This window comes from Bacillus sp. NMTD17 (genome assembly GCF_002998735.1).
Classification (GTDB): domain Bacteria; phylum Bacillota; class Bacilli; order Bacillales; family Bacillaceae; genus Bacillus.
The window spans coordinates 401,096-458,766 of the sequence record NZ_PVRH01000003.1; the positions used below are offsets into that span (position 1 = coordinate 401,096).

46 protein-coding genes and 1 pseudogene (2 of these 47 running past the window's edge) are annotated in these 57,671 nt (G+C 42.8%); 33 read left to right on the forward strand and 14 right to left on the reverse strand.

What is annotated here, in order from left to right:
- The 4 genes from C6347_RS11800 to prpB form a co-directional block, all read left to right on the forward strand.
- Window positions 1-405 carry the 3' portion of a DUF420 domain-containing protein gene (locus tag C6347_RS11800; protein ID WP_003215636.1) on the forward strand. The gene continues 135 nt to the left of window position 1, outside the view, so 405 of the gene's 540 nt are visible here — the last part of the coding sequence; its start codon lies off the left edge, out of view; it ends in the stop codon at window positions 403-405.
- A 168-nt stretch (window positions 406-573) separates the two neighbouring features.
- Window positions 574-1,716 (forward strand): citrate synthase, encoded by a 1,143-nt coding sequence (gene mmgD, locus C6347_RS11805; RefSeq protein ID WP_106071661.1) that lies wholly within the window; start codon window positions 574-576, stop codon window positions 1,714-1,716.
- Between the two features lie 2 nt (window positions 1,717-1,718).
- Window positions 1,719-3,155 (forward strand): bifunctional 2-methylcitrate dehydratase/aconitate hydratase, encoded by a 1,437-nt coding sequence (locus C6347_RS11810; protein ID WP_060596540.1) that lies wholly within the window; start codon window positions 1,719-1,721, stop codon window positions 3,153-3,155.
- A gap of 12 nt (window positions 3,156-3,167) precedes the next feature.
- Window positions 3,168-4,085 carry a methylisocitrate lyase gene (prpB, locus tag C6347_RS11815; protein WP_060596539.1) on the forward strand — a complete coding sequence of 306 codons (918 nt, stop codon included), beginning with the start codon at window positions 3,168-3,170 and terminating at the stop codon, window positions 4,083-4,085.
- 33 nt (window positions 4,086-4,118) lie between these two features.
- Here prpB and C6347_RS11820 read toward each other — a convergent pair whose 3' ends face one another.
- Together C6347_RS11820 and C6347_RS11825 are read right to left on the reverse strand one after the other, a co-directional pair.
- Window positions 4,119-4,781 carry a lysozyme family protein gene (locus tag C6347_RS11820; RefSeq protein WP_034660911.1) on the reverse strand — a complete coding sequence of 221 codons (663 nt, stop codon included), beginning with the start codon at window positions 4,779-4,781 and terminating at the stop codon, window positions 4,119-4,121.
- Between the two features lie 97 nt (window positions 4,782-4,878).
- Window positions 4,879-6,204: an APC family permease gene (locus tag C6347_RS11825; RefSeq protein ID WP_034660910.1), complete on the reverse strand. Its 1,326-nt coding sequence runs from the start codon at window positions 6,202-6,204 to the stop codon at window positions 4,879-4,881.
- A 186-nt stretch (window positions 6,205-6,390) separates the two neighbouring features.
- Here C6347_RS11825 and czrA point away from each other — a divergent pair, with 186 nt between their 5' ends.
- Window positions 6,391-6,720 carry a Zn(II)-responsive metalloregulatory transcriptional repressor CzrA gene (czrA, locus tag C6347_RS11830; RefSeq protein WP_007500691.1) on the forward strand — a complete coding sequence of 110 codons (330 nt, stop codon included), beginning with the start codon at window positions 6,391-6,393 and terminating at the stop codon, window positions 6,718-6,720.
- Between the two features lie 32 nt (window positions 6,721-6,752).
- On the opposite strand, the gene C6347_RS11835 is transcribed toward czrA, so the two are convergent.
- Window positions 6,753-7,277, reverse strand: a complete 525-nt coding sequence (locus tag C6347_RS11835; protein ID WP_106037307.1) for a CcdC protein domain-containing protein — start codon at window positions 7,275-7,277, stop codon at window positions 6,753-6,755.
- Window positions 7,278-7,395: 118 nt separating this feature from the next.
- On the opposite strand from C6347_RS11835, the gene C6347_RS11840 reads away from it, so the two are divergent.
- The 7 genes from C6347_RS11840 to C6347_RS11870 all read left to right on the forward strand — a co-directional run bounded on the left by C6347_RS11840 (window position 7,396) and on the right by C6347_RS11870 (window position 13,411).
- Window positions 7,396-8,328 (forward strand): helix-turn-helix transcriptional regulator, encoded by a 933-nt coding sequence (locus C6347_RS11840; protein WP_106037306.1) that lies wholly within the window; start codon window positions 7,396-7,398, stop codon window positions 8,326-8,328.
- Between the two features lie 54 nt (window positions 8,329-8,382).
- Window positions 8,383-8,856 (forward strand): GyrI-like domain-containing protein, encoded by a 474-nt coding sequence (locus C6347_RS11845; RefSeq protein ID WP_034660907.1) that lies wholly within the window; start codon window positions 8,383-8,385, stop codon window positions 8,854-8,856.
- 37 nt (window positions 8,857-8,893) lie between these two features.
- On the forward strand, window positions 8,894-9,613 hold the full coding sequence (locus C6347_RS11850) for an MBL fold metallo-hydrolase (RefSeq protein WP_034660906.1): 720 nt from the start codon (window positions 8,894-8,896) through the stop codon (window positions 9,611-9,613).
- A 3-nt stretch (window positions 9,614-9,616) separates the two neighbouring features.
- Window positions 9,617-10,189, forward strand: a complete 573-nt coding sequence (locus C6347_RS11855) for a TetR/AcrR family transcriptional regulator (RefSeq protein ID WP_034660905.1) — start codon at window positions 9,617-9,619, stop codon at window positions 10,187-10,189.
- A gap of 148 nt (window positions 10,190-10,337) precedes the next feature.
- Window positions 10,338-11,219 carry a hypothetical protein gene (locus C6347_RS11860; protein ID WP_106037682.1) on the forward strand — a complete coding sequence of 294 codons (882 nt, stop codon included), beginning with the start codon at window positions 10,338-10,340 and terminating at the stop codon, window positions 11,217-11,219.
- Entirely contained in the window at window positions 11,182-11,787 is a 606-nt protein-coding gene (locus C6347_RS11865) for a DUF4166 domain-containing protein (RefSeq protein ID WP_106038613.1), read from the forward strand. The genes C6347_RS11860 and C6347_RS11865 overlap by 38 nt, the downstream gene beginning before the upstream one ends.
- Window positions 11,780-13,411 (forward strand): YndJ family protein, encoded by a 1,632-nt coding sequence (locus C6347_RS11870; protein ID WP_106047920.1) that lies wholly within the window; start codon window positions 11,780-11,782, stop codon window positions 13,409-13,411. Before C6347_RS11865 ends, C6347_RS11870 begins: the two co-directional genes overlap by 8 nt.
- On the opposite strand, the gene C6347_RS11875 is transcribed toward C6347_RS11870, so the two are convergent.
- Entirely contained in the window at window positions 13,401-13,880 is a 480-nt protein-coding gene (locus tag C6347_RS11875; RefSeq protein ID WP_034660901.1) for a site-2 protease family protein, read from the reverse strand. The genes C6347_RS11870 and C6347_RS11875 overlap by 11 nt on opposite strands.
- 231 nt (window positions 13,881-14,111) lie before the next feature.
- Here C6347_RS11875 and csaA point away from each other — a divergent pair, with 231 nt between their 5' ends.
- The 3 genes from csaA (at window position 14,112) to C6347_RS11890 (ending at window position 17,979) form a co-directional block, all read left to right on the forward strand.
- A complete protein-coding gene (csaA, locus tag C6347_RS11880) occupies window positions 14,112-14,444 on the forward strand; it encodes a chaperone CsaA (protein ID WP_060596531.1) in 333 nt (110 codons plus the stop codon).
- A gap of 513 nt (window positions 14,445-14,957) precedes the next feature.
- Window positions 14,958-16,349, forward strand: a complete 1,392-nt coding sequence (locus C6347_RS11885) for an MFS transporter (protein ID WP_066030781.1) — start codon at window positions 14,958-14,960, stop codon at window positions 16,347-16,349.
- Window positions 16,350-16,371: 22 nt separating this feature from the next.
- A complete protein-coding gene (locus C6347_RS11890; protein ID WP_106071662.1) occupies window positions 16,372-17,979 on the forward strand; it encodes a glycoside hydrolase family 43 protein in 1,608 nt (535 codons plus the stop codon).
- A 44-nt stretch (window positions 17,980-18,023) separates the two neighbouring features.
- Here the strand turns inward: C6347_RS11890 and xylR are convergent, their stop codons facing one another.
- Complete coding sequence (gene xylR, locus C6347_RS11895) at window positions 18,024-19,184, reverse strand: transcriptional repressor XylR (protein WP_106047919.1); 1,161 nt, start codon at window positions 19,182-19,184, stop codon at window positions 18,024-18,026.
- 213 nt (window positions 19,185-19,397) lie between these two features.
- Between xylR and xylA the strand changes: the two genes are divergently transcribed.
- The 3 genes from xylA to C6347_RS11910 all read left to right on the forward strand — a co-directional run bounded on the left by xylA (window position 19,398) and on the right by C6347_RS11910 (window position 23,043).
- On the forward strand, window positions 19,398-20,735 hold the full coding sequence (gene xylA / locus C6347_RS11900) for a xylose isomerase (protein WP_060596530.1): 1,338 nt from the start codon (window positions 19,398-19,400) through the stop codon (window positions 20,733-20,735).
- Window positions 20,736-20,770: 35 nt separating this feature from the next.
- Window positions 20,771-22,270, forward strand: coding sequence for a xylulokinase (gene xylB, locus C6347_RS11905; RefSeq protein ID WP_106071663.1), 1,500 nt, complete (start codon window positions 20,771-20,773; stop codon window positions 22,268-22,270).
- 89 nt (window positions 22,271-22,359) lie between these two features.
- Window positions 22,360-23,043 carry a glycoside hydrolase family 11 protein gene (locus C6347_RS11910; RefSeq protein WP_034660895.1) on the forward strand — a complete coding sequence of 228 codons (684 nt, stop codon included), beginning with the start codon at window positions 22,360-22,362 and terminating at the stop codon, window positions 23,041-23,043.
- 244 nt (window positions 23,044-23,287) lie between these two features.
- Here C6347_RS11910 and C6347_RS11915 read toward each other — a convergent pair whose 3' ends face one another.
- Complete coding sequence (locus tag C6347_RS11915; RefSeq protein ID WP_106047918.1) at window positions 23,288-25,330, reverse strand: molybdopterin oxidoreductase family protein; 2,043 nt, start codon at window positions 25,328-25,330, stop codon at window positions 23,288-23,290.
- Between the two features lie 128 nt (window positions 25,331-25,458).
- Window positions 25,459-26,655, reverse strand: coding sequence for a cytochrome P450 (locus tag C6347_RS11920; RefSeq protein WP_060596527.1), 1,197 nt, complete (start codon window positions 26,653-26,655; stop codon window positions 25,459-25,461).
- 470 nt (window positions 26,656-27,125) lie between these two features.
- On the opposite strand from C6347_RS11920, the gene proC reads away from it, so the two are divergent.
- Genes proC through C6347_RS11935 form a run of 3 tightly spaced genes read left to right on the forward strand, consistent with a single transcriptional unit; the run spans window position 27,126 to window position 30,356 of the window.
- Window positions 27,126-27,923, forward strand: a complete 798-nt coding sequence (gene proC / locus C6347_RS11925; RefSeq protein WP_066030788.1) for a pyrroline-5-carboxylate reductase — start codon at window positions 27,126-27,128, stop codon at window positions 27,921-27,923.
- Window positions 27,924-27,950: 27 nt separating this feature from the next.
- Complete coding sequence (proB, locus tag C6347_RS11930; RefSeq protein ID WP_106071664.1) at window positions 27,951-29,069, forward strand: glutamate 5-kinase; 1,119 nt, start codon at window positions 27,951-27,953, stop codon at window positions 29,067-29,069.
- 18 nt (window positions 29,070-29,087) lie between these two features.
- Entirely contained in the window at window positions 29,088-30,356 is a 1,269-nt protein-coding gene (locus tag C6347_RS11935; protein ID WP_066030789.1) for a glutamate-5-semialdehyde dehydrogenase, read from the forward strand.
- 63 nt (window positions 30,357-30,419) lie between these two features.
- Here C6347_RS11935 and C6347_RS11940 read toward each other — a convergent pair whose 3' ends face one another.
- Window positions 30,420-30,989 carry a GNAT family N-acetyltransferase gene (locus C6347_RS11940; RefSeq protein WP_060596523.1) on the reverse strand — a complete coding sequence of 190 codons (570 nt, stop codon included), beginning with the start codon at window positions 30,987-30,989 and terminating at the stop codon, window positions 30,420-30,422.
- 90 nt (window positions 30,990-31,079) lie between these two features.
- On the opposite strand from C6347_RS11940, the gene C6347_RS11945 reads away from it, so the two are divergent.
- Window positions 31,080-31,901, forward strand: coding sequence for a MerR family transcriptional regulator (locus C6347_RS11945; RefSeq protein ID WP_060596522.1), 822 nt, complete (start codon window positions 31,080-31,082; stop codon window positions 31,899-31,901).
- A gap of 49 nt (window positions 31,902-31,950) precedes the next feature.
- Here the strand turns inward: C6347_RS11945 and C6347_RS11950 are convergent, their stop codons facing one another.
- The 3 genes from C6347_RS11950 to gltC form a co-directional block, all read right to left on the reverse strand.
- Window positions 31,951-33,780, reverse strand: coding sequence for an ABC transporter ATP-binding protein (locus C6347_RS11950; RefSeq protein WP_060596521.1), 1,830 nt, complete (start codon window positions 33,778-33,780; stop codon window positions 31,951-31,953).
- Window positions 33,777-35,510, reverse strand: coding sequence for an ABC transporter ATP-binding protein (locus C6347_RS11955; RefSeq protein WP_060596520.1), 1,734 nt, complete (start codon window positions 35,508-35,510; stop codon window positions 33,777-33,779). Before C6347_RS11955 ends, C6347_RS11950 begins: the two co-directional genes overlap by 4 nt.
- Before the next feature lie 94 nt (window positions 35,511-35,604).
- Entirely contained in the window at window positions 35,605-36,507 is a 903-nt protein-coding gene (gltC, locus tag C6347_RS11960; protein ID WP_034660886.1) for a glutamate biosynthesis transcriptional regulator GltC, read from the reverse strand.
- Between the two features lie 153 nt (window positions 36,508-36,660).
- On the opposite strand from gltC, the gene gltB reads away from it, so the two are divergent.
- The gene (gene gltB, locus C6347_RS11965; protein ID WP_106071665.1) at window positions 36,661-41,232 is read left to right on the forward strand and encodes a glutamate synthase large subunit; all 4,572 of its coding nucleotides are present in this window, start codon (window positions 36,661-36,663) and stop codon (window positions 41,230-41,232) included.
- 16 nt (window positions 41,233-41,248) lie between these two features.
- The gene (gltD, locus tag C6347_RS11970) at window positions 41,249-42,733 is read left to right on the forward strand and encodes a glutamate synthase small subunit (protein ID WP_060596518.1); all 1,485 of its coding nucleotides are present in this window, start codon (window positions 41,249-41,251) and stop codon (window positions 42,731-42,733) included.
- A 62-nt stretch (window positions 42,734-42,795) separates the two neighbouring features.
- On the opposite strand, the gene C6347_RS11975 is transcribed toward gltD, so the two are convergent.
- Window positions 42,796-43,998: a nitrate/nitrite transporter gene (locus C6347_RS11975; protein ID WP_106037298.1), complete on the reverse strand. Its 1,203-nt coding sequence runs from the start codon at window positions 43,996-43,998 to the stop codon at window positions 42,796-42,798.
- A 169-nt stretch (window positions 43,999-44,167) separates the two neighbouring features.
- Between C6347_RS11975 and C6347_RS11980 the strand changes: the two genes are divergently transcribed.
- The 9 genes from C6347_RS11980 to C6347_RS12020 all read left to right on the forward strand — a co-directional run bounded on the left by C6347_RS11980 (window position 44,168) and on the right by C6347_RS12020 (window position 56,867).
- Window positions 44,168-46,426, forward strand: coding sequence for an FAD-dependent oxidoreductase (locus C6347_RS11980; RefSeq protein ID WP_106071666.1), 2,259 nt, complete (start codon window positions 44,168-44,170; stop codon window positions 46,424-46,426).
- Complete coding sequence (gene nasC / locus C6347_RS11985; protein WP_060596516.1) at window positions 46,423-48,561, forward strand: assimilatory nitrate reductase catalytic subunit NasC; 2,139 nt, start codon at window positions 46,423-46,425, stop codon at window positions 48,559-48,561. Before C6347_RS11980 ends, nasC begins: the two co-directional genes overlap by 4 nt.
- Window positions 48,562-48,650: 89 nt before the next feature.
- Window positions 48,651-51,062: a nitrite reductase large subunit NirB gene (gene nirB / locus C6347_RS11990; RefSeq protein WP_106071667.1), complete on the forward strand. Its 2,412-nt coding sequence runs from the start codon at window positions 48,651-48,653 to the stop codon at window positions 51,060-51,062.
- Window positions 51,063-51,085: 23 nt separating this feature from the next.
- A complete protein-coding gene (gene nirD / locus C6347_RS11995; protein WP_034660879.1) occupies window positions 51,086-51,409 on the forward strand; it encodes a nitrite reductase small subunit NirD in 324 nt (107 codons plus the stop codon).
- Between the two features lie 27 nt (window positions 51,410-51,436).
- On the forward strand, window positions 51,437-52,180 hold the full coding sequence (locus C6347_RS12000) for a DUF421 domain-containing protein (protein WP_170938391.1): 744 nt from the start codon (window positions 51,437-51,439) through the stop codon (window positions 52,178-52,180).
- 82 nt (window positions 52,181-52,262) lie between these two features.
- A complete protein-coding gene (locus tag C6347_RS12005; RefSeq protein WP_060596514.1) occupies window positions 52,263-53,243 on the forward strand; it encodes a pectinesterase family protein in 981 nt (326 codons plus the stop codon).
- Between the two features lie 127 nt (window positions 53,244-53,370).
- A complete protein-coding gene (gene dacB, locus C6347_RS12010; protein WP_066030797.1) occupies window positions 53,371-54,855 on the forward strand; it encodes a D-alanyl-D-alanine carboxypeptidase/D-alanyl-D-alanine endopeptidase in 1,485 nt (494 codons plus the stop codon).
- Between the two features lie 19 nt (window positions 54,856-54,874).
- Complete coding sequence (locus C6347_RS12015; RefSeq protein WP_060596512.1) at window positions 54,875-56,242, forward strand: MATE family efflux transporter; 1,368 nt, start codon at window positions 54,875-54,877, stop codon at window positions 56,240-56,242.
- Window positions 56,243-56,306: 64 nt separating this feature from the next.
- Window positions 56,307-56,867: a CatB-related O-acetyltransferase gene (locus tag C6347_RS12020; protein WP_106047900.1), complete on the forward strand. Its 561-nt coding sequence runs from the start codon at window positions 56,307-56,309 to the stop codon at window positions 56,865-56,867.
- Window positions 56,868-56,887: 20 nt separating this feature from the next.
- Here the strand turns inward: C6347_RS12020 and C6347_RS12025 are convergent, their stop codons facing one another.
- Window positions 56,888-57,328 carry a BclA C-terminal domain-containing protein gene (locus C6347_RS12025; protein WP_181185463.1) on the reverse strand — a complete coding sequence of 147 codons (441 nt, stop codon included), beginning with the start codon at window positions 57,326-57,328 and terminating at the stop codon, window positions 56,888-56,890.
- A 76-nt stretch (window positions 57,329-57,404) separates the two neighbouring features.
- Window positions 57,405-57,671: pseudogene (locus tag C6347_RS12030) on the reverse strand (Tn3 family transposase); its annotated part runs 180 nt beyond the window's last position; the annotation flags it as partial.

The window sequence follows — 57,671 nt, forward strand, 5'->3', positions numbered from 1 at the left end:
TTGCCGTTACTCAATGCCGTGATGAACAGCTTTACGTTTATCTTTTTACTTTCAGCACTCATCATGATTAAACAAAAGAACATTAAAGCGCATAGACGATTTATCTTTGCTGCATTTTCAACGACACTTGTCTTTTTAATTTCGTATGTGACGTATCATTCAATGGCAGCTGATACCCATTTCGGAGGAGAAGGGATCATCCGTCCAATTTACTTCTTTATTTTAATCACACATATCGTCTTATCAGCTGTAATTGTACCGCTTGCCCTGATTACTCTGTTTAGAGGTGCACAGATGCAAGTCGAGCGTCACCGTAAAATTGCCCGCTGGACAATGCCGCTATGGCTTTATGTCAGTCTCACTGGCGTCATTGTGTATATGATGATTTCTCCATATTACAGCTAACGTATGCCCAACTGGACATACGTTCTTTTATTTACAAGAGGCAGTGCTTTGGATAAAATGGGAATTGGGTATCCGGCTTGCACGGTATCTTCCCATCTATAGACTCACATCATTTCTGGCCGTTTGCTCGTTTGGAGAACAACAATTGAACGAAACGGGGGTTGTATGATGACTGAACAACTGCAGTATAAACCGGGGCTTGAAGACATTGTGGCAAGCGAAACGTCTATCTCATACTTAGATGTGCAGCAAGAAGAAATTGTAATTCGCGGGTATGACCTCATCGAGTTGGCACAAAAAAAGACCTATTTAGAAACAGCCTATCTGCTTATTTATGGAAGATTACCAGATACCATGGAATATCACCAATTTCAGCAAGACATTTCCTCACAAACCAACTTACATCCAACCATTCAAACCATTTTAACAAAGCTGCCAAAAACCACTCATCCTATGGATGCCATGAGAACGTGCATATCTGCTCTTAGTGGGTACGATGATGCATTACATGATCGATCAGAAACGTGCCAGCAAAGGCGTGCTGTTCGATTACTCGGCCAGCTGCCGGCCATTGTTGCTGGAAGCTATCATATTCTCACAAAAGACGCCGCTATTTCTCCAGATCAGACCAAATCCTACACTGAAACCTTTTTAGCCATGCTAACAGGACGTACTCCAACACAAGACGAAATCACCGCTTTTGACCAAACTCTCACATTATATAGTGAACATGAACTGCCTAATTCAACGTTTGCCGCTAGAGTCATCGCATCCACACATTCTGACATGTATGGTGCTTTTACTGGAGCGATTTCTTCATTAAAAGGTGACTTGCACGGAGGAGCGAATGAAGCTGTCATGCACATGCTTCTCGAAGGAAAAACAACGGAAGGCTTCCTTGCGCTGATTGAGCGAAAATTAGCCGCAAAAGAAAAAATGATGGGCTTTGGCCATAGGGTATACATGAGAAAAATGGACCCAAGAGCCGCTCTTTTAAAACGATCATTGAAAACGCTTACGGAATCAAAGGGAGATACAACGCTTTATGACATGTGTGTAGCAGGCGAGGCATACATGAAAGAGAAGAAAAACCTCTATCCAAATCTTGATTATTACGCCGCCCCTATTTATTACGTGCTCGGAATTCCGATTTCACTTTATACACCGATTTTCTTTGCTGCGAGAGCTAGCGGATTAGCTGCCCATGTCATTGAACAGCATTTGCATAATCGCATTTTTAGACCGAGAGTCCGGTATTTAGGGCCAAGAGGATTAAAAGTCTCAGATGATGATAGAAAAACGGGGGAATGAACATGAATAAAACAGCAGTCGCCAATCAAACGGATCAGCTATTGGAAGAAATCGCAGCCTATGCAGTAGACGGGGAGATTACGAGCAAAGAAGCCATTGAAACAGCGCGGTATGTACTGATAGACACACTCGGCTGCGGAATGCTGGCGCTCAATTTTCCGGAATGTACGAAGCATCTTGGCCCCATCGTACCTGGTACCGTTGTGCCTAACGGAGCAAGAGTTCCAGGCACTTCGTTTGTGCTAGATCCTGTTCAAGCGGCTTTTGATATAGGCTGTATGATTCGCTGGTTAGATTATAATGACACGTGGCTTGCAGAGGAGTGGGGACATCCGTCAGATAACTTAGGCGGAATATTAGCTGTAAGTGATTACATCAGCAGAACGCGGCTTGCAAACGGTGAAGAGCCGCTTTCGATGAATGACGTACTGCATGCGATCGTCAAGGCACATGAAATTCAAGGTGTGCTCGCTTTAGAAAATTGTCTGAATCGAAATGGCTTGGACCATGTGCTATTTGTCAAAGTGGCAACAAGTGCTGTTGTGTGTGCATTGCTTGGCGGAACAAAGGAAGACGTGCAGCATGTTTTATCGCAAGCGTTTGTTGATAATTCTCCGCTTAGGACGTATCGCCACGCCCCAAACACAGGATCAAGGAAATCGTGGGCAGCGGGTGATGCAACAAGCCGCGGGGTAAGACTGGCAATGATGACACTAAAAGGGGAAATGGGCTATCAAACGCCGCTCAGTGCTGAGAAGTGGGGCTTTGAAGATGTTCTTATGCAAGGAAAATCTCTCACACTCGCTCAGCCGCTAGGATCATACGTCATAGAAAATGTGCTTTTCAAAATTGCTTATCCTGCTGAGTTTCATGCCCAGACGGCTGCAGAGGCCGCTATGATGCTGCATGACGCTGTAAAAGATCGACTAGATGACATTGACAGGGTAGAGATTACAACACATGAATCAGCGATTCGGATTATTGATAAGAAGGGGCCGCTGTATAACCCAGCAGACCGCGATCATTGCTTGCAATATATTACCGCGATTGGATTGATCTATGGTGAGCTAACAGCTGACCATTATGAAGAAGAAACGGCGCAAAATCCGGTCATTGATCGTCTCCGGGATCAAATGGTCGTCAAAGAAGATAAACGATATACAGCGGATTATTTAGATCCGAAAAAGAGATCAATAGCAAACTGTGTGCAGATCTTCTTTAAAGACGGGACGATGACAGACCGAATCGAAATTGAATATCCACTTGGTCATCGCAGAAGAAGGCAGGAAGGTATTCCGCTGCTTGAAAAGAAATGGGTCTATCATTTGAAGACAAGATTTCCACAAAAACAAGTGGATCAAATTGTGTCACTCTGTCAAAATCCAAATCAATTAAAAACAACAACCGTACCAGCATTTATGGACCTATTCGTCATATAAGGGGGAACTAGTGTGTGGATCGTGAATGATGAATCAAGTCAAGCAGATTTAGCCGCAGCCTTTAAAGAACAAATGCACAAATCAGCTTTATTTCAAATCCCAGGCGTTCACGATGGAATGTCTGCGCTTTATGCAAAAAAAATGGGCTTCCAAGGGCTCTATTTATCTGGCGCCGCTTTTTGTGCCAGCAAAGGACTGCCTGATCTCGGCATGATCCATTCAACGGAAATGGCTGAAAAAGCGAAGGAAATCATTCGAGCTTCTCAGCTGCCGCTTTTGGTCGATATGGATACTGGCTATGGTGGCGTATTGAATGCTGCAAGGGCGGCAAAAGAAATGGTAGAGAGCAAGGTGGCAGCTGTTCAAATTGAAGATCAGCAAATGCCGAAAAAATGCGGACATTTAAACGGAAAGTCGCTCGTTCCAGTAGAAGAGATGATCGCGAAAATCAAAGCCATCAAACAAGCGGCACCAACGCTTTTAGTGATTGCAAGAACCGATGCAAAGTCTGTAAACGGGATGGAGGATGTCATCCGCAGAGGCAATCTTTATCTCGAAGCAGGAGCTGATGCTATTTTTCCTGAGGCGCTCATTACAGCTGAAGACTTCACGCATGCGTCAAGCAGCATAAAAGGACCGCTTCTTGCAAATATGACGGAGTTTGGTAAGACTCCTTATTATCATGCAGATGAATTTTCGATGTTTGGATTTCAGATGGTCATCTACCCTGTGTCATCACTTAGAGTCGCTGCAAAAGCGTATGAGCGTTTATTTACAGAAATCATGGAGAAGGGGACGCAGCAAGGAATTTTGAAGGACATGCAAACGAGAAAAGAGCTGTATGAAACGATTCAATATGATGACTATGAGGAAATGGATCAGCATTTAGCGAAAACGATCCTGCCGGAAATCGGGAAAGAACAGCGATAAAATGAAAAGCACTTCCTAAACGGAAGTGCTTTTTTACGATGATGGTGTGGATGATGAAGCCAATTTCATCTTTTCTTCAACTGTTTTCGTTTTTTCTTTTACTTTTTCAGCATAAGTGAAATCACCGTAGCAATACGGATAGCGGAAGTTATCTTTGTTGCCTCCGCACGTATAGACTTCGGGGTTTTGTTTCACTTGCTTTTTGGAGTATTGCTTTGCCAATTTCTCGGAATGTTTTCCCCCGTTTTTTGCAACAAAATCAATATAGCCGATTCCCATATTATAGCTTTGAATAATGGTTTCCAAATCAACGCCTTTTTTCTTCCCATGCTTGTACATAGTAGAAAAATGATGGACTCCTTGTCTAATGCTTTTCTGAGGGTCATTGATTTCATTTCGTTTCAAACCAAGAGATTCAGAGGACTGCATTGGATCTCCGCCTCTGCCTTTTGATTCTTGATACATCATACCGAGGATTAACGCGGTATATTGATCTAAATCTTGATCTCTTAGCTCTGTTTCTACAAGCGGCTTGTAATCATCCAATCTCGACAAAACAATTGATTCCGTATCAATCGGCAGCTTTTTTAATTCCTTTTGATTAAAGGACATGACAATGGCTGCTAATACGAAAACAAACAGAAAAATCGTGAAGCAGCCTGAAATGGCAAAACATCCTGTTTTTTTCTTTTTCAAGGTCAGTTCACCCCTGTTTTGCCCCGCTTTTAAAAGGGAAGTACAGCCTTTTTATTATGCCATATCCTGCACAGGATACCAAGTGAAAACCTTATAATCAATCATACCCAAATGTAAATTCGGGTCTTGTTTTCAATCTGTAGCAGAAATAAACAAAACCGATAATCAGCCAAAGCATACCAATGATTAATGCATTTGTACTGATGCTCGTTAACAGCCAAATACAAAAGGCCGTCCCGCACAGAGGGATCAATGCGTATCTCAATGTATTGAGTACACCTCTTTGTTTTTGTCTGACGAAATAGTACGCAAAAACAGACAAGTTCACAAAAGTGAATCCAATCAACGCGCCGAAGCTGATAAAGGAATAAATGACTTCAAGTTCGCCAACGACTGCGGTTAAGGAGAAAGCACCAATTAATAAAATATTAAAAACAGGGGTTTTTAATCTCGGATGAATATATCCGAAGAAACGCTTCGGTAACGACTCATCTCTACCCATTGCATATAACAGCCTTGCTGCACTTGCATGTGACGATAAAGAAGAAGAGATGACAGCGACCATTGTGCCAGCTAAAAAGAACGAATGGAGAAATGCGCCCCCCACAAATTCCGCAATTTCAAGTGAGGCAGCATCGGGATGCTTGAACTGTTGAAAATTTGGAAATACCTGCTGCAAAAAATAAGACGTCAAGGTAAACAGTACGCCTCCAATGGCGACGGTTAAGAAGATGGCAAGTGGGATCGTCTTTTTTGGCTTAATGGTTTCCTCAGACATGGTCGAAATTGCATCAAATCCTAGAAACGAAAAACATAAAATGGTCGCTCCTGAAAAAATAAGCGCTGGTTCTAAGCTCGCTGAATAAAAAGGCCGGGCGGACAATAATTCTCCACTTCCAGCGTTTTGTGTGAGCCCATAAATAACAAACCCAACAAAAGTGACGGCGACAATGACCTGGAAGGTCACAAATAGTGCCGTGATGTTGGCTGTAAGCCGAATACCGATTACATTGACAGTCGTTATGGCGATAGCAAGTATGATGATCCAAATGTAATGAGGTACATCAGGAAAGGCTGCGGTTAAATAAGCACTTCCGATCGCAAAATTCACCATAGGCAAAAATAAATAATCCAGTAAAAGTGTCCAGCCCACAAGGAAGCCGACATGAGGATGAATACTTTTTTGCGCATATGTATAAGCAGATCCTGCTTTTGGAAAAGCCTTCACCATATTCCCATAGCTAAGCGCTGTCAATAGTAATGCAAGTAACGTAAATATATAAGCTGCAGCGACGTGTCCTTTCGTCAGCTGAGCAACAATGCCGTATGAATCAAATACGACAAGTGGATCCATATAAGCAAGCCCGATCACAACAAGTGGAAAGACAGTCAGGCTGCGTTTTAGTCTTGGCTCTTCAGTCAATTTGCCTATCAGCTCCTCTAAAAAAATGAATAAATAATGCTCATTTTAAAAAGAATGCTACCAAGTGTCAATGCTATTTGAGTAAATCCTTTTTCTAAAGTGTGCCCGCTTTGCATGCCGGACGTTTTGGTATATGATGATACAGAGAATAAGTCGTGATTTGACGGACAAGAAAGGTGAAGCAAAATGAAGGAAGAACTGAATACAAATCAAGAACAGGAACGGATGGAGCTGGATGAAGAAAGTCTATTTCTTGTCTCCCAAACCTTTAAAGCTTTATCTGATCCGACTCGTATTCGAATTCTGCACCTGCTGTCTCAAGGTGAACACTCGGTAAATGATATAGCAGAAACACTGAATCTCATGCAATCAACCGTTTCTCATCAGCTGCGCTTTTTAAAAAACCTTCGTCTCGTGAAATCTAGACGAGCAGGGACCTCGATTTTTTACAGCCCTGAAGATCAGCATGTGATGGAAGTGCTTGAACAGATGATTCACCATGCACAGCACGATTGATAAAAAACCTTCCTACGCCTATAGGAAGGTTTTTATGCATGATGCACATGTGTCGATCGTTTACTTGCTTTCATCATGTGATAAGAAAAAACAACATAGTAAGCAGCTAAAAGAAAAAAGCTGAGCATGGTCATCGCATCATCGCTCACGATATGCTGATATAGTTCAACGACACTGATCTTGGTCATCGAATGGTTTGTCAGCTCAACCAGCTTAAAACTAAGCCTGGATAAAAACAAACATAAAATGAAGCTTTCAATCCATTTACTCGTTTTCATATACAGCCGGCCATTTTCTTCTTTCATTCGAATCGTCTGATAGGCATGAACAGCCAGGCTGCTTCCAAAAAGCATGCCAATAGCGGCATAGATGAAGATACTGTGATTTTGCCATCCTTCTGATAGGAGAATAAGGGCAGAGAGACCAAAGATATACATTCTCATCAAAAGACTGATGGGGCGTACAAGCTGATAGCGTCTCATTCGATTCATTCGAATCATGATGCAGATCAACATAATGCTCCCAATCATGAACAACTGCCACACGTTATGTGTCATGATGCAACCTCCTCCTGCACGTGCAGGGATGTAAACGAATGCTGGCTGTTACTTATCTTTACCATTCTTTCTTTTTTTATCAAAACAAAACCTACATTTATGAAAAAGAGGAAAAGTCATGAAAATCGACCGCATTTTATCTATTGTGATGCTGCTCATTAGCAAGAAGCAAGTACAGGCGAAAGATCTTGCTGAACTCCACGAAGTGAGCGTGAGGACCATTTATCGTGATATTGATACCATCAATCAAGCGGGAATCCCTATTGTGACAACCCAAGGAGCAGGTGGAGGCATTTCACTTGTTGAGGACTATCGTTTAGAGAAAAAATTATTTACCGATGATGACATCGAGGTCATTTTAACAGCCCTCGAAAGCATGACGAGTGCGTACTCCTTTAAAGAAAGTGAGCATGTACTGAAAAAAATCAAATCGCTCATTCCCACGCATACGGATGAAAGCGAAAAACAGCATCATGTCTTCATTGATTTAAGCTCCTGGGGAAAAGACAGCCAGGCTGAGCAGAAGCTCCAGCTCATCCATACAGCTGCCTCAGCGCACCAATATATTCAGTTCACCTATCGCAATGCGAAAGGCGAAACACTTCCACGCAAAGTGGAGCCTTATACGCTTGTTTTAAAAGGAAGGCATTGGTATTTGTATGCGTTTTGTTGTGTGAAAAAAGCTTTTCGTCTGTTCAAGCTGACCAGAATGACGGGTCTTGTCACCATTTCAGGATATTTCCAACCGAAAAGAATCAAAAACGAAGAGAAGCCTTGGAATGACTCTTGGCAAGAACAACCATCGGTCAGCTCTGTCACGCTCAGGTTAACGGAAGCATCAGTGGGCAAAGTGAAGGAATGGGTGGATGAGAACGAATTGAACGTATGTTTAGACGGAAGCTATCTTGCCACCATCACTGTACCTCAAGATGATTGGTTAAATAGTTTCCTATTCCATTTAGGTCCAGATGTCGACATTCTTTCCCCAAAGCATGTCAAAGAAGCGTTTGATCTCCAGTTGAAACAATTTCTCAAACGAATGGAAACTTGACACAATGTTGTCAGGTTTCTTTTTATATGATAGAAAAAAAGGAGATGAGAATGTATGTACGATATCGTGACATTAGAGAAACAATGGATGAAAGGGTTGTCTGTTCGAACAACAAACGAAATGGAGCTGACAAAAGAGCGGAAGATTGCACCTCTTTGGCAGCAATTTTTTGCGCAGCAGCTTCACGGGGGACAAGCGCCCGTCATAGGGCTGTATTCAGATTATGAAAAAGATGAGCATGGCTCTTATTTATTCACAGCGGGACACTTTGTGGATCAGCACTTAGAACATGTAAAAGAGATTCCCTCGTCCACGTACGCAAGATTTCGAACGAGAAAGGGGCCGATTGAAGAAGTTGTGCTTGAAACATGGCAGCAGATTTGGAATTGGGATCAGCGTTATTTTCGCACATATACAGGGGATTTTGAATGGTACGATGAAAGGTCTATTGATCCAAAAGAAGCGCAAATTGATATTTATATTGCGGTCGATGAAAAAATAGTTGCTAAAACTAATAGTATTAGTTAATATAAAACTAACAATATTAGTTTTAGGGGGACACTTGATGAGATTGACAACTTTTGACCGTCTGCACCAGCTCACATTGATGCCGCGATTATTTCCGGTAAATTGTTATGTATTTGAGGAAGAGAATGGGCTCATTTTAATTGATGCTGCTTTAAAAATGGCAGCAAAGCCGATTATCGAATTTGCCCGTCAAAAGAACAAACCCATACACAAAATTATTCTCACCCATAGTCATATGGATCATATAGGCGCATTAGATGAAGTGAAAAAAGTTTTTCCAGAGGCAGTCGTCTATTTATCAAAACGCGATGCCCGCCTATTTGAGGGTGACTTATCCTTGCTTCCTGGCGAACCCCAGCAAAAAATCAAAGGCAGTTTTTCGAGAAATATTCACACAAAACCGGATGTGCTTGTCGAAGAAGGAGATGAGATTGGGCCGCTGAAAGTCATTGCGACACCAGGGCACACACCTGGCAGCATTTCCTTATACGATGGAAGGTCAGGAGTTGTGATTGCTGGGGATGCCCTTGTAACAAAAGGCGGCTTATCAGTAACGGGTGAATTTCGCTGGACCTTTCCGTTCCCGGCCTTTGCTACATGGGATGCAGAAACCGCACTCAATAGCGCCGAAAAATTACTGGCACTTCGCTTATCCTGTCTTGCTGCAGGACATGGCGATCTCATCATAAAACCTCATGAAAAGCTGCAAGCTGCAGTTCGTAAAAGGCAGCAGCAGCTGAAGAAAGGGGAGCAGTAAACCGTGTCTCCAAGAATGGGTATCACGCAAGAAAAAATTATGGATACAGCAGCTGCATTTGTTGATGAAGAGGGGTTTTCTGCATTGACCATTGCTACATTGTCTAAAAGGCTGAACATCAGACCGCCTTCCCTTTATAATCACGTATCCGGTCTTCATGAGATTCAGGCGGCACTCGCAGTAAAAGGGCTGTCCATGCTTTGTGAAGAAGGCATACACGTAACAGAGGGGCTGGATAAAGAAGAAGCTGTTTTAGCCTTCGCCAGGCAGTATGTTGAATTTGTCCGGGAACATCCAGGTCTCTATGAAGCTGCCTTTTCACATATGGATGAGAAAAAAGTAAGAAGCGAGGCAGAGCGCCTTGCTGAATTTGTCCAATCCATCATGTCCCGCTTTGGTGTAAAAGAAGAAGAGATGACACATGTGGTAAGAGGACTAAGAAGCTTATTGCACGGCTTCGGTGATATTTCAAATAAAAAGGGATTTCAACGAAAAGAACAGCTTGAAGACAGTGTGAGCTATGCGGTCAGGCTTTATATCTCAGGTGTGTTGCAAAAAGAAGATCTGTCTCATTGACAGGTCTTTTTTTTGCAGTGAATAGATATCTTAAAAGGGCGGCCGTCTTGAAGAATTTTTTTAACAGAAAACGAATAAAGATTTGACAGTTTTGTGAAACATGGTATGCTTATTATGTGAAATAATTCACATAGAGGAGTAGAGGCAGATGAAAAGAAAGCCTGTTTATGTGGAAACAACCATTCATGCACCTATAGAGAAAGTCTGGGAATATACGCAAAATCCAAAGCTTCATGAACAGTGGGATTTGCGTTTTTCAACCATTTCATTAAATGAACCCCAAAATGAACAGCCCCAATCCTTTTTGTATGAAAAGCATCTTGGGTTTGGTTTAAGTGTCACAGGGACAGGAGCGTATCGAACAAGAATGATGGATGAACGGAATGAGCGGGCATCCTCACTTAATTTCAAATCGTCACACCCATTGTCTTTTATCAAAGAAGGCAGTGGCTACTGGAAGTATATGAAAACAAGCGATCACATTGTATTTCAAACTCAATTTGATTACGAAACGAAAGAAGGAAAAGGTTGGACATGGGCAGACCGGATTCTTTTTCGCCCGATGATAGGATTTATGACGGCCTTTAGTTTTGGCGCTTTAAAGACGTGGCTTGAAAAGGGAACGCATCCTCGGTTATTACTAGAGAGAACACTTGCTCATTACGGGATTTGTTTGCTGTTTGCCATCGTCTGGCTATGCCAAGCGGTCATCCCTTTTTCACATTCTGCTTTTGATCATAGCATGGGATTTCGATTGTTTTATGCGCTTTTAGGTGTATCATGGCTAATTCCTAAGCTATCAAAAAAATATCTTTTCATTCTACAAAGCATTTTTTTTCTGATCATGCTTTGTATAGGGATCCTATCCCCGCAAACGACGCTTCATGAGCCGCTTGTGATGAGTGCATTTTTCATCTTGTCGATTGCAGGTATGATCAATTTAAGAGATTGTATAGATGTATTTTCCATCAAACGAAAAAGGGGAGGTAGACATGGTCGTTCATCGTCATCAAGTAAAGGATTACGATAAGCTGCATCCAAAACTAAAAGAGAGATACAACCGCGCGTTTTCTGCTGAAGGCACCATGGGGGAGATAGGCGGCGGGTCAAGACTCATTCGATTGATCTTCAGAATTGGTCCATTGTTTCGTTGTTTTTTCCCTGAGAGAGGAAAAGATATTCCTTTCCAAATTGTCAATGAGCCCTTTGTGACAAATAAGGGGGAGGAAGGGATGCACTGGTATCGAACGTTTTATTTCCCAAAGAAGGAGCGGCACTTTGATGCAGATATGATCATTGATCAGAAGAGTCATACAGTCCTAGACTACTTTGGAAAGCCTAGACTTCTTGTGTCAGAGCTTCATTTTACAGTAACAAAGCATGGTTTCCTGCACATTCAATCCGGCCGGCAGAAGTTTTTGATGTTCGGCAGGGAATGGCCGCTGCCTTCATGGCTTTATGGTGTGTCAGATGTAACGGAAGGCTACGATGAGGATGCAGGTGAATATACCATTGATGTCCACGTGAAAAATCGCCTGTTTGGTACTCTTTTTACATATAAAGGCCGTTTTACAGAAAGGATGTCTCCTGATGAATAAGTGGCATTTGACCTCCAGTCTGATCTTTATGTCTTTTTTTATCGCCACCCGTTTGATGACAGGTCCGATAGCAGAATTTTTTGTTCTCATGGCGATTCTATTTTTTCTTCCCGCTGCCTTACACTTTTTTGAGAAAGAAGGGAAGAAACAAAAGCCAGGGATGCTGATCGGCTTTTTAATGAAAGCCTTTCCACTAGCGGCTCTTTGTGCAACCGCTGCTTTTATCTATCATTCCGCCTGGTTTGCATCGGGCTGGCTTTTATATACATTCCTGTTGGCGTTATTTGGCTTTGCTCGTTTGCTGAAAAGAGGAATCTTTCCGCTTCATGAGCTGATGATCGATGGCGCATGGATGTATATCGCTTTAGGCGGGCTTTGGTTTTGGCTGTACACAGCAGATATACAGGTGATGACATTTTCGCCGATCATTGTTCTTTTGACCGCTATTCATTTTCATTACTCGGCTTTTTTTATCCCGCTTTTTTATGGATTATTAGGGAGACAGCGAACAAAGGAGACAGCTTTATACAAAGCGGCGGGCTGGGTGATTTTGCTGTCGCCTGTGATGATTGCTGTTGGGATTAGCTTCTCCCGTCTATTTGATACATTCAGCGTCATTCTTTATGTGGTTGCCCTCTACATATATGGAATCCTTTGTGTGAAAACAAGATTTCGGTCAACTTTCGCAAAAGGTCTTGTTGTGTTTTCTAGCTTTGTTTTAATGGGGACGATCGTGTTATCTCTTCTTTATTCAGCGGGTATGCTTATGCGCGTGACCTACATCAGCATTGATCAGATGATTTGGTTTCATGGCAGTATCAATGCTTTTTTTGTGATTTTGCCAGGTTTAATTGGCTGGGTGATCGAAGGACCGAAGGATCAATTGAAGCAGAAGGATTTTCCGATTTCGAAAGTGCATGGTCGCTTTCATTTGATCTCTTTTCAAGAGGAAAGAGTGCACGATCGAGAGAAGCTCGGTTTAGTCGATTCACTTGATGAATTAAATGGAACGACATTTTCAGCTGATCGGGTTTCACCTGTGATTCGCAGATTTTATGAGAACCCTATGGCTTTTACGTTAAAAGCAGCCGTCAGCTTTCATTGGTGGGTGAGGCCTTTTGTTTTTTTACTTCAGCCAGTTTTTAAGAAAATAGGTCAGCTTTATTTGGGGTCATCTCGTATTCCTTATGAAATGCCGGGAAGTCTTTGTAGATTTCAACACCCTAAGGAAGAAAGAGAGAATGTGCGTGCGTGGATTCGTCATAACGCAAAAGGGGAGCAAGTCTTTTTTGCACTTTATGCTCTTCATCACGATGCAGCTGCGGGTTATATGAATATTGCGCTGCCGCTTCCGTATTCTCAGCTGACTGCCATTTTAAAGCCTTTTAATGAAAAGGAAGACTTTCTATTAAAAAGCACACGTCCAAAAGGCAGTACCGGTGACGAAGGATTGTATTTACATACGCCTTTTATCACCATGAAACTGCCAATGGAAGAAAGCTTTCATATGAAGCCGGAGACAGATCAAAGTCTCACAGCGGTACACCAAATGAAGCTGTTCGGTATTCCTTTTTTAACGATTCATTATCATATTGACAGCGAAAGTCATCATGTTAGTCAATGATGTCACATGGTTCACCGTGCCGAATGATGTTCACAATTGCTTGCCCATCACTCGGATGATGATCTGCATACTGGACTGGCAGCAGTGCAAAAAATACATAGTAGACTGAGAAGTAAGCAAATTGATAGAAAAATTGGTGCTCTGGCAGGAAATCATTGGCGATCATTGTATTCAGTATGAGAACACTGAGCAGGTTGCATAATGAACCGCCTAAGTAGACAAGAATGTGCGAAAATCGGTTATTTTTCCTCATTTCTTCATAGTGGCAAAATGCATCTAGAAAATAGATTCGTCTAATTTCAACGACGCCTACTTTCAACACTTTTTTGCCTCTGCCAAGAGCAAAGGAAACCTTTGCCCCAAACATCCACGCAACCACAATATGGCCAAGCTGATGAAGGATGGCAACGATAGGAAGAATGACGAAAAACGACCAGCAAAACGTCCACATATCCGATAATGTAAACAAGTGTTAACCCTCCCCAATATATTCGGGAGGAAGCAGTAGGATTATTTGCCATTTTACTGAATTCATTTTCAGGATGCAAACATTTAATACACGACTATAAATTTATTATGTAAACTAAAAGGGAGATTTTAGCGCTGAATAGGCTTTTTGAACCTCCTTTTTGACGAAATGAATGTGCTACAATGGATAATCAATAGATTACGTTACCTTTCGTGAAGGGGAGAGAGTCATATGGCAGATATTGAACAGTTCTTGGCGTTAGATATTCGTGTTGGGACGATCATAGAAGCAGAATTATTTGCAGAGGCAAGAGTGCCAGCGTTGAAACTCAAGATTGATTTTGGTGAAGAAATTGGTGTAAAGCAATCTAGTGCTCAGCTGACAAAGCGTTATACAGCGGAGAATCTTACCGGCAAACAAATTGTAGCAGTCGTTAATTTCCCGCCAAGAAGAATTGCAGGGTTCAAATCAGAAGTGCTTGTCTTAGGAGGCATGCCATCAAAAGAAGACGTGGTTTTGCTAGCCACAGATGAACCGGTTGAGAATGGAACAAAAATAGGGTAAGAAAAAAGACATCTTCCTCAGAAGATGTCTTTTGCGTATTGAGGCGGAATAACCACACGCCACATTCGTGTGTGTCTCAAAGAGACATGTTACCCGACTTACACAATTCAGCTCATCGCTTGATTAATATAGCATGGGATGAGCTTGAATGCAACCATTAAATGAATTCTTTCAGATTTTCATGTCATTTTACAAGATGAATGACAAAAAATCGATTATTTGGATTATTTTTTCAAAAAATATTGAAAAGTCAGATCAGATTTTATAAAATGAATTCAACTTAGTTTGTTTGGTCAATAAACTAAGATGGATTTCAAGCATTGATTCCTATATTGAAGGAGATGATTCCGTCATTCAACTGATTTGCTGCTTAAATGGGCTAAGCTGAAAGGATGAGATGTTCAGCTACATTTTTACAACGAATTGAAAGCGCTTTATATTTCCCGCATTGATTGCTGCTGCCCTCCATCATCTGTTCGTTAGAAGAGGCTAAGTGAAGAAGGGAGAAAGCTCATGGTTAGTGAGAATTTAAAGAAGATTCGTATGTCTGAAAAAGTGGGATATGCTTCAGGGGATTTCGCATGTAATTTGATTTATGCAACTGTCTCTACGTATCTATTATTTTTTTATACAGATGTGTACGGTTTATCAGCGGCAGCAGCAGGGACGATGTTTTTGGTTGTTCGCGCCATCGATGCGCTTGCAGATCCATTTATTGGTGCATTGGTGGACCGGACGAACAGCCGTTTTGGCAGGTTCAGACCTTACTTGTTATTCGGTGCGTTTCCTTTCGTCGTACTTGCCATCCTTTGCTTTACAACACCTGATTTTTCCGAAATGGGTAAACTCATTTATGCCTACATCACGTATGTTGGTTTATCGCTTACATACACATTCATCAACGTTCCTTATGGTGCTTTAACTTCCGCAATGACAAGAAATAACCAAGAGGTTGTCAGTATTACGTCCGTTCGTATGGTTTTTGCCAATCTAGGCGGTCTAGTTGTGGCTTTTTTTGTTCCTTTTCTTGCGACCTTTTTAAGTGATACGACAGGTAATACAGCACTCGGCTGGCAGATGACGATGGCTTTTCTCGGCGTTCTTGGCGGTGCATTACTGATTTTCTGTTTTAAAAGCACGAATGAACGTGTCACGCTTCAAAAGCCAGAGGAAAAGATTAAATTCAGTGATATCTTTGTCCAGTTGCGAGTGAATCGTCCGCTTGTTGTATTAAGCATTTTCTTTATTATTATTTTTGGTGTGAACTCGATCAGCAACTCTGTTGGGATCTATTATGTGACGTATAACCTTGGCAGAGAAGATTTAGTGAAATGGTACGGACTCATTGGCAGTCTGCCAGCTTTAATGGTGCTGCCGTTTATTCCTAAGCTGCACAAGCTGTTAGGAAAGAAAAAGCTGCTGAATTATTCTTTATTGCTGAATATCGTAGGTCTTCTTGCATTACTTGTGATACCGCCGAGTCAAATCACTTTAATACTGATTTTCAGGCTCGTTGCTGCTGCGGGGAGTATTACAGCCGGTGCTTACATGTGGGCACTTATTCCAGAGACTGTTGAATATGGCGAATATAAAACAGGGAAAAGGATGGGCGGGCTCATCTACGCGGTCATTGGGTTCTTCTTTAAATTTGGGATGGCGTTAGGCGGGATTGTGCCGGGGCTTGTACTCGATCGATTTGGCTATGTCGCGAACCAAATGCAGACACCAGAAGCATTACTTGGCATTTTAATTACGGTAACGGTGATTCCTGTATGCTTACTGATTTTAGCGATGATTGATATTAATTTTTACAACCTAGATGAAGAAAAACACAAAAAAGTTGTAAGGGAGCTTGAGAATAGGGATCAAGTATATATCGATCATATGGATGATTTTAAAATGTAGGTCGTGAAGAGGAGGAAGTTGAATGAAAATTACCAATCCAGTGCTCAAAGGGTTTAACCCGGACCCAAGTATTTGCCGTGTAGGAGAAGATTATTACATGGCGGTCTCTACATTTGAATGGTTTCCAGGGGTGCAAATTTATCATTCGAGGGATTTAGTCCATTGGCGGCTTGCTGCGCGTCCTTTGCAAAAAACGTCGCAGCTGGATATGAAGGGGAATCCTGATTCTGGCGGAGTATGGGCACCGTGCCTAAGCTATGCAGATGGTCAGTTTTGGCTCATTTATTCAAATATCAAAGTAGTGGATGGTCCATTTAAAGATGGTCATAATTATTTGGTCACGGCAAGTGAAGTGGATGGTGATTGGAGTGAGCCGGTCCGTCTCAATAGCTCTGGCTTTGATCCCTCTTTATTTCATGATCAAAGCGGCAAGAAATACGTCTTAAATATGCTGTGGGATCATAGGGAAAAGCACCATTCATTTGCGGGTATTGCCCTGCAGGAATATAGCGTGACGGAAAAGAAACTCATTGGTCAGCGGAAGGTCATTTTTAAAGGCACGCCGATAAAATTGACAGAAGCGCCGCATCTTTATCACATTGGTGATTACTATTATTTATTAACAGCAGAAGGAGGTACCCGGTACGAGCATGCGGCAACAATTGCCCGTTCCTCGCAGATTGAAGGGCCTTATGAGGTTCATCCTGATAACCCCATTTTAAGTGCTTTTCACGCACCTGAACATCCGCTTCAAAAATGCGGGCATGCTTCCATCGTTCAAACGCATACAAATGAATGGTATTTGGCTCATCTCACTGGCCGCCCCATTCAATCAAGCAAGGAATCTATTTTTCAACAGAGAGGGTGGTGTCCTTTAGGAAGAGAAACAGCGATTCAAAAGCTCGAATGGAAGGATGGCTGGCCGTATGTTGTGGGCGGAAAAGAGGGGGCGCTGGAGGTTGAAGCGCCAGCGATAAACGAAAAGGTTTTTGCTCCTACACACCATACAGTCGATGAATTTAAAGAATCAACGTTAAATAGACACTTCCAAACATTAAGAATCCCTTTTACTGATCAGATCGGTTCATTAACGGAAAAACCTCAGCATTTAAGGTTATACGGTCAGGAATCTCTAACATCTAAGTTTACCCAAGCTTTCGTTGCAAGGCGCTGGCAAAGCTTTTATTTTGAAGCAGAGACAGCTGTGTCGTTCTTTCCAGAGAATTTTCAGCAAGCCGCTGGTCTTGTGAATTATTATAATACGGAAAATTGGACAGCGCTTCAGGTGACATATGACGAGGAACTTGGCCGCATTCTTGAACTATCTGTCTGTCAAAACCTTTCCTTTTCTCAGCCGTTGACACAAAAAATCGTCATTCCAGAGGAGGTCACGTATGTGTATTTAAAAGTGACCGTTCAGAAAGAGACATATACCTATTCTTATTCTTTTGATCAAAGAGAATGGAAGGAAATTGATGTGTCATTTGAATCAAGCCATTTATCCGATGACTTCATTCGAGGAGGGGGATTTTTTACAGGGGCATTTGTCGGCATGCAGTGCCAGGATACAAGCGGCGAGCGTCTTCCTGCTGATTTCAACTATTTCCGTTATGAGGAAACAGATAAATAAAAAAGACAACACGCTAAGAGCTGTCTTTTTTATCTATGAACCTGTCATGGTGAGAGGGTGGCATCTTGCAGGAAAGCTTCAATGACTAAAGATGTCATCCCTAATACCGGTGCGTTGTGTCCTAATGACGAAGGAAGTAGCTCTACATGTGAACTGAATTGAGTATCTATCCTTGAGGATACCTCCTCTTGAATCACACGTAAAACCGTTGGCTGTGCTTCAATCACCTTGTTTCGTAAAATAATCGCTTGCGGGTTAAAGGTATGCAGGACGTTTGTGAGACCGACGCCAAGGTAAAAACCAAAGTTGCGCAGGGCATTGAGCGTTTTCATATCATTTAACGTCGCCAGCTGTTCCAAGTCTTGATGGGAGATGGGCTGATCATTTGTTTGAAGGGACTGAAACAAGGCTTTCTCAGATGCATACAGCTCCCAGCATCCACGGTTTCCGCAGCTGCATGTTGGTCCATTAAAGTCGATGGTCATATGTCCCATTTCACCAGAAAAGCCGTATGAGCCTCTGTATAAATGATGATTGATAATGATCCCGATCCCAATGCCAGTGCCGATGCTGGCATAGATCAAATGATCATAGTGTTTAGCAGCGCCAAAGATTTTTTCACCATATGCACCCGCGTTTGCTTCATTTTCAATGAAGACGGGTACTTGGAAAGCGTCTTGGAGCGTTGTTTTCAGGTCAACATTTTTCCATTTGGAATGAGGCGTAAACACGATTTGTTCATCGGCATCCACTAACCCAGGTATACATAGGCCAATACCTATGAGCCCGTATGGGGAAGAGGGGATTTGTGCCATCAACTGCTGTATTAATTCAATTAAAATGCGTATGGTCACATCAGGAGAGCTTGATGGGAGCTTGATCTGCTCTTCATGAAGAATGGACCCTTCGAGGTCGGTTAAAATGCCGTTGACATAATCAACGCCGACATCAATCCCGATGGAGCAGCCAGCACGTTTATTAAACATCAGTAAAACCGGTCTTCTCCCGCCGCTAGACTCACCTTGACCGATCTCATAGACGAGATGCTCTTTCATTAATGTACTTACTTGAGAGGAAACAGTCGATTTATTTAACCCAGTGCGTTCAGATAATTTTGCTCTGGAAATTGGCGCATGCTGGAGAATTTCTTTTAATAATAGCTTTTGATTTATTTTTTTCACAAAGTTCTGATCAGCAATATCCACGTTATCCACTCCATTTGTTTCGTCTTTAGATTAAGTTGAAAAAAAGCTGTTTTTGTTCGCCTGTATTCTGTAAGAAGGATGATTTTAACTTTATTATAACGAAAATATTTCTAAAAAACTAAAAAATATGGAAAATTCAAAGTGAATTGATCATAGATTGAACATTAGTTTGTTGAATCAACTTACTAAGTATATTCATAGGAGGAATAAAAGATGGCTAACTCAAATATGAAAACGTTACACAACTTAGAAGGAATCGGAAAAATACAATATGAAGGAAAACAATCAAAAAATCCACTCGCTTTTAAACACTATGATCCAAACGAAATGATTGGCGGAAAAACAATGAAAGATCACCTGCGCTTCTCAGTCGCTTATTGGCATACATTGACTGCAGATGGAACAGACATGTTTGGAACTGGCACGATGCAGAGAGCCTGGGACTCCTATAGCGGAATGGATTTAGCGAAAGCTAGATTGGAAGTGGCCTTTCAACTTTTTGATCTATTGGATGTTCCGTATTTTTCCTTCCATGACCGTGACATTGCACCGGAGGGAGATACGCTTCAAGAGACCAATCAACAATTAGACATCATTTTAGATAGAATGAAAGAATACATGCGGGATAGCGGAGTAAAGCTGCTCTGGAACACGGCCAATATGTTCAAACATCCTAGATTTGTACACGGCGCAGCGACATCTTGTCATGCAGATGTCTTTGCCTATGCGGCCGCACAGGTGAAAAAAGGCATCGAAACAGCTAAAGAACTCGGCGCTGAAAACTACGTTTTCTGGGGAGGGCGAGAAGGATACGATACTCTGCTGAATACAGATATGAAAAGAGAGCTTGACCACATGGCGTCGTTCTTGCATATGGCTGTTGATTATGCAAAGGAAATTGGGTACACTGGCCAATTTTTAATTGAGCCTAAGCCAAAGGAGCCAACCACTCATCAATACGATGCAGATGCAGCGACATCTATCGCCTTTTTAAAGCAATACGGATTAGATTCACATTTTAAATTGAATATCGAGGCAAATCACGCGACGCTTGCTGGTCATACGTTTGAGCATGAATTACGAGTAGCAAGAATACATGGATTGCTCGGTTCTGTGGATGCGAACCAAGGGAATACGCTGCTCGGCTGGGACACTGATGAATTTCCAACAGATTTATATGCCACAACTCTTGCCATGTATGAAATTCTGCAAAATGGCGGACTAGGAACTGGTGGTCTCAATTTTGATGCAAAAGTTAGAAGAGCTTCTTTTGAGCTTGAAGATATTTTGTATGCCCATATTGCGGGTATGGATGCATTCGCAAAAGGACTGCGGGTCGCTCATAGACTCATAGAAGATCGAGTGTTTGAAGATGTGATAAAGCACAGGTATCGCAGTTTTTCTGAAGGGATTGGCCGTGACATTTCAGAAGGAAAGGCAAACTTTCATACATTAGAAGAGTATGCGCTCAAACACCCTTTGATCAGAAACGAATCGGGAAGAGAGGAACAGTTGAAAGCCCGGTTAAATCAATATTTGTTAGAAGATTGATTGAAGGAGCGGACCTGTTTTGAAGGAGTGAAGACATGAAGTATGTGATGGGAATTGATCTTGGAACGAGCGGAGTCAAAGCAATATTAGTAGATGAGAATGGAAAGGTGTGCTGCGAGGCCTCTAAGCCTTACCGCCTCATTCAAGATAAACCTGGATATTGTGAGCAGAACCCAGAGGATTGGGTTGAGCAAACAGTGGCTGCGATGAAAGAACTGATGGCAAGACAGCCTGTTCATTCAAAGAAAGTAGAAGGCATCAGCTTTTCTGGACAGATGCATGGTCTGGTTCTTTTAAATGAATCCCGCAAGGTACTCCGCCCTGCGATTTTATGGAATGATACACGAACGACAGCGCAATGTACACGCATCACAAAAAAGCTGGGGGAACGGCTGCAAAAGATCACGAAAAATCAGGCGCTAGAAGGATTTACACTGCCAAAATTATTATGGGTAAAGGAACATGAACCAGAAATTGATCAACAAATCGACATGTTTTTACTCCCGAAAGATTATGTCAGATTTCGTTTAACAGGGTCTGTTCATATCGATCATTCTGATGCGGCTGGCACATTGCTGTTAGATATTGGAGAGCAAAAGTGGAGTGAAGAGATTTGTCAGGCATTTGATATTCCTCCTCATATTTGTCCGCCGCTTGTCTCATCAGAGGATGAGGTCGGTACACTATTGCCGCATATTGCACGTGAGGCGGGGATCGAAGAGGGTGCAAAAGTCTTTGCTGGCGGGGCAGACAATGCTTGCGGAGCAATTGGAGCTGGCATTTTATCCTCTGGCCGCACGTTATGCAGCATTGGCACATCTGGCGTCATTCTCTCTTACGAAGAGGATCATGAAAGAGCGCTTCAAGGAAACTTGCATTTGTTTCATCATGCAAAAAAAGACGCTTTTTACACAATGGGTGTCACCCTTTCAGCAGGATATAGCCTTAACTGGGTAAAACACTTACTGGCTCCAGAGGAATCGTTCCAATCGCTTTTAGAGGGTACGGTTGATGTCGCGCCAGGAGCGAATGGATTGCTCTTTACGCCATATTTAGTCGGGGAGAGAACACCTCATGCGGATTCTACCGTTCGTGGAAGCTTGATTGGATTAGACAGCAGACATGAAAGGACACATATCGTAAGGGCTGTGCTAGAAGGGATTACCTTCTCGTTAAATGAATCCATCGCCTTATTCCGGCAAGCAGGGAAACACATAGATTCTATTGTCTCCATTGGGGGCGGCGCGAGAAGCCGGACATGGCTTCAAATGCAAGCAGACATTTTTCAGGCTGAGGTCATCCAGTTAGACAATGAACAAGGGCCTGCTTTAGGTGCAGCTATGCTGGCCGCCGTTGGCTGCGGATGGTATCCATCGCTTGAGGCATGTGCAGATCAGTTTATTCATCAAGCTGCTGTCTATGAGCCAGAGCAGCAGCATGCAAGTATATATGCTGATCTATTTCATCTGTATCAAAAGATCTATACACAAACAAGAGACATCCATGCCGGGTTAGAACAATACCGTTCTGTCTAGCAAGAAAGGTTACATGAAAGGAGGTGATGGGCTCGTTTCATCTTAGAGAAGGCAGAATAATATGAATGAAAAAAGGAGAGGGATGAAAAATGAATTTGAAAAGATTGAGGCTGTTGTTTGTGATGTGTATTGGATTTGTGCTGACACTGACTGCTGTACCAGCTCATGCGGAAACGATTTATGATAATAGAATAGGCACACACAGCGGATACGATTTTGAATTATGGAAGGATTACGGAAATACCTCAATGACACTCAATAATGGCGGAGCATTTAGCGCACAATGGAACAATATTGGAAATGCTTTGTTTCGAAAAGGGAAGAAGTTTGATTCCACTAAAACTCATCATCAACTTGGCAACATCTCCATCAATTACAACGCAGCCTTTAACCCAGGCGGGAATTCCTACTTATGTGTCTATGGCTGGACACAATCTCCATTAGCTGAATACTACATTGTTGAGTCATGGGGCACATATCGCCCAACAGGAACGTATAAAGGGTCATTTTATGCCGATGGAGGCACATATGACATTTATGAAACGCTACGTGTCAACCAGCCTTCTATTATTGGGGATGCTACCTTTAAGCAATATTGGAGTGTACGTCAAACAAAACGTACGAGCGGAACTGTATCCGTCAGTGAGCATTTCAGAAAATGGGAAAGCCTAGGTATGCCAATGGGGAAAATGTATGAAACAGCATTAACTGTAGAAGGCTACCGAAGCAACGGAAGTGCAAATGTGATGACCAACCAGCTGATTATTCGATAAAATCAAATGAAAAAAAGCCAGCAGTTTTTGCTGGCTTCAGCGTGTAGACAAACCCTCGCATTCGTTGTCAGGTCTGCGCGCTGGTGCTCACGAATGTTAAATTCGCTCCGCGCCAGTGCTCGCCCTTCCTAGACTTCAAAGGTTTTCTATCACGCTGAAAAGAAGACAAAGTGCTAAAATAAAAATCATTTTAGCACTTTGTCAACAATCTAAAGCCAGCAGTTTTTGCTGGCTTTTCTTCTGTCTATGATAATTTTTCAACTTCCACTCTGCCAGAAAAGAACGTCGCGCCGCCGCCCATATCTGCCAAGCGATCTGGTGTTAATCCATTGACTAAATGCTTTTTGCCTTTTTGATCAGCCCATAATCCTTGACTGACCACAACACCAGATAATACATTTTGACCGACTGACACGACCAGCTCACATTCTCCCCGGTCATTCAGCACACGCACCATGTCACCGTCTTCAATCTGTCTTGCCTTTGCATCTTGTTCATTCATATGAAGCTTAGGAAACTTCTCAAGCTTTTGATGCTTTTCATGAAGTGAGAAGGTCGAGTTAAGAAAATTATGATTCGGTCCCGGTATAAAGGTAAGCGGATAATCGCTTTCCTGATAGAGGGGCACATAGGTTGGTAGTGCTGGATAGCCGTCTTTTTTCATTTGTTCAGAATAAAGCTCAATTTTCCCGCTTGGAGTAGAGAGCTTTAAGTCTTGGAAAGGTCCTCGTTTTGCTTTGATCCATTTCTTTTCTTTTAATGCTTCGTACGAAATGTCCTCATAATGCGGATTTTCCGGATGGTGAAGGGCTTGTTCCATGAGCTCCGCATCTGTCTCGCGGAAGGCTTCATCTTCAAAGCCCATCGCATGGGCTAACAGGCGGAACACTTCCGTATTGGATTTACTTTCTCCATAGCGTTCAATCACCGGCTCTTGAATTTGAATATAATGGTGCCAGTATGATGTATAGAAATCCTCATTTTCAAAAGCGGATGTTGCCGGCAGGACAATGTCTGCATACGCAGCTGTCTCTGTCAGAAATAGGTCATGAACCACTGTAAATAAGTCCTCTCTCAGCAAACCTTCTCTTACTTTATTTGCTTCAGGTGTCACAACGGCTGGGTTGCACGAGTAGACAAAGAGTGAATCAATGGAAGGCGCTGCATTCGTCAGCACACTGCCTAGCTGATTCATATTAAATGATCTAGGCGTGCGGTCCTTTAATAGATCCGGCCGCTGAAGAGCGGTTTCATTATAGCTGAGAAAAGAAGAGTTTGATTTCATCGCACCGCCGCCCTTGTAGAGCCATTGACCAGTCAGGGCAGGGAGGCAGGAAATGGTTCGAATACTCATCCCGCCATTATCATGGTGCTGCAAACCATTGCCAATGCGAATGAGAGATGGCGATGTCTCTGCGTACATTCTCGCAAGTGTAAGCATGTCCTCTTTAGAAACCCCAGTGATACCCTCAACGGTGTCTGGATCATACTGCTTCACATGCTCGCGCAGCTCTTTATGACCGGTTGTATATTCCTCTAAAAAGGCTTCATCTGTCAGTCCTTCTTTAAAAAGGACATGCATGATGCCAAGGGCAAGTGCGCTGTCAGTACCAGGTCGAAGCGGAATAAACCAATCTGCCATCCGTCCGGTTTGGTTCTTGTGAACATCAATCACGACAATCTTTGCTCCTTGCTTTCGCGCTTTTTGTGCGAGGGTGATTTGGTGCATATTGGTCGACACAGCATTGATGCCCCAAAAGATAAATAGTTTCGTATGAATGGTGTCTTCTGGGTCTGTCCCGATGCTTGCACCCATTGTATATTTATAGCCAGTCGTTCCTGCTGACTGACAGATGGTCCGGTCTAACTGACTTGAACCAAGACGATAGAAAAAGCGGCGGTCCATGCCTTCTGCATTCAGATTGCCCATGTTCCCATAAAAGCTGTAAGGCAGAATACTTTCTGGACCTTTTTCTTCAATCAGCTTTGTCCATTTTTGACGAATGGTTTCAATGGCTTCTTCCCACGTAATCGGTGCAAATTGACCATCGCCTTTGCGTCCAACACGTTTCAAAGGAGTGGTCAGCCGTTTTTCATCATATAAACGGGCTGTGACATTCCGCACCTTGTTGCATATGTTGCCTTGGGTAACTGGGTGGTCTGGATCTCCCTGCACTTTTACGATCTTTCCATTTTCTTTATGTATCAAAAGACCGCACTGATCCGGGCAATCTAACGAACAAACTGATTTGAATATTCCGTCTTTCATTGCTGTATAATCGGTCATGAATTTTTGGCTCCCTTTCTGCAATCCGTTATCACTTTGTATGGACTTTATTTTAGCATGTTCGGAGATGGAAGGTAAGAAAGAGATGATGAATTGAAGAAAATGAAAAAGCCCCTCAAAAGGGACTTTTAAAAACGGGTGACCTGTACAGGAAATTCTTTTACCCCAAAAACAAATGTGCTTTGAATGGGTTTTAGCTGATCTGCCGCACAGGTGATGTCTTGAAACGTCTGGAGTAAAACCTCAAGGGCAATGTTGCTCTCAAGGCGGGCAAGCGGTGCACCGAGACAAAAATGAATGCCAAAGCCAAAGCTCATATGAGGATTTGATTTCCGGTCAAGGCGGAACGTATCTGGATCGTCAAATTTCTGTTCATCGCGATTTGCAGAAGCGACCCAGCTAATGAGATAGTCACCTTTTTCAATTTTTGAGCCTGCAATCTCCACATCCTCGGCCGCGATTCGCCCAATGGCTTGAACAGGCGGGTAATAGCGTAATGTTTCCTCGGTCAATTGAGGAATAAGAGAGGGGTCCTGCCGTACTGCTTCGGCGATATGCGGCTGCTCTGTAAGCAGTCGTACTGCATTTGTAATTAAATTGGTCGTTGTCTCATTACCAGCAACAAGTAATAGAATACAAAAGCCAAGCAGTTCATTCTCGGTTAAACGCTCACCATCGATTTCCGCTTGAATGAGAAGTGAGATCAGGTCATCAGCAGGGGATTCTTTTCGTTTTTGGATTAAGTGAGCAAAATAAGCGGACAGCTCTTCCTCTGCGCGTTTCTGCATATCGACAACTGCCTGAATGGCTTCTTTTGATTCATCCTTAGCACCTGCCACTAGGGCATCAGAATGTTTCTTAATCAGATCTCTATCTTTTACCTCTGCACCGAGAAGCTCAGCAATAATCATCACAGGAAGGGGAGCTGCTAGATCTTGCACGATATCAAACGTACGTTGATCCTTGACTTGTTGCAGCAGGTCATGTGTCAGGTCTTTAATCTTACCTTCTAATTGCTTGATCGCTTTTGGCGTGAATGCTTTATTCACGAGTGCTCTCATCTTTGTATGTTTTGGAGGGTCCATTGTTAAAATACTCGTTTTCGAGGTGCTTCTTCCTCGCTGTGAGGAGAACACTTTCGGCTGCTTGAGAACAGATTGGATATCCGCATATCGAAAGAGATCCCAGCACTTTCTTGTCTCATCATATCTCATATCACTCTGCGCACGTAGCTCATTGTAAATAGGGAATGGGAAAAGAAGGTCATCGGTAGAACGGATTTCTTTCATTGGAATGACATTGACATAGTTTTCTTTCACTTTCATTATGAACGCTCCTTTTTCACTTGGTTTCTCTTTCACCGTATCACCAGTAAAATGTCATTTCAACGGACATGTTTTCTAAAATATGTCAATAGTCTAATCGGAAGATTCAAGCACATTCATCGTATAGGAAAATAGAAAGTCATTAAAAATGATAGCGCTTTCTAAAAAATAGAATTGAAGTCACCGAATCAAAAATAAAATGGGGAATTCAGTCGAAAGAAAGGGTACTATGATGCTAATTCGAATAGTTCTTTTGATCTAAATTGTTGTTTCGTAAAAGCGCAGTCAGCATACATATAGCAAGCGGTTCGCTATACAATCGGGACTTTTGAAAAGCACTAGCTCTTTCTTGACACGATTTCTCATCATGTTACGATAACTAACGTGTGAAAAACACGAACAAAAAGCGAACAAGGGAGAGGATCCATATCATTGATCAAAAGAAAGTTGCTTTCATTGGAGCAGGCTCTATGGCGGAAGGAATGATTGCAGGGATTGTGCGATCAGGACAGATGCCGCTAGGCCAAATTTACGCAACAAACAGACAAAATCAACATCGATTGAATGAACTAACGAAACGATACGGAATACAAACAGCCACAATGGATTCTTTTCCTTTTGAAGAAATGGATATGTTGATCCTGGCCATGAAGCCAAAGGATGCTGAAACAGCACTTGAATCGTTAAAACCTCATATTCAGAGAGACCAGCTGATCATGTCTGTCCTTGCAGGCGTTAAGCAATCATATATTGAAAATATGCTGCATGAAGGGCAGCCTGTTATGAGGGTGATGCCCAATACGTCAAGTACGATTGGGGCTTCAGCGACCGCTTTATGTGCTGGACGTTATGTGAAAGACGACCATATCAGCATGAGTCAGGCTCTTTTATCTGAAATGGGCGAAGTCTATACCATTCAGGAAGAGCAAATGGATATTTTCACTGGAATTGCCGGAAGCGGCCCAGCCTATTTTTATTTCTTAATGGAGAGAATCGAAGAAGCAGGAGAAGAAGCAGGTTTATCTAAGGAATTGTCTCGTCAAATTGGCGCGCAGACACTTCTCGGTGCTGCGAAAATGCTGCAAGAAACAGAAGAAGACCCTTCTACTCTAAGAGAGAAAATTACGTCACCAAATGGAACAACGGCTGCTGGATTGAATGCATTAGATGATTTTGGCGGTGGAGAAGCGATCAAGCAGGCCGTCAAACATGCTGCTAATCGATCAAAAGAGATCAGCAATCAGCAAAAACAAAAAGTATCTATATAAATAGAGCTCAGGTACAGGAGTGATAAGGTGTACGCAGATAAAGAGAGAAAACGAATTGTTGTGAAAATCGGAAGCAGCTCGCTTACTAGCTTTCAAGGGGAGATTAGTTTAAAAAAACTAGAAAACCTCGTCAATCAAATTGTGAAACTCAAAGATGCAGGACACGAAGTCATTTTGGTTTCATCTGGTGCGGTTGCAGCTGGTTACCGAAAACTAGGATTTATCGATAGACCCAAAACACTGCCGGAAAAACAGGCATCTGCCTCAATTGGGCAAGGCCTTTTAATGGAATCATATTCTACTTTATTTTTATCACACGGTTATATTGCCTCACAGCTTTTAATCACAAGAAGTGATTTTTCAGATGAAACGCGCTATCAAAATGTACGCAACACGATGAATGTGTTATTAGATCGAGGCATCATCCCAATTATTAATGAAAATGACACAGTGACGATCAATCGGCTGAAGTTCGGAGATAACGATACATTGTCTGCAAAAGTAGCTGGATTGATTGATGCGGATTTCCTTGCCATTTTATCTGATATTGATGGCTTGTATGAAGATAACCCGCATACAAACCCAAATGCAAAGAGAATTCTTGAAGTCACAGACATCACAGAAGACATCGAAGCAGCGGCTGGAGATGCAGGCAGCAGTGTGGGCACAGGCGGAATGAAATCAAAGCTCGATGCGTTTAAAATTTCCATGGCCGCTGGCATCAATGGCTTTTTAGGAAAAGCGGATACGCCTCACATTTTAGATAAAGCGATCAATGGGACAGAGGACGGCACTTATTTTACGGCTGATGAAAATTTAGCTCCGCTGAATTACAAGAAGCAGTGGATTGCCTTTCATTCTGGACCAAAAGGCGAGATCGTTGTTCAAAAAAAATCACAGGAGCACCTCATGCACCGCGAGAAAAGCCTTGATTCCGATGGCATTGTCAATGTAAAGGGTTCGTTTAAAAAAGGCGATGTCGTCCGTATTTTTGATCAAGATGGTAGAGAAATAGGGCTTGGTATTGTGAATTACCCAGCTGACGAACTTGCACTGAGCAGTGACTCGTTACAGGATGAAGTAGTTCATGTCGTCGATCTTGAAGCGTTTGTTTGTCATTTAGAATTATCGATACCAGTTTGCTAACCAAAAGGGAGGAATTCCATGACACTGACAGCTGAAGTTGTCACATCGGTCAAAGAAAAAGCAAAAAAAGCAAAGCACGTTTCAAAAAAACTAGGTTTACTTCATACAGAGGATAAAAACGAGGCGCTGCTTAAACTAGCAGAAGCGTTAGAACAAAAAAGCACCTTCATTTTACAGGAGAACCAAAAGGATGTAGATGCCGGGAAGGAAAAGGGCTTCTCAGAGGCACTCTTGGATCGTTTAATGTTAAATGAAGAAAGAATTCATGAGTTTGCGGAAAGCTTACGGCTTGTGACGAGATTAACAGATCCTGTTGGAGAAATATTGGATGAATGGACTCTTGAAAACGGCTTGCACGTGAAAAGCCGAAGAGTACCGCTCGGCGTGATCGGGATGATCTATGAAGCGAGACCGAACGTCACTGTCGATGCAGCAGGGCTTGCCCTCAAGGCAGGCAACGCAGTGATTTTAAAAGGCGGTTCCTCCGCTATTTCTTCCAACAAAGCCATTGTCCGTGTCATTCATGAAACATTAGATCAAACAAAGATTCCGCGTGATGCGGTGCAATTGATTGAACAAACAGACCGTTCATCGGTTCAAGCGATGTTCCATCTAAAAGAATGGATCGATGTCTTAATTCCGCGAGGGGGAGCTTCTTTAATCAAAACAGTGGTTGAACAATCCACTATTCCCGTCCTTGAAACAGGGACAGGAAACTGCCATGTCTTTATTGATCAAACAGCCAATGTAAAAAAAGCCATTGAGATTGTCATCAATGCAAAAACGAATCGTCCGGCTGTATGTAATGCACTTGAGACGCTGATCATCCATCGCGATTGGCTGAAAGAGAATGCGGCATCATTGAATGAAGCCCTGCTGGAGCACCATGTCACCGTACATGGTGACGAGGCAGCATTGTCTCATTTTTCAAACGCCATTCCTGCTGAGGAAGTGGACTGGACAGATGAGTATTTAAGTCTTGATCTTGCAGTAAAGGTAGTCGATTCAATCGAGGAAGCCATACACCATATTGATCAGTACGGTACAAAACATTCAGAAGCCATCGTGACAGAAGATGAAAAGCAGGCACTCACGTTTTTAAACGCAGTCGATGCGGCGGCGGTTTATCATAACGCATCTACCCGCTTTACAGACGGCGGCGCACTTGGATATGGGGCTGAAATTGGCATCTCCACTCAAAAACTGCATGCAAGAGGTCCAATGGGACTTCCTGCACTCACGACAACGAAGCTGCTTCTATCTGGCGATGGCCAGATTAGAGGCTAGAAGAGATGCAAAAAACACTACCTTTTTTATGGGGTAGTGTTTTTTAGTGTATGATGAAGATTTTCATTTGCTAGAGCAAGTTTTCTTCATGACTTTCTCAAATTTAAAGAATTCAAATTCCTCAGGTGCTGAAAGCTCATTTTCTTGATCATCTGCATGAGGTGCGTTCGGATCTGGATGTTTCATGTGATAAAATTCAACAATTTGAAAGCCGCACTTATTGACATAAAAATGAATGTTGCGTTTTTCAAAATAGGGGGTCACAACCTCCCAAACAATCGTTTCTGGATATTGCGCCTCGATGGCTTTCCATGCTGCCTGACCAATGCCTTTTCCGTGTGAGGATGAAGAGATGTATAACAGGTCAACTGAGTTGCGCTGTGTCTCTTGATTGATTTTGATGACAACGCCGCCTGCCTTTTCACCATTTAGCATAATATGATAAACAATGTGTTCATTTGATTGAAAAGATTCATCAATCACTTCATCTGGAGGAATCGGTCCATCATGCGCATCGCCAAATGCGTCGATCACGCCAGCTGTAAAAGCTTTCTGCAGCTCTTTTTTCATAAAAGGGAAATCCTCTTTATTTGCATGTGCTAATGTCACTTCATGTTGAGTTATGTTGTTCATATTTTTATCCTTTCCCAGCGTAGTGGTGGTTCTGCATGTTATCATGATAAAGGGTGGAGTAACTCCATAGTCAAGAGAGGAGCCTTAATCATGATCAATGATGTGCAAAAAACGTTTTTCACTGGAGAATTTGCCAAGCTATTTGATGTAAAAAAAGATACCCTGTTTTATTACGATAAAATTGATTTATTTAAGCCAGCTGGTGTCCATGAAAATGGGTACCGTTACTATACACTCGAGCAATTTGATCATTTTATAGCGATTCAATCCCTTCGAGCTGTTCAATTTCCGATAAAAGAGTTAAAACAATATTTTACAGAGCCTTCCCGCGAAAGGCTTCAAAGCCTAGCAGCCGAACAAATAGAAAAGGTCAAACAAGAGATTGAAAAACTTCAAGATATCCAGTCTTTTCTTATGCGGGTGATGGAGACGACGCAAGAACTATCATCTATAAAAATAGGGGAGGTTCAGTTTCAAGAGATGCCAGAAGAACCTGTTGTATTAAGTGCATCGAACCCAATTGACATGAATACATCCGTAGAAGAAATATCACGTATTGTTGGAAAATTTCTAAAGGGAATTGGTATAAAAGGTGCTGCGGCAAATGGTGCTGTCTTAAAAAAGGAGCAGTTTCTTCAGCGTCACTATCATCAGTCAGATCGGCTGTTTTGCCGAATGGAAGCGCCGGGAGCAGTTAAAAAACCTGCCGGCCTCTATGCGGTGATGTATGATCAAGGATCATATGAGGAGATTGAATCTGCTTATTCGCGCTTGTTAGATGAAATCGAGAAAGAGGAAATGATGCTGGATGGAGATGTATTTGAGGAGTATTTGCTTCATTCACTCATGTCTAAAGATGAAGCAGAGTATATAACGAAACTCAGTGTAAAAGTGAAAAAGCGAGCTGATTAACAAAAAAGAGGATAGACCGCATGAGCGCGTGTCTATCCTCTCTTTATATTTAACCCACTTGATTCTCCGAAAATTGGCTCATATATAAGTCTGCATAAAAGCCTTTTTGTTTCAAGAGTTCACTGTGCGTTCCTTTTTCAATGATGGTGCCATCTTTCATGACTAGAATAAGGTCTGCATCCTTGATCGTCGACAGCCTGTGTGCAATGACGAAGCTCGTTCTGCCTTTCATCAATTCATTCATCGCTTTTTGAATGTGCATCTCTGTCCGTGTATCCACACTGCTCGTCGCTTCATCTAATATCAAGATCTTTGGATCAGATAAAATCGCACGGGCGATGGTTAACAGCTGGCGCTGACCTTGGGACAGGTTGCCGGCATCTTCTGTTAAGAGTGTGTCATATCCGTCTGGTAGTGTGCGGATGAAGTCATCAGCATAAGCATGTTTGGCGGCTTTGATGACATCCTCTTTTGAGACGTTCTGCCTGCCATAGGCAATATTGTCGTGAATCGTTCCTTCAAAAAGCCACGTATCCTGAAGAACCATCGCAAATAAGTCGCGTACTTGCTGACGGCTGAGGTCAGTTGTTTTGACGCCGCCGATGCGGATAGAGCCTTGATCTAATTCGTAGAAACGCATTAAAAGATTGATGATGGTTGTTTTTCCAGCGCCTGTTGGTCCGACAATAGCAACCGTTTGACCTTCTTGCACATCTAAAGTCAAATCTTTAATAATCGGATGGTCTTTTTCATATCCAAATTGAACTTGTTCAAAGCTCACATCGCCTGAAAGTGATTCAAGATCAATTGCTGCATCTTCCTCGGCACTTTCTTCTTCCTCATCGAGGATTTCAAATACCCTTTCAGCAGAAGCAATCGCTGATTGAACCAAGTTGGCGACGCTTGATGCTTGCACGAGCGGTTGAGACATTTGCTGCGTGTATTGGATAAACGCCTGCACATCTCCGACACGAATATTCCCATTAATGACAAGAATACCGCCGGCTACACTGACTGCCACATAGCCAAGGTTCCCGATAAACGTCATCAGTGGCATCATTAAACCAGAAATGAACTGCGCTTTCCTCGATGATTCATACAGCTGTTCGTTTAATTGATCAAATGTATCAATCGCTTTCTTTTCGTAGCCATACGCTCGAACCGTTTGATGCCCTGAGAACATTTCATTAATATGTCCGTTGATCATCCCGAGCTCTTTTTGCTGCGCTTTAAAATGCTTTTGAGAAAATGACGTGATGCCGCGAATCGCAAACAGGCTGAGCGGCAGCGTTAAACAAACAAGCAAGGTAAGCAGCGGACTAATCAATAGCATCATGACGACAATCCCAATGACCGTAATGACAGATGTAATCACTTGGGTGAGTGCCTGCTGAAGCGATGTATTAATATTATCGATATCATTCATCACACGGCTCAGCGTGTCCCCATGGGTTGTTTTATCAAAATACCGAAGGGGGAGACGTGTGAGCTTGTCATTTGCTTCTTGCCGTAATTCAGCAATGGTCTGTTGGGAGACACCCGCCATCACATATTGCTGAACGAATGAAAAGAGAGAGGCAATGACATATAGCGCGACAAGCAGTAATAAAATACGTGAAATGACATCAAATTGAACAGCTGTTCCTTGAGTAAAGCTGTCAAACAGGGAAGAGGTGGCATCCCCTAGCAGCTTTGGACTAATGACGTTAAAGACGGTTGAACCGATCGCTGCAATGAAGACAATGATCAATTGAATTTTCCTCGGTTTTAAATAACCAATCAAACGAAGCAGTGTTTTCTTAAATTCCTTCGGTTTTGCGACAGGTCCTCTAGGGTGGCCGCCTTTATGGCCCATGCCGGAAGACATTTTCTTACTCATCCTCGCTCCACCTCCTGACCTTCCTGGGATGCAACAATCTCTTGATAGACAAGATTGTCCTTCAGTAATTGTTCATGTGTTCCGATACCTGCGATTTTCCCATCATCTAGTACGATGATTTTATCACTATGCTTCACTGTGCTGATTCTTTGCGCCACAATGATGAGGGCTGCATGTGCTTTTTCGGCTTCTAATGATGCCCGAAGCTTCGCATCTGTTTTGTAATCAAGTGCTGAGAAACTATCGTCAAACAGATAAAATGACGGCTTTCTCACTAGCGCTCTTGCAATAGAAAGACGCTGCTTTTGACCGCCAGATAGATTCGATCCACCCTGGTCAATTTCCGCATTGATTCCGCCATCTTTTTGCAAAACAAATTCTTCTGCCTGCGCCGTTCGCAGCGCCTGCCAGACGTCTTCATCGCTTGCATCCTGCCTGCCAAAACGCACATTATCGGCAATGGTGCCGCTAAATAAAACCGCTTTTTGAGAGACATAGCCCATCTGGCTTCTTAGTTTCTCCTGAGGCAGCTCTCTAATGTCTACACCATCTAGTGTAATCCGGCCATCTGTTGCTTCATAAAAGCGTGTCATCAGCTGGAGAAGGGTGGTTTTCCCTGAACCTGTACTTCCGATAATAGCTGTCGTTTCGCCAGTTTTGGCTTCAAACGTAATGTCTTGAACTGCCGGTTTCTCAGCATTTGAGTAATAAAATGACACATCTTCAAAACGAATGGATTGGGCTGGCGCGCGCAGGTCAGTAACAGTTCCTTCATTGTCTTTAATCTTCGGTTCCATGTTCAACACTTCGTTCATGCGTTTAGCTGATGCTTGTGCTCTTGGAACCATAATAAAGCTCATCGACAGCATAATAAGTGCCATTAAAATCATCATCGCATATTGAATGAAAGCAATGAGATTCCCAACTTCCATCTCTCCGGCATCAATTCGGTTTGCACCTAGCCAGACAATGCCGATATTCGTGAAGTTCATGATGATCAGCATAAATGGAAACAAATAAGCCATTAATCGGTTGACTCTAAGGCCAGTATCCTTGTAGGATGTGTTGGCTTCTTGAAAACGCTCCTTTTCATCATCTACACGGTTAAAAGCACGAATGACCCGGATGCCTGAAAGAGATTCTCGCATAATTAAATTCAGCCGGTCTGTTTTCTTCTGAAGCTGGCCGAATAAAGGAATGGCTTTTCTCGATACCAAATAGATAAATCCGCCAAGAAGGGGAAGAGCTGCTAAAAAGATGAGAGACAGGACAGCATCTCGGGATACAGCCAAAATAATTCCGCCCACAAGCATGAGCGGTGCTCTCGTCATCATTTGTAAGATCATGATCGTGACATCTTGGACTTGTTTCACATCATTTGTTGATCTTGTAATAAAGGAAGACGTCCCGATCCTTTGAAATTCTTCTAGTGAAAATTGTTCGACATGCACAAACAGCTGTCTTCTCATATCACGCCCGAAGCCAAGTGCAGTCTTTGATGACAAGTAGGACTTCCAGATCGTGAGCAAGATGGCAAGTAAAGAACAGGCCACCATCCAGCCGCCAACCTTCCATATGTAAGCAATATCTCCTTGGACGATCCCGACATCGACGATATCTGCCGTAAGCGTCGGTAAATACAGCTGGAGCATGCTGCTTAAAAAGGTGAGGATAACAATGGACACAACGGACAGCCGATACGGCTTTAAAAACGATAAAATTGATTTCATACGAATACCTTTCTTCCATATAGTGTGTTGTTCTGTAACCCATCATATACAAAGAGGGATTATTTCCACAAATGAAATGTCCTGTTTTAATAAATTATTTATATTGTTCAATTTTAGAAAAGAAATCCTTCACGAACACATAAAAATCATGAGCAGAAGGTGACATTTCTCGTGACTTAGACGCAATAATTCCAACTGTTCTTCTCACTTGCGGAAAATCGATCGGAATTTTCGCTGTAAATCGCGGTGTGGTTTCATAAAAGGCGCTTTCGGGTAATAAGGTAACGCCCATACCCGCTGATACAAGACCTTTAATGGCGTCTAAATCCTCTCCTTCAGATGAAATGGTTGGCTTATAGCCTGCCTGCTTGCAAGCATCAACTGCAATTTGTCTCAGCACATACCCTTCAGGAAATAACACGAAATGATCCTTTCTTAAATCACTTAAATGAATACTCTTTTGTCCGCTAAAGGGGTGGCTAACCGGCAAAAGGGCATAAATGCTTTCTGAAAACAAAATATTTCCTTCTATTTGAGGATCGTTTGTCGGTACGGGTCCTAAAAAGGCGAGATCAATATCTCGATTTTTTACAGCTTCAATGAGAAATTTATAGGATCCTTGACGAAGTAAAAAATCGACCTCTGGATATTCCTGCTTAAAGGCGGAAATGACAGAAGGAAGCACTTGGCTTGCTAGACTTGTAGGAAAGCCGATATTCACCGTTCCTTTGTGCGGATCTAAGTATTCATCAATTTGCTCTTTCGCATAATCAATGGCTTTTAGTGCCGTTCTGACATGATCTAAAAATTGTCTGCCGATCTTCGTTAATTTGATATTTCGGCCTTCTCGTTCGAATAAGGCCACTCCAAGTTCTTCTTCTAAATTCGCAATCTGCCGGCTGATAGCAGATTGGGCGACATGTAAGTTTTCAGCCGCTTCTGACACGTGCTCACGGTCTGCGACTTCTACAAAATAACGTAACTGACGAAGCTCCATTTTTACACTTCACACCCATCTATCTCAAAAAGAGATTGTTTTGATCTAAATTATATATTGTTTATATTAATTTGAAAACTTAAAATAAGTTACAGAGTTTGTGAGATTTTATGACTGTGAAAAAACGGATCTTTTAAACGGGGGAGAGAAACGATGACTTATAATCAACTACCACAACCACAAGGTCTCTACCGTCCTGAATTTGAACATGATGCATGTGGAATCGGACTGTACGCTCATTTAAAAGGGGAAGCGACACACAGCATCGTCAAAAAGGGATTACAAATGCTGTGCCAGCTTGATCACCGCGGCGGGCAAGGCAGTGATCCGTATACAGGTGATGGTGCCGGCTTAATGGTACAGCTGCCAGACGCTTTCTTTAGAAAGAACTGCAAAGACTTTGCACTTCCTGAAAAGGGCCGTTACGGGGTAGGAATGGTCTTCTTTTCAAAAGAGGATGACGAGAAAACGCGTCAAGCCATCGAGCAAAAAATCAACGGATTCATTAAACAAGAAGGTCAAACATTAATTGGCTGGAGAACAGTCCCTGTCGATGCCGGGAAAATTGGTACTGTCGCAGCGAAGAGCTGTCCCGTTGTGAGGCAAGTCTTTATCGGGGCAAACGACAACATCACAGATCGTTTGTCATTTGAAAGAAAATTATATGTCATTCGTAAGCAGGCTGAGAACTGGGGAACAGCAGAGGAAAAGCAATTTTACTTTGTCAGCTTGTCGAGTCAAACCATTGTATACAAGGGGCTTTTAACATCAGATCAAGTCGATGCTTTTTATCTTGATCTTCAGGATGAAACATTTGTTTCTGCATTTTCACTTGTTCATTCACGATTTAGTACAAATACATTTCCTACATGGGAAAGAGCCCATCCAAACCGTTACTTGATTCACAACGGTGAAATCAACACATTAAGAGGAAACATCAATTGGATGAGAGCAAGAGAACAACAATTCGTATCTGAAGCTTTCGGAGACGATTTAGACAAGATTTTGCCAGTGCTGAATGCAGACGGAAGTGATTCATCCATTCTAGACAATGCCTTTGAATTCTTTGTGCTTGCAGGCCGTACACCTGCTCATACAGCGATGATGCTGATTCCAGAGCCTTGGACTGAAAACACGCACATGTCAAAAGAGAAACGGGCATTTTATGAATACCATAGTTCTCTCATGGAGCCGTGGGATGGACCAACAGCCATTTCCTTTACAGATGGTAAACAAATCGGTGCCATCTTAGACCGAAACGGATTAAGACCGGCAAGATATTACGTCACAAATGATGATCATATCATTTTCTCTTCTGAGGTCGGCGTGATCGACACAAATGAAAAGGATGTCAAATACAAAGACCGTCTCGAGCCGGGCAAAATGCTGTTAATCGATTTAGAAGAAGGACGAATTATTTCTGACGAAGAAGTGAAATCGACGATTGCGAATGAACTTCCTTATCAAAAATGGCTTGATGAAGAAATGGTTCATGTCAATCGCTCAGAAGAAAATTCAGAAAATTCTAGTATAATGGATGATTTATTGACTCGTCAGCGTGCGTTCCATTATACGTACGAAGACATTCAAAAATATTTAATTCCTTTACTAGAAGAAGGTAAAGACCCAATCGGTTCAATGGGAAGCGACACACCGCTTGCTGTGTTATCAGATCGTGCGCAGTCTCTGTTTCATTATTTCAAGCAGTTGTTTGCACAGGTGACGAACCCGCCGATTGATGCTATTCGTGAGCAGCTTGTGACATCTACCATGACTTGGTTGGGTGCTGAAGGAGATATTTTACATCCGAATGAATATTCATGCCGAAGAATTAAACTTTATACACCGGTCTTAACGAGTGGACAATTTAACGGCTTGAAAACGATTGTTCATAATGCCTTTAAAAGCAAAACGATTCATACTCTATTCACCGATGATTTAAAGCGCGGATTGGATGCGATGTTTGAAGAGGCGGAAAAAGCGATCCGCGAAGGCGTATCTTTATTAATCCTTTCAGATCGTGAAATGACAGAACAAAAAGTGCCGATTCCACCGCTTCTAGCGCTAAGTGCACTGCATCAGCATCTTGTACGCCAAGGCTTACGGACAAAGGTTAGTCTGATCGTTGAATCTGGAGAAGTCAGAGAGGTCCATCATTTTGCCGCACTGATTGGCTACGGAGCAGATGCGATCCATCCTTATCTTGTGTATGAAACGTACAAACAGTTGATTGCAGATGAAGCGATCTCTTTCAGCTTTGATGAAGCAGTCACAAAGTTTGGTAAAAGCGTGACCGAAGGTGTCGTCAAAGTCATGTCTAAAGTGGGAATTTCCACTGTGCAAAGCTATAGAGGAGCGCAAATCTTTGAAGCTGTCGGCATTAGTGAAGATGTCATTCAGGCGTATTTCACGGGAACAGCTTCTCAGCTTGGCGGGATTGATCTTGAGACCATTGCACACGAGGCAAAACTCCGTCATGAAGCAGGGTATCAGGCAGCGACTGACCAAACACTCGAATCAGGCAGTGATTTCCAGTGGAGAAAAAATGGAGAGCACCATGCCTTTAACCCAAAAACGATCCATACGCTTCAGTGGGCATGCCGCAATGAAGATTACGATCTATTTAAGCAATATACAAAGGCAGCGGACGAAGAAAGAATCGGCTTCCTCAGAAATTTATTTTCTTTCCAGCCAAAACAAAAGCCAGTTCGTCTGGAAGACGTTGAATCTGCTGAATCCATCGTGCGCCGATTCAAGACAGGTGCCATGTCATTTGGATCTTTAAGTAAAGAAGCGCACGAAGCGCTTGCGATTGCCATGAATCGAATTGGCGGTAAAAGTAACAGCGGAGAAGGCGGAGAAGATCCTGCACGCTTTACAGTTGATGAACGCGGCGATGATCGCAGAAGTGCGATTAAACAAATTGCTTCCGGACGCTTTGGCGTAAAGAGTCATTATTTGGTCAATGCAGATGAACTCCAAATTAAAATGGCGCAGGGAGCAAAACCTGGAGAAGGCGGACAGCTGCCAGGAAATAAAGTATACCCTTGGGTTGCCGATGTACGCGGCTCTACACCAGGCGTCGGATTGATTTCACCACCGCCGCATCATGATATTTATTCCATCGAGGATTTGGCGCAGCTGATCCATGATTTGAAAAACGCGAACCGTGATGCCCGCATCAGCGTCAAGCTTGTGTCTAAAGCCGGCGTTGGGACGATTGCAGCAGGTGTAGCAAAAGGGACGGCGGATGTCATTGTGATCAGTGGATACGATGGCGGCACAGGAGCTTCGCCGAAAACGAGTATTAAACACACAGGACTTCCTTGGGAGCTCGGTTTGGCAGAAGCACATCAAACCCTTGTGTTAAATGGTCTTCGCGAGAGAGTCGTTCTTGAAACGGACGGCAAGTTAATGACTGGACGCGATGTTGTCATGGCTGCGATTTTAGGAGCAGAAGAATACGGCTTTGCAACAGCTCCACTTGTCGTATTGGGCTGTGTGATGATGAGAGCATGTCATTTAGATACTTGCCCAGTCGGCGTCGCTACACAGAATCCAGAGCTTCGCAAAAAATTCATGGGGAACCCTGATCACATTGTGAATTTCATGATGTTTATTGCAGAGGAAGTAAGAGAAATCTTAGCGGAACTTGGCTTTACATCAATGGATGAATTAATTGGACGCACGGAAGTTCTAGGAGTCAGTGAACGAGCAAAAGCACACTGGAAAGCAGGGCAGCTAGACCTTGAAACACTGCTTTATCAGCCAGAAGGAGCTCGTACATTCAGAACACCGCAAAATCATAAAATTGATGAATCACTGGATATGAATGAAATCCTCCCTTATGTACAGGAAGCGCTGAATCATCAAACACCGGTTGATCTATCATTGAATATTCGCAATATCAACCGTGTGGCCGGAACCATTACTGGAAGTGAAGTGTCTAAGCGCTACGGGGAAGAAGGCTTGCCAGAGGATACGATCACACTAAGGTTCACTGGTTCCGCAGGACAAAGCTTCGGCGCATTTGCGCCAAAGGGCATGTCTCTCTATTTAACAGGTGATTCAAATGACTATATCGGCAAAGGACTCTCTGGAGGCAAAATTGCGGTCAAAACCTCTGATCACTTTGTACAAAATGGACATGAAAACGTCATTGTCGGAAACGTCGCATTCTACGGAGCGACAAGCGGAAAAGCCTTTATTAACGGTCGTGCAGGTGAGCGCTTTGCCGTTCGTAATTCAGGTGTGCATATGGTCGTTGAAGGAATCGGTGATCACGGCTGTGAATACATGACTGGCGGACGTGTCGTCATTTTAGGAGACGTCGGAAAAAACTTCGGCGCAGGCATGTCTGGCGGCGTAGCTTACGTCCGTACATCCGATGCGAAACAGTTCAAAAGAATGTGCAACATGGAAATGATCATGTTTGAAAAGCTCACAGATCATGAAGAAGAACAAGAAGTGAAACAGCTGATTAAAGAGCACCTTCATTATACAAACAGCTCAAAAGCATCGGCACTTCTAGAAAACTGGGCGCAAGAAAAGGATCAATTCATCAAAGTTATTCCGAGAAATTACAAAATGATGCTTCAAAGCATTGAAGAACAAAAACAAGCGGGCCTCAGTCATGAAGAAGCGGTCATGTTCGCCTTTGAAGCAAACACAAAACCGAAAAATCAAGAAACGGCAAACGGGCAAAAAGCAGCCCTCGCTCATTAAGAAAGGGGAGAGGACAATGGGCAAAGCAACAGGTTTTATGGATTATAAAAGAGAAAAGCCAAATGAACGTGACCCTCTCACTCGTCAAAATGACTGGAAAGAATATTCAGCTCCTTATACAGATGACGTATTGAAGAAGCAGGGCGCTAGATGTATGGATTGCGGCACACCGTTTTGTCAAATTGGGATGGAGATCAGGGGCGGCGTCTCAGGCTGCCCGATCTACAATTTAATTCCAGAATGGAATGACCTTGTGTACCGCGGGAGATGGAAAGAAGCGCTCGAAAGGCTGCAAAAAACAAATAATTTCCCTGAATTTACTGGGAGAGTATGTCCAGCACCTTGCGAAGGGTCATGTACAGTTGCCATCAATGATCCAGCCGTTTCGATTAAAAATATCGAACGCACGATCATTGATAAAGGCTTTGAAAATGGATGGATCACACCAAGAATTCCTTCAAGCCGTACAGGCAAGAAGATTGCCATTGTCGGCTCAGGGCCAGCAGGACTTGCAAGTGCGGATCAATTAAACCAAGCAGGCCACGCCGTAACAGTGTTCGAACGGTCTGACCGCCTTGGCGGGCTGCTGACATACGGCATTCCAAACATGAAGCTGGACAAAGAAGTGGTGGAGCGAAGAGTCAAACTGTTGAGACAAGAAGGCATTGATTTTGTAACGAACACAGAAATCGGCGTCGATGTCACTGCCGACGAACTGAAAGAACAGTTTGATGCGGTCATCCTTTGTACAGGTGCACAGAAGCAGCGTGACCTGTTGATTGAAGGCCGGGAAGCTAAAGGGATTCACCTTGCGATGGATTATTTAACCCTCGCAACAAAAAGCATGCTTGATTCAGGATTTAAAGACAAAAACTTCATTGATGCAAAAGGAAAAGACGTCATTGTCATTGGCGGGGGAGATACAGGTGCGGATTGCGTCGCAACTGCACTTCGCCAAAAAGCAAAAAGTGTTGTTCAGTTCGGGAAGCACCCAAAACTTCCGGATACACGTGTAGGGGATAACATGTGGCCTGAACAGCCTTACGTCTTCTCACTGGATTATGCTTATGAAGAAGCACAAGCAAAATTCGGAGAAGATCCGCGTCATTATTCCATTCAAACCACAAAAATTGTGGCAGACAAAAATGGGAAATTAAAAGAGCTTCATACCATTCAAATGGAAAAGGTGAAAAACGAACAGGGGAAGTTTGAATTTCATGAGATTCCAGGGACAGAAAAGGTATGGCCTGCTCAGCTAGTCTTTATTGCAATTGGTTTTGAGGGAACTGAACAGCCACTCGTGAAACACTTTGGCGTGGACAGCAAAAACAATCGCATTGACGCAAAGTATGGGGAGTATACAACAAATGTAGAAGGCGTATTTGCAGCGGGAGATGCAAGACGCGGGCAAAGCTTGATTGTCTGGGCGATTAATGAAGGCAGACAAGTGGCGCACGAGGTAGACCGTTATTTAATGGGGAGTTCGGTTCTGCCAAAATAGGTCATACAAAGGGTGTTTACACATATAAAGAAAAGCCATGGCCAAAGAGTGGTCATGGCTTTTTATGATTCAGAAATGGTGTGGTTGATGATGACTTTTTTGCGTTTAAGCTGCGATATGACTAAACAAATAAAGACAACTAGAACAAAAAGAGAAATGGTCAAAAAGCCAAACATATATGAGCCCGTCACTTCTTTTAAACAGCCCAGAATATTAGGTAAAAAGAAGCCGCCAATGCCCCCAGCAGCACCAACAATTCCGGTCACGATCCCAATTTCTTTATGAAATACTTGAGGCACCAGCTGAAAAACTGCGCCATTCCCCATCCCAAGACACATCATCCCGGTAAATAAAAGGGTAATGACCAAAGGTAAAGCTGGAAGACTGCTCACCCCTCCTAAGCAGATGCCGATGACTGCGAATAATCCAAGCAGTACTTTCATTCCACCTATTTTATCCGCAATGAGACCACCGATGGGGCGAAAGAAGCTGCCCGCCGCCACACAAAGAGTCACAAAATCACCTGCATGAATTTTCGAGATACCATATTGATCCACAAAGAAAATACTGAGAAAACTGGAAAGCCCGACAAATCCTCCGAATGTAATCGCATAAAGCAGGCAGAAAAACCATGCCGATTTCACCTGAAATACTGAAAAATACGACCGTAGCGGCTTTGGAGCGGGCTGATTTGGTGCATCTTTTGCTGTGAAAATAAAAAACAAAAAGACAAGACTTAACGGAATCAGGGCGAGCCCCATGACTGCATGCCATCCATAAAACTCGGCAAGACGTGGACCAAATAGTGTGGAGATCAGTGTTCCGCTGTTACCGGCACCTGCAATCCCCATGGCCACGCCTTGTAAATGAGGAGGATACCAGCGGCTTGCCATTGGCAAAGCAACAGCAAAGCTTGCTCCTGCTACTCCTAACAAAATACCAATCAGCACGAGCTCGGAAAGGGTTGTACCAGCGATGAACCCCCAGATGAGCGGGATGGTGGTGAAAAGCATGCCAATTACCGCTGTCTTCTTAGGTCCTATACGATCAGTGAATAAGCCAAGTACAATCCGAAAAAAAGAACCAGATAAAATCGGAATGGCAACAATCATGCCTTTCTCTGCGGTCGATAAAGCAAAGTCTTGCGCAATAAAAGCACCCAGTGCCCCTAATAAGACCCAGATCATAAAGCTCACATCGAAATATAAAAAGGAACTTAGCAATGTCTTAGGGTGACCACTTGATTTTAACTCTGAGAATTTCATAAAATGCCCCCTCTATTTTGAATTTTCTGACTTAAAGATAGCGAGTTATCCCAAGTAATAAAAGTATCATGTTAGAAAAATTGACATGATTACACACTTTTTTACAGGCATGTGCCATAATCTATCCATACAATGTGTTGGGCAAGAAGCTTAGAGAGGTTGATTTCATATGGCAAAACGCAAACTCGTGTTTATCGGAAACGGCATGGCGAGTATGAAATGTATCGAGCAGATGATTCAAAAACAGCCAGAACACTATGCCATAACAGTTATTGGAAAAGAGAAGCGCCTTGCCTACAATCGAATAAAACTTTCATCGATTTTACAAAAAAGCGACTCATTATCTCAAATTGAACTCAAGGAAAAAGAATGGTACACCGCGCATGACATCATCATGTACAAAGGGGAAACAGTCGTCCATATCGATACAAACAAGAAGTGTATCATGACAGAAGCGCGCCGGGAAATTCCCTATGACAAGCTCGTCATCGCAACAGGATCATTGCCGTATTTTCTTCCAATTCAGGGCGTGTCCAAAAAAGGGATTTATGCTTTTCGTACAATTGATGATTATGAGGCCATTTGTGCGGATGCGATGCGTTATCAACGAGCAGCAGTGGTCGGAGGCGGTGTGCTTGGTGTAGAGGTGGCGGCTGGCCTGCAGATTGCGGGACTTGAGACAACCATCATTCATCATGCCGAGTGGCTCATGCAGCGCCAATTAGATGAAACGGCTGCTAGTCTATTACAGCAGCAATTAACGCGCAAGGGCATCCAGGTGAAAACAAATGCCCATACCATTGCATGCTTAGGGGACGAGAGGGTAGAAGGCGTTCTATTGAAAAATGGCGACATCGTGGATGCTGATCTTGTTGTTTTCACAACAGGTATCCGTCCAAACATACAGCTTGCAAAAAATCACGGCATTCATACGCGAAAAGCCATTGTCGTCAATGACATGATGCAAACAAATGTCCAAGATATTTATGCCATTGGGGAATGTGCAGAGCATAAAGGAATGGTGCATGGCCTTGTTCAGCCCATTTATGAACAAGCAAATGCACTTGCCAATCATCTATTAGGCGAGCAAATTACATCTGTACCTCATCCCATTTACTCAACAAAATTAAAAGTACCTGACATGCCTATCTATTCTGCGGGATGTATTGAACTCCATTCCCCGTATACGTCAGTGGTGACATATTTAGATGAAGAGCAAGAAGTGTATAAAAAATTCGTCTTTGAACGCGAGGCACTAACAGGTTTTTTATTAGTTGGAGAGCTGGAGAAAGCCGATCAGCTTTTGCAAGATGTGAAAGTGGGGCGTGATAAAAGTGTCGTCATGAAAGCTCTTCATGAGGAGCAACCATCTCCTCTAGATTCATTAAAAATGGACGATCTCGTCTGCCAATGTCAAAGCGTTACAAAACGGACGATTTTGAACACCATATCCGTCCATCAGCTGACAAGCTTAGAAGAGGTTCAAAAACAAACAGGGGCAGCAACTGGCTGCGGCGGCTGTCAAGAGCTCGTCCGTGCCTGCTGTCAGTTATCATCACATGAACAAATAGATGAGCCGGCCTCTTTTTGTTCATGTACAGAAGCTGATGAGCAGACCATTTTTTCGTTTATCAAAAAGCAACTGCTGCTGAATGTGGAGGAAATCAGAAGACATTTTCATTGGAAAACGGAGAACGGCTGCAGCAACTGCAGGTCTGCCATTCCATACTATCTCGAGCAATTCCAATCACCGATTGAAAAAATCAGCGATGCTGATCAAGAAGACATGTTGCCTCAGCTATACGGAGGGCGTCTTGAACTGGATTTCCTGAAAATCATGACGTCTTTGTTAGAACAAAAACTGATTGATCAGGCAGAGCTGACAGAGCATAAACGAATACGGCTCATCGGCGTGTCAAAACAGGCGGCACAGATCGTCAAAAAACATTGGCCCATCATGGCGAAAGAGAAAAGAAGACTATCTCATGTCCTTACATGTGATTGTAGTCACGATCCAGCTGTCACAGCACTAGTAATGGAGTTTGAAAGACAAGTAGAAGACACACTTTTACCAGCCGTCACCTCTATTCATGTCGCCGGCTCTTCCTGCACGTGTAAACTAGCTCCAATATATGACATTTGTATGAAGAGACAGCTGGGGGAATGGAACATTTATATAGGAGGTGACGTATGTCAGCCGAAGGCCGGCCAGCTTTTTTACACTTTGCCTCAATCAAGTGAGCTGATCCCTTTTTTAAAAGCGCTGCTTGAAGATTATAGAAAAAGTGCATACTTTCAAGAATCCATCGGCGATTGGCTTCTCCGATATGGACTTATTTCTATTCGAGAAAAATTGCTTGATGAGGAAAGAAGAAAAGAGCTCTGTGAACAATTTGACCAAAGCAGACAAAAGGATGTGAAGGTATGAGTCAGTCTTTTTTACGATATGCCCAGCAAATATCAGAACAGGAAGAACGAAAGCGAGTGTATCCATCCCAATGTCCATTTTGCAGTATGCAGTGCAAAATGCAGCTAGTAGAGCAGCATGTGGAAGGACGAACCAGATATCAAACGATTGGCGTACACAATCCAACTACGCACGGGAGACTTTGTATAAAAGGGCAGCATGCACACCAGCACGCACTGCACAAAGAACGTTTGAATCACCCGCTCATCAAAAGAAACGGGCAATTTGTAAAAGCGTCATGGCAGGAGGCACTTAATGAAATCAAAACAAACATGGAATCCCTTCAGATGGCACACGGGCATGATGCCATCAGTGTGTACGGAAGCGCATCTATTACAAATGAGGAGGCGTACTTACTCGGAAAGTTTGCGAGAGTGGCGCTGAAAACGAAATACATCGATTACAACGGGAGACTTTGTATGTCGTCAGCAGCAACTGCGGCGAATCAAACATTCGGACTTGACCGGGGTCTTACGTTTCCTCTCAGTGACATCAAGCATACACGGGTATTGATATTGGTTGGAACGAATATAGCAGAATGTCAGCCAACCTTCATGCCGTACGTCGAAGAGGCGAAAAAAAACGGTGCATTTCTCATCGTCATCGATCCGCGCAAAACACAGACAGCCCAATTAGCCGATGTACATGTCAGCCTGAAACCAGGATCAGATGCTGCACTGGCAAACGGCATCTTGCACATTATGCTTCATGAACATTTAATAGATGAATCATTTATTCGTCTTCGAACGTCAGGGTTCCAAAAATTAAAGGAGCACGTCTCGCGCATGTCCCTCTCAAACATTGCTGAGCAAACCGGTGTGATGATTGAAGTTCTGCAGAAAATAGCAAGGAAATTCGCACAAGAAAAGACAGGCATGATTTTCACAGCAAGAGGCATTGAGCAGCAAATAGACGGGACAGCATCTGTGCGAAATTTCCTGAATATTCTGCTTGTTACTGGGAAGATCGGCCGCGTTGGGTGCGGCTATGGCGCAATAACCGGGCAAGGAAATGGCCAGGGGGCAAGAGAGCATGGACAAAAAGCAGATCAGCTTCCAGGGTATCGAGATATCACAAATTCTGCTCACAGAAAAGAAATAGCTGACATATGGAACATTGATGAAAAAGAACTCCCTGGAAAAGGCGTGTCTGCTTTTGAGATGTTTGAAAAAATGCAGGAAGGAGAGATAAAAGCGCTCTTTTTAATGTGCTCTAACCCCGTTCAGTCAGGCCCGCACGCGCGCTTTATTCAACAAGCCATCAAGAAATTGTCCTTTTTTGTAGCTGTTGATTTATTTATGTCAGAGACAGCTGCGCTGGCAGATGTAATTTTACCTACTTCGTCATATTTAGAGGATGAAGGTACGGTGACAAATGTAGAGGGGCGCGTTACGCTTAGAGAAGCAACCTATCCACTTAAGCATCAAAGAAAACACGATTGGCAAATCATTTGTGATATAGCAGCTGTATTAGGCAAAAGCGGCTATTTCTCCTTTTCATCCGCAGAAGAGATTTTTGAAGAATTAAGAGCCGCAACGAAAGGCGCAAAAGCGGATTACTCAGGCATGACCTATGAAAGACTGAGGAAGGAGCAAGGCATATTATGGCCTTGTACGCATCTAGAAGACCCAGGAACCGAAAGATTATTTGAACATGCATTCTCACATTCTGACAGTTTAGCAAAGTTTGCCGTCGTCACACACGGAAAAAATGTGGCAAAGGAACCAGTCAGTCAAGAATATCCTCTTTATTTAACGACGGGCAGAGTGATGGCTCACTACCAAACGGGCGTTCAAACAAGAAAAAGTACCTCTCTTGTTGCCCGGCAGTTTGAATCTTATGCAGAGCTTCATCCTGACACAGCAAAAACGTATGGACTTCAGCACGGGGAGCTTGTGACCATCCAGTCAAAAAGAGGAAGTGTCATCATGAGATGCCGCATATCAGACACCATTCGAAAAGATACCGTGTTTGTTCCATTTCACTGGAGTAAACATCAATCCATTAATCAATTAATTAGTGAACAACTAGATCCGCACAGTAAAATGCCAGGCTTTAAATATTGTCCTGTAGAGCTGTCAGCCTATGTGAATTAAAAAATATGTGAGAAATCATAACATGTATTTTCCATCTATGTTTAGATGATGGTACTTTCTAAAAATGATCACATGAGGGGTGTTTTATCGTGAAAGAAAAACTCGTATTAGTGGGGAACGGTATGGCTGGCATTCGAAGCCTCGAAAACATTTTAAAAACAGACAGCGAACGATTCGACATGACGGTATTTGGAAGTGAACCGCATCCTAACTATAACCGGATTCTTTTATCGAAGGTGCTTCAAGGAGATACGAAGGTTGAAGATATTACACTAAACGATTGGAATTGGTATCAGGAGCATGATATTCAGTTGTTTACAAATGAGACCATTGTGAAGATCGATACAGATAACCAAACAGTCACCAGTGATCAAGGACGGACCGTGCATTATGACCGATTGATTTTAGCAACAGGGTCACTTCCGTTTATCCTGCCGATTCCAGGGCGTGATAAAAAAGGCGTGACGGCCTTTCGTACATTGCAAGACACAGAGGAAATGGTCAATGCCTCTAGCAGGTACAAAAAAGCAGCAGTCATTGGAGGCGGCCTTCTTGGACTGGAAGCAGCACGCGGCCTACTCAACTTAGGCATGGAAGTGAATGTCATTCACCTCAGCTCTCATTTAATGGAACGCCAGCTAGACCCTATTGCAGGTCAGCTTCTACAAAAAGCATTAGAAGAACAGGGCATGAACTTCCTGTTAGGAAAACAGACAAATGAGATTTTAGGAGATACAAGAGTTGAAGGGTTATCATTTTCAGATGGCACGACACTTGAGACAGACCTAGTCGTCATGGCTGTAGGAATTAAACCAAGTAAAATGCTTGCAGAAATAAGCGGCCTTGAAGTGAACCGAGGTATTATCGTCAATGATTTCATGGAAACGAGTGTCCCAGGCATTTATGCCGTCGGAGAATGTGTAGAACACAGAGGACAAACGTACGGGCTTGTCGCTCCTTTATACGATCAAGCGAATGTGCTTGCTGGGCATGTATGTGACATGAATCCTGTGCCATATGAAGGCTCTGTTCTGTCAACGCAACTGAAAGTATCGGGAGTTGACGTGTTTTCAGCTGGTGACTTTATAGAAAACGATGAGAAAAAAGCGATCAAAATCTTTGACGAACAAAAAGGCATCTATCAAAAACTAGTCTTCCAGCAAAACCGATTAGTAGGTGCCGTCATGTTTGGAGAAACAAGCGATGGACCTCGTCTATTCTCGTATATTAGAGAAGGGGTAGATATGTCGGATATGGAGAAGGTATCTGTCTTAACCTCGAATGATCCGGCGCAAGAAAGCATGATTGAAAGCATGGAAAATGACCATATCGTTTGCGGCTGTAATGGTGTCTCAAAGGGTCAGATTGTGGAAGCCATTCAAAAAGAAGGCTTAACAACGATTCAGGAAGTGAAGCAATGTACAAGTGCCTCACGATCATGTGGAGGCTGCAAGCCCGTTGTCGAAGAGATTCTTTGGCACACGTTGGGCGATGATGCGAACCGAACAGCCCAAAAAGAAACCATCTGCGCCTGCACCACTCGTTCACGAGATGAAGTCATTCATGAAATCAAAGAGAGGGGCCTGCAGCATGTCAAAGAAGTGATGAACGTACTTGACTGGGAGACAGAGGAAGGCTGTTCAAAATGCCGACCTGCCCTGAATTATTATTTAGGCATGCTTCAACCTCTTGAGTACAAAGATGAAAAGAGCTCACGATTTGTGAATGAACGCATGCATGCCAATATTCAAAAAGATGGCACCTATTCGGTTGTTCCGCGGATGTACGGCGGCGTGACAAATGCAAATGACCTGAGAAAAATAGCTGATGTCGTCGACAAATATGAAATACCGCTTGTGAAAATGACTGGCGGCCAGCGTATTGACCTTCTAGGTGTCAAAAAAGAAGATTTACCTAAAGTATGGGCAGACCTGGATATGCCATCTGGTTATGCTTACGGAAAATCTTTAAGAACGGTCAAAACTTGTGTTGGAGAACAATTTTGCCGGTTCGGCACACAGGACTCGATGGCTCTTGGCATTGCACTTGAAAAGAAATTCGAAGGTCTAGCGACACCGCATAAAGTCAAAATGGCTGTCTCTGCTTGCCCTAGAAACTGTGCAGAATCTGGCATTAAAGACCTTGGCATTGTGGGAATTGATGGAGGGTTTGAATTGTACGCCGGCGGAAATGGCGGCACACACTTGCGGGCTGGAGATTTATTGATGAAGGTCAGTACAGCAGAAGAAGTAGAGCAAGTGGCAGCTGCGTACCTTCAATATTACAGAGAAACGGCAAATTATCTAGAAAGAACCTCTGCTTGGGTTGAACGACTTGGATTAGATCATATTCAATCAGTACTCCTAGATGATGAGAAACGAGAAGCCTTAATCCAAAGAATGGACATCGCACTGTCAACGTATGAGGAGCCTTGGCAGGAGCTGCGCGAGAGTCAAAAAGACACGAAACAATTATTTCAAAAAGCGACGGCTTCTGTATAAATCAATTGAAGGGATGAGATCATATGACAGTTTCAGTTGTAAAAGTTCACATTGGCACCCTTTCAGATTTTCCGCTGCAGCTAGGGAAAACAGTCGCAGCCGGTACTCTTGAATTAGCTGTCTTTCAAACCTCTAATAAGCAGTTCAAAGCCATTGAAAACCGCTGCCCTCATAAAGGCGGTGTTCTGGCTGAAGGAATGGTAAGTGGAGACCATGTCTTCTGTCCAATGCATGATTGGAAGATTGATCTTTCGTCAGGGAACGTTCAAGCACCAGATCACGGATGCGTTAAAACGTATGAAACATTGGTCGAGGGGGACGATGTCTTTATTTTATTGCCCTCATAAATAGTTTAGATCCTTCCTTTCATGTATATGCTGTATGTAAATGCAGCAAGAAAGGAAGGAATTTCTGTGCCGTTTTTTAGTATTTTGATTGAACTATTTATCGGGTTTTCCGCCTTATTTTTTATTACAAAATTATTAGGGAAAACACAGTTTGCACAAATCACGCCGTTTGATTTTATTTCTGCACTGATTTTAGGCGAAATGGTCGGAAACGCCATTTTTGACCCAGAAGTCAAGATTCAGCACATTTTGTTTGCTGTTGCAGTGTGGGGCGTTCTCATCTATACAGTTGAATGGTTTTCACAACGCTTTAAAGGTATTCGAGCCTTTTTAGAAGGAAGACCTACGCTTGTCATTGATAAAGGGAACATTCACTACAATCGTTTGAAGAAAAATATGCTTGATCTCAATCAGCTGCAGACACTGATTCGCGCGAAAGGTCATTTTGCCTTGCATGAAATAGAATATGCCATTTTGGAAACAGACGGCTCTGTCAGTGTTCTTCCGAAAATGAAATACGCAACTGCCACAGCAGAAGATGTGAACGTGAAGGGAAAAGAAGTCAAATTGCCTAGAACATTTATTATTGATGGCGAAATTTTAAAAGATGACCTACAAGAAGCTGGCTTTGACGAAACATGGCTGAGTGAGCAATTAAAAAAGCAGCACATTTCTTCTCATCGAGACGTTCTATTTTGTGAATGGATTGAAAATGAAGGGATTTATGCGATAAAATATGAAAAATCTAAAAAACATCCACAACAAAATTAAGTGGGTGTTTTTTTTGTGTGTCATGAATAGGATCAAAAAGAATGTTTGATTGAAAATGTTCACAAAGAGGAGGAGATGTGCGATGAAGTATGGAAAGGTATGGCTTGTATTCGTTTTGTCTTTATTACTATTTGACTCAGCTTCACTTCAAGCAGCCGGTCATCAGAATCAAACAAACCGCGTCCTTGTGGTCGATCATAAGGGAAATGGCACGTTTCGAACCGTTCAGTCTGCCATTGATGCGATTCCAGCGAACAATCAACAGCGCGTAACGATCTATATTAAAAATGGTGTGTATAAAGAAAAGATCCTGCTTCCGCAAAATAAACCGCACGTGTCCTTTATCGGCGAAAACCAGCACAAGACGATTCTGACGTATGATGATACAAATGCAAGAACTGGCAGCACAACAAATAGCTCCAGCACTATGATTCGTTCGAACGACTTTTACGCAGAAAATATCACCTTTCAAAATACAGCTGGCAGACATGCTGGTCAGGCGGTTGCGCTGTATGTGTCTGGCGACCGGGCTGCGTTCAAACAAATACGGGTCTTAGGGTATCAAGATACACTTTATGCAACAGGCTCAGGCCGGCAATATTATGAAAACTGCTATATCGAGGGCACGGTCGATTTTATTTTTGGATCAGCCACAGCTGTGTTTAAAAGAGCTGAAATAAAAAGTCTTGGAAATGGGTATATTACTGCAGCATCCACAACAGAAGCACAAAGGTATGGCTATGTATTCATCGATTCTACGTTGAAAAAGGGGACGGCAGCTGCTCAATCGGTTTATTTAGGACGTCCGTGGAGGCCTCATTCCGCTGTGACATTCCTCTATACAAAAATGGATGAACATATTAAGGCAGAGGGATGGCATAACTGGGATAACCGTGATAACGAAAGAACAGCAAGATATAAAGAATATGGATCGACTGGGACCGGAAGCAATGTAGCAAATCGCGTTAAATGGTCCAACATTTTAACGAAAAACGAAGCAAGTCAAATCACGGTGCAAGCTGTTCTTGGCGGAACCGATGGCTGGAATCCAGAAAAGAGGTAAAGGGCTTGTCAGTTTTCGTCAAAGAAAGCTGACTTTTCTGTTTAAAAAACCTTTGAGAACAAACGTTCTTTTGTGTATAATGAACATATTCTTCTAAAATTGGCTGCGATAAAAAAGGAGGGATTGCGTGAAGCGTTTTTCACAGCTCTTGTTTTTACAAATATGTATCCTGTCGATTTTATTTCTCCCTTTTTCAGCAAAAGATGATCAACTTACAGCTCGTGACGACTCACTGCCGTGGATGACAGCTTTAGATGAATTCATACGAACAGCACCTGATTTAGAGGGCGCGATCTCCGGCGTCAGCGTCCGCAATACTTCTGACTCCTCTCTTCTTTATGAACATCAAGCCGATATTCGTCTTACTCCTGCTTCTAATATGAAACTGCTCACATCAGCCATCGCCCTTGATATACTAGGAGAAACACACACATTCCTGACAGATATCTGGATGGATGGTTCTATTCAAAAGAAAACGTTACATGGCAACCTGTATCTACGCGGTACCGGGGATCCGACTTTATTAGAGGAGGATTTTGCAGCACTTGCCAAACAAGTGAAAAAGGCCGGAATACATACGATTCGCGGACAGCTTGCGGCAGATGACACTTGGTATGATGATACGCGATATTCTATTGATTTGCCTTGGAGTGATGAAGATCAATATTACGGTGCACAAATCTCTGCTCTCACAGCTTCACCGAATCAAGATTATGATGCAGGAACCGTGATTCTCGAAGTAAAACCAGGAAAGAAAGCAGGGCAAAAAGCGACCTATGACATCATCCCGAAGACTTCTGTCCCTCAAGTCATGAATCAAGTAAAAACCGTGCCAGAAGGCGGAAAAAAGAAAATTTCTTTTAAGCGCTCTCACGGCACAAACAAGATTACGTTGACTGGAACCATTCCGGTTAAAGCGAGTTCATCTAGACAATGGGTAGCGTTATGGGAGCCAACCACTTATGCGTTAGATTTAATGAAACGAGCGTTAAAGGCGGAAGGGATTCAAGTAAAAGGACCGCTTAAAACAAAACAAGTTCCTAAAAAAGCCAAGAAAATTGCCACCCATTCATCGATGCCTTTATCAGATCTGCTTGTTCCCATGATGAAACTCAGCAACAATACCCATGCAGAAATGTTGCTAAAGGAACTTGGAAAACAAGTGAAAAGCAAAGGGAGCTTTGAGGATGGACTGGATGTCATGAATGAAAGGCTTCCTGCTTTTGGCATCAATCCTTCGCATGCAGTGCTGCGAGATGGGTCGGGCATATCTCCTATTAACCTTGTTTCTGCCAACCAGTTCACGTTATTTTTGACAAACATTCAAAAGGAAAAATGGTTTAAGACCTATGAACATGCGCTTCCGTTAGCAGGGGCAAGTGAACGAATGGTCGGAGGGACGTTAAGGAACAGATTGAAAGAACCAGCTACACTAGAAAAAGTACGTGCAAAAACAGGTTCATTAACAACGGTTAGCACACTTTCTGGATATATTGACACGAAGAGCGGAAAGACGGTCGCCTTTTCCATTTTATTAAATCATCTTGTTGATGACGAAAAAGGGAAAGAGATAGAAGACCATATTGTCAGCATTTTAGCTGAGAATCTTTAGATAGAGAAGGAGTACCATCATGACGTTAGATAACAATCAATCTTTAGTAAAAACCATGTCCATTTTTCTCGTCCCGCTTTTGCTTAGCAATATTTTGCAATCAATCGGACAGCTTGTATCCATCGTTCTTGTCGGTAGATGGATTGGAGAGGATGCAGTAGCTGCTATTTCTGCATTCTTTCCGCTTTTCTTTTTACTCGTTTCTTTTTCCATTGGAATTGGATCGGGAAGTTCCATCCTTATTGGACAAGCGTATGGCGCGAAAAATGAAAAAAGATTAAAAGAAATTATTGGCACAACGCTTTCATTCACCTTTTTAATCGGACTTTCTTTAGCGATCATTGGAGGTTTATTTGCAACAGACATCCTAAATCTCATGGGAACACCTGCAAATATTGTGGAGGAAAGTGCGGCATATGCCAGAATTCTATTCATCTCAATGCCGATCTTATTTCTTTATTTTGTTTACACGACCTTCCTGCGAGGAACTGGGGATTCAAAAACGCCTTTTTATTTCTTAATGATTAGTACGGCAACGAATATTTTGACGCTGCCCATTTTATTATTTGGCTGGATGGGACTGCCGGCATTTGGTTTATACGGCGCTGCATATGCTTCTGTGATTTCAACCATTGTGACGTTTATTATTCTACATATCTACTTATATAAGACAAAGCACCCGCTTCGCATTGATGCATCAGTGAGAAAGCATTTATTGATGAAAGGGGATCTACTAAAAACATTATTAAAGCTCAGCATTCCATCGAGCATTAATATGATCCTTATTTCTTTATCAGAAATTGCTGTTATTTCTTTTGTCAACGATTATGGATCACAGGCCACAGCTGCCTATGGTGTTGTCAATCAAGTCGTGAGCTATGTGCAGATGCCGGCAGTGAGTCTTGGCATTGCAGTCTCTATCTTTGCAGCACAATTCATCGGTGCAGGGAATATCAACCGCTTGAAAGATGTGATAAAAATCGGGTTAGGGCTCAATTTTGCCATAGGCGGATTCATTATTATCATCGTTTATCTCTTTGCACCACAGATTTTATCTATCTTTTTAACAGATTCTAAGACGATTGACATTGCCTATAGCTTGGTCGTCATTACATTATGGAGCTATCTTATTTTTGGAACGGCCCAAATTGTTGCAGCCACGATGAGAGCAAGTGGAACAGTTTTATGGCCAACAATCTTTAGTATTTGCTCCATTTGGCTTGTAGAAGTACCAGTCGCTTATGTGCTATCGCACTACACATCCCTTGGCATCAAGGGCATATGGATTGGCTATCCTGCGGCTTTCTTTGTGAACTTACTCCTTCAATACGGCTACTATCAGCTCGTATGGAAGAAAAAACAAATTGTAGCGCTTGTTCAGTCATAATGTGAAAGTGTGAAGCAGCATATACATACGAAGATCTATCACTTTTCAGGAGGTCTGATCTTCTATGTTTTTGAATCAAAGAAGTGAACTGAGCTCGCACAATATCGGTGATTTTTCTTATGCCGGACCAGATTTCCAAGTGCTGACATGGGGGGAAGGTGCGACACTAAACATTGGGAAGTTTTGTTCCATCGCAAACGAAGTGAAAATTTTCCTTGGCGGTGAACACCGGACAGATTGGGTCACAACGTATCCGTTTAATCAAATTTTCAAAGAAGCTGCCCACATCAAAGGACATCCCAAATCAAAAGGAGATGTGCAGATAGGACACGACGTATGGATTGGATATGGCGCGACGATTATGTCAGGAGTATGTATAGGGAACGGAGCAGTGATCGGAGCAAATAGTGTCATCACAAAAGATGTGCCGCCATATGCAATTGCTGCAGGAAATCCGCAGCAGTTCATGAAATATCGGTTTTCATCCGAAATGATCGAAAAACTGCAGTTATTAGAATGGTGGAATTTAGAGTTTGCAATCATCCAATCTATTTTTCACCTTTTGCAGTCTCATGATATTGAACATTGTATAAATGTAATAGAAGACATAAAAAAGAAAGGCTGAAAAAGCCTTTCTTTTTTCGTTTAGCTGAGCCGTATAATGGTCAAGGCAGCACCTGCAGCAGCACCCCCGCCAACTAAAACAGCTGTGGCAACAGCCCCAAAAAACTGCAGTGAAATGATGCTTCCAGCTGTTAAATTAACGATTACAGTATTATGGATAAACGAAGTAGAGATAACAGGTGATTGAACAGAACCAGGCACAGTGGTTGCTCCATTTAAAAGCAAACATGTATTAATTAAAAGAGCTGCAGTGGTGTTGACTTGATACGTAATATAATATTTATCAGTTTGCAGAACGGTAAAAACAGTACTTGTGCCGTTTGCTGTAAAACCAGTAATGTTTTGAAAGTTTGGCAAAGGAATATTCGTTCCTCCGGCTACAGTAACAATGGTAGGGCCAGAACTATTAGCAGCATAAAGTGCTGTATCCGTAAAACCACCTGTTCCAGCAACACTAGTGATTCCTGTAACTCCAGTAGGTCCCGTTGATCCGGGGTAGTACCAGCGAAGCTGTCACTACCCGCAATAAGGAATAAAGTTAAATATGCAAAGTATTTTCTTTTTCTGATTGTATTTCTTCGATTGGAATTCTCTCCATCATATCCAATTTAAAGATACCATAAGGATTTACATGGCTATAGATAAGTGGACTTAACGCTCTTAAGTCTTCAGGTGTCATCATATCTTGCCACTGCTTTTCCGATAATACAAATTGAATCATGAGTGTATTAATATACACGAGGCAATTTTGCAATAAATGTAGGGAAAGAACGGCAACCTCCTGGTCTTCCAATCTATTTGTTGA

What these genes read in the sequence shown, in the direction of transcription:
- gltB (WP_106071665.1), top strand. Translation starts at nt 36,661, where the DNA reads ATGACTTATAATCAACTACCACAACCACAAGGTCTCTACCGTCCTGAA.
- C6347_RS11810 (WP_060596540.1), top strand. Translation starts at nt 1,719, where the DNA reads ATGAATAAAACAGCAGTCGCCAATCAAACGGATCAGCTATTGGAAGAA.
- C6347_RS11920 (WP_060596527.1), bottom strand. Translation starts at nt 26,655, where the DNA reads ATGAAAGTGAAAGAAAACTATGTCAATGTCATTCCAATGAAAGAAATC.
- C6347_RS11860 (WP_106037682.1), top strand. Translation starts at nt 10,338, where the DNA reads ATGAAAAGAAAGCCTGTTTATGTGGAAACAACCATTCATGCACCTATA.
- C6347_RS11885 (WP_066030781.1), top strand. Translation starts at nt 14,958, where the DNA reads ATGGTTAGTGAGAATTTAAAGAAGATTCGTATGTCTGAAAAAGTGGGA.
- C6347_RS11940 (WP_060596523.1), bottom strand. Translation starts at nt 30,989, where the DNA reads ATGAACAACATAACTCAACATGAAGTGACATTAGCACATGCAAATAAA.
- proC (WP_066030788.1), top strand. Translation starts at nt 27,126, where the DNA reads ATGGCGGAAGGAATGATTGCAGGGATTGTGCGATCAGGACAGATGCCG.
- csaA (WP_060596531.1), top strand. Translation starts at nt 14,112, where the DNA reads ATGGCAGATATTGAACAGTTCTTGGCGTTAGATATTCGTGTTGGGACG.
- C6347_RS11845 (WP_034660907.1), top strand. Translation starts at nt 8,383, where the DNA reads ATGTACGATATCGTGACATTAGAGAAACAATGGATGAAAGGGTTGTCT.
- nasC (WP_060596516.1), top strand. Translation starts at nt 46,423, where the DNA reads ATGAGTCAGTCTTTTTTACGATATGCCCAGCAAATATCAGAACAGGAA.
- czrA (WP_007500691.1), top strand. Translation starts at nt 6,391, where the DNA reads ATGAAGGAAGAACTGAATACAAATCAAGAACAGGAACGGATGGAGCTG.
- C6347_RS11835 (WP_106037307.1), bottom strand. Translation starts at nt 7,277, where the DNA reads ATGACACATAACGTGTGGCAGTTGTTCATGATTGGGAGCATTATGTTG.
- C6347_RS11975 (WP_106037298.1), bottom strand. Translation starts at nt 43,998, where the DNA reads ATGAAATTCTCAGAGTTAAAATCAAGTGGTCACCCTAAGACATTGCTA.
- C6347_RS11950 (WP_060596521.1), bottom strand. Translation starts at nt 33,780, where the DNA reads ATGAGTAAGAAAATGTCTTCCGGCATGGGCCATAAAGGCGGCCACCCT.
- C6347_RS12015 (WP_060596512.1), top strand. Translation starts at nt 54,875, where the DNA reads ATGACGTTAGATAACAATCAATCTTTAGTAAAAACCATGTCCATTTTT.
- C6347_RS11865 (WP_106038613.1), top strand. Translation starts at nt 11,182, where the DNA reads ATGGTCGTTCATCGTCATCAAGTAAAGGATTACGATAAGCTGCATCCA.
- C6347_RS11955 (WP_060596520.1), bottom strand. Translation starts at nt 35,510, where the DNA reads ATGAAATCAATTTTATCGTTTTTAAAGCCGTATCGGCTGTCCGTTGTG.
- nirD (WP_034660879.1), top strand. Translation starts at nt 51,086, where the DNA reads ATGACAGTTTCAGTTGTAAAAGTTCACATTGGCACCCTTTCAGATTTT.
- C6347_RS11945 (WP_060596522.1), top strand. Translation starts at nt 31,080, where the DNA reads ATGATCAATGATGTGCAAAAAACGTTTTTCACTGGAGAATTTGCCAAG.
- C6347_RS12020 (WP_106047900.1), top strand. Translation starts at nt 56,307, where the DNA reads ATGTTTTTGAATCAAAGAAGTGAACTGAGCTCGCACAATATCGGTGAT.
- C6347_RS11890 (WP_106071662.1), top strand. Translation starts at nt 16,372, where the DNA reads ATGAAAATTACCAATCCAGTGCTCAAAGGGTTTAACCCGGACCCAAGT.
- C6347_RS11870 (WP_106047920.1), top strand. Translation starts at nt 11,780, where the DNA reads ATGAATAAGTGGCATTTGACCTCCAGTCTGATCTTTATGTCTTTTTTT.
- C6347_RS11915 (WP_106047918.1), bottom strand. Translation starts at nt 25,330, where the DNA reads ATGACCGATTATACAGCAATGAAAGACGGAATATTCAAATCAGTTTGT.
- xylB (WP_106071663.1), top strand. Translation starts at nt 20,771, where the DNA reads ATGAAGTATGTGATGGGAATTGATCTTGGAACGAGCGGAGTCAAAGCA.
- C6347_RS12005 (WP_060596514.1), top strand. Translation starts at nt 52,263, where the DNA reads ATGAAGTATGGAAAGGTATGGCTTGTATTCGTTTTGTCTTTATTACTA.
- mmgD (WP_106071661.1), top strand. Translation starts at nt 574, where the DNA reads ATGACTGAACAACTGCAGTATAAACCGGGGCTTGAAGACATTGTGGCA.
- C6347_RS11910 (WP_034660895.1), top strand. Translation starts at nt 22,360, where the DNA reads ATGAATTTGAAAAGATTGAGGCTGTTGTTTGTGATGTGTATTGGATTT.
- C6347_RS11850 (WP_034660906.1), top strand. Translation starts at nt 8,894, where the DNA reads ATGAGATTGACAACTTTTGACCGTCTGCACCAGCTCACATTGATGCCG.
- C6347_RS11980 (WP_106071666.1), top strand. Translation starts at nt 44,168, where the DNA reads ATGGCAAAACGCAAACTCGTGTTTATCGGAAACGGCATGGCGAGTATG.
- C6347_RS12000 (WP_170938391.1), top strand. Translation starts at nt 51,437, where the DNA reads ATGCTGTATGTAAATGCAGCAAGAAAGGAAGGAATTTCTGTGCCGTTT.
- gltD (WP_060596518.1), top strand. Translation starts at nt 41,249, where the DNA reads ATGGGCAAAGCAACAGGTTTTATGGATTATAAAAGAGAAAAGCCAAAT.
- gltC (WP_034660886.1), bottom strand. Translation starts at nt 36,507, where the DNA reads ATGGAGCTTCGTCAGTTACGTTATTTTGTAGAAGTCGCAGACCGTGAG.
- C6347_RS11935 (WP_066030789.1), top strand. Translation starts at nt 29,088, where the DNA reads ATGACACTGACAGCTGAAGTTGTCACATCGGTCAAAGAAAAAGCAAAA.
- C6347_RS11840 (WP_106037306.1), top strand. Translation starts at nt 7,396, where the DNA reads ATGAAAATCGACCGCATTTTATCTATTGTGATGCTGCTCATTAGCAAG.
- xylA (WP_060596530.1), top strand. Translation starts at nt 19,398, where the DNA reads ATGGCTAACTCAAATATGAAAACGTTACACAACTTAGAAGGAATCGGA.